We start from the raw sequence: 55,237 nt of genomic DNA, 5'->3' as shown, positions 1-55,237 counted from the left end.
CACGCCGCTCCGACGGCACGAAGCCGCGGTTGATCAGGACTGTCGTGCCGTCATCGCGCTGGAGCGGCGTCAGCACCCAATAGCCAGGGCCTTCCTCGGTGACGGCCTGAACGAGGGTCTCGCGGTCGTGCAGGAAGCGGCCGGAGACGTCGACATGCCGGTATTCGTCGTTTGCGGCACTGATGGTCGGCCATGAAGTCCGCGAGGGGAGCGGCTGCGCCGGGGCGTGGACGCGCTGCTCGACCCGGTCGATCAGCGCCAGCTTCCAGGCGCGGCGCTCGACCTGCCAGACGCCGAGGGCCATCAAAACGACGAAAGCGATGAGCGAGAGGACCGTGAGCCACAAGGAGGGGCGATGCGCTGCGCTTGCGGGGCTGCGCGGTTCGTTATCCCTCTGGCTCACGGGATCGCTCACTTCATTCCCGTCATCTCGTGGATCGGCATCATGTTGCTGTTGAGGTGGTTCATCACCCACAGCGAACCCGACAGCGCGATCACCACCATGACGATGGTGAAGATCAACGCCATCATGCTCCAGCCGTTCTCGGACTTGGGGCTCATGTGCAGGAAGTAGATCATGTGCACGACGATCTGCACGACCGCGAAGGCCATGATGACCAGCGCGGTGATCTGCTTGCTCGGCAGCGTGCCGCTCATCACCAGCCAGAACGGGATCGCGGTCAGCACCACCGAGAGCACGAAGCCGAGCATGTAGCCCGAGAAGGTGCTTTGGGCGTGGCCGTCGTCGTGGTGATGGTCGCCCGCGTGCGCGGCGTGGGTATCGGTGCTCATCGCAGAACTCCCAGGAGATAGACGAAGGTGAAGACGCCGATCCAGACCACGTCGAGGAAGTGCCAGAACATCGACAGGCACATCAGGCGGCGGCGGTTGGCCTCGATCAGGCCGAAACGCCAGACCTGCACCATGAGGGTCACCAGCCAGATCAGGCCGCAGGAGACGTGCAGGCCGTGGGTACCGACCAGGGTGAAGAAGGCGGACAGGAAGGCGCTGCGCTGGGGCGTTGCGCCCTCATGGATCATGTGGGCGAACTCGGTGAGCTCGATGCCGATGAAGGCGGCGCCGAACAGGCCGGTGATCAGGAGCCACATCTGCGTCTGCGCGATCTTGTTCTGCTGCATCGTCAGCATGGCAAAACCGTAGGTGATCGACGACAGCAGCAGCATCGAGGTGTTCACTGCGACCAGGTTGAGGTCGAACAGGTCCTTCGGCGCGGGGCCGGCGGCGTAGTTGGCGCCGAGTACGCCGAAGGCGGCGAACAGCATCGCGAAGATGAGACAGTCGCTCATCAGGTAGATCCAGAAGCCGAGCGAGGTGCTGTAGCCTTCCGGATGCGGATGTTCGTCGGCGAGGTAGAAGACCGGTTCGCCGGTCTGGGCGGGATTGACAGCGACAGTCATTTACTTGGCTCCGGCGAGCAGTTTGGTGCGCGAGTCCTCGGTCCGGATGACGTCATCAGCCGGAATGTCGAAGTCGCGGTGATAGTTGAAGGTGTGACCGATCCCGACGGCGAGCATCGCGACGAAGCTCAAGGCGGCCAGCCACCACATGTACCAGATCAGACCAAAACCCATCGCGGTGGCGAAGCCGGCGAGGATGATGCCGGTGCCGGTGCTGCGGGGCATGTGGATCGATTTGAATCCCATGAGCGGACGCTGATAGCCGCGCTTCTTCATGTCCCACCAGGCGTCATTGTCGTGAACGACGGGGGTAAAGGCGAAGTTGTAGTCCGGCGGCGGCGAGGAGGTCGCCCATTCCAGCGTGCGCGCATCCCAGGGATCGCCGGTTACGTCCTTGAGCTGCTCGCGCTTGAGGAAGGAGACCGCGAACTGCATCAGCATCGAGAGAATGCCGAGGAAGACGAGGCCGGCGCCGATCGCGGCGATGACAAACCAGATCTGAAGCGAGGGATCGTCGAAAACGCGCAGGCGGCGGGTCACGCCCATCAGGCCGAGCACGTAGAGCGGCATGAAGGCCATATAGAAGCCGGTGACCCAGAACCAGAACGACATCTTGCCCCAGAACGGATCGAGCTTGAAGCCGAATGCCTTCGGGAACCAGTAGTTGATGCCGGCGAACGCTCCGAACACCACGCCGCCGATGATCACGTTGTGGAAGTGCGCGATCAGGAACAGGCTGTTGTGCAGCACGAAGTCGGCCGGCGGCACCGCGAGCAGAACGCCGGTCATGCCGCCGATCACGAAGGTCAGCATGAAGGCAATCGTCCACATCATCGGCAGCTCGTAGCGGATGCGGCCGCGATACATCGTGAACAGCCAGTTGAACATCTTCGCGCCCGTCGGGATCGAGATGATCATCGTGGTGATGCCGAAGAACGAGTTGACGCTGGCACCCGAGCCCATCGTGAAGAAGTGGTGCAGCCACACCAGGTACGACAGGATGGTGATGACGACCGTGGCGTAGACCATCGAGGTGTAGCCGAACAGCCGCTTGCCGGAGAAGGTCGAGGTGACTTCCGAGAAGATGCCGAAGGCGGGCAGAACCAGGATGTAGACCTCAGGGTGACCCCAGATCCAGATCAGGTTCACGTACATCATCGGGCTGCCGCCGAAATCGTTGGTGAAGAAGTTGGTGCCGACATAGCGATCGAGCGAGAGCAGCGCGAGCACGACGGTCAGGACGGGGAAGGAGGCGACGATCAGGATGTTGGTGCAGAGCGAGGTCCAGGTGAACACCGGCATCCGCATCATGGTCATGCCGGGGCAGCGCAGCTTGACGATGGTGCAGATCAGGTTGATGCCCGACAAGGTCGTTCCGACGCCGGCGACCTGCAGCGCCCAGATGTAATAGTCGACGCCGACATCAGGACTGTAGCCGATGTTCGACAGCGGCGGATAAGCCAGCCACCCGGTGCGGGCGAATTCGCCGATGAACAGCGAGGCCATCACCAGCACCGCGCCGCCGACCGTCATCCAGAAGCTGAAATTGTTCAGGAACGGGAACGACACGTCGCGGGCGCCGATCTGGAGCGGCACGACATAGTTCATCAGCCCGGTCACCAGCGGCATCGCCACGAAGAAGATCATGATCACGCCGTGGGCTGTGAAGACCTGGTCGTAGTGATGGGCGGGCAGGAAGCCTTCCGAGCCGTTGAATGCGAGTGCCTGCTGCGCGCGCATCATCAGGGCGTCGGCGAAGCCGCGCAGCAGCATCACGATGCCGAGGATCATGTACATGATGCCGATGCGCTTGTGGTCCACCGTGGTGAACCACTCGCGCCACAGATAGCCCCAGAGGCGGAAATAGGTGAGGCCGGCGAGCAGCGTGACGCCGCCGAGCGCGACCATCACGAAGGTGCCGACGAGGATCGGCTCGTGGAACGGCAGCGAATCGATGCCGAGACGGCCGAAGATGAACTTGAGAAGATCAGGAGACATGCTGGATCTCTTTAGGAGTCTGACTTCGGACGCTGTCCGATGAAGAAGGACGAGGACTTCAGCGGCGCAAAAGTCGGCCGCTTCAGGCCGGCGCCGGTGAGCGGCGCGGTGTCGAGCGGCGCCTTGATCGACGCCGTGGTCTGGCCTTGCGGCGCCTCCGGCGTGCAGGTGCCGGCGACGAACACAGGCTCGGGACCGAGCACGGTGCCGCGGCGCGCGTACTTGTCGTAGGAGAGCGGCAGGGTGTTGTTCAGGCCCTCATGGCCGTTGCCGCCCTTGGCGTCGATCGCCATCATCTCGCTCTGGCACATCTTGCCGGTCTCGACGCACATGTTGAGGATCAGGCGATAGAGATCGGCATCGACCGTGCCCCAGCGGCGCACCGGCTCGTTCTCGCTGGGCTTCTCGAGCTGGAGATATTCGGCGCGGCCGAGCGAGCCGCCGGCCGATTTGGCTTGCGCGACCCAGGCGTCAAATCCCTTGTCGTCAAGTCCGTGGAAGTTGAAGTGCATGCCGGAGAAGCCGGCGCCGCTGTAGTTCGCCGAAAAACCCCTGTAAGTGCCGGCGTGGTTGATCACAGCGTGGAGCGATGTCTCCATGCCCGGCATCGCATAGATCTGTCCGGCGAGCGCTGGAATGTAGAACGAGTTCATCACCGATGACGCGGTGATGTGGAAATTGATCGGGCGGTCAACCGGCGCTGCGAGCTCGTTGACGGTGGCGATGCCGTAGTCGGGGTAGATAAAGAGCCACTTCCAGTCGAGCGCGACGACATCGACGTCGAGCGGAGCCTTGGACTGGTCGACGGCACGCTCCGCATGGATGCGGCCGATGTTGCGGTAGGGGTCGAGCAGATGCGTGCCCATCCAGGTCAGCGCGCCCAGGCAAACGATGATCAGTAGCGGCGCCGACCAGATCACCAGCTCGAGCTTGGTCGAGTGGTCCCAATCCGGCTCGTAGCGGGCGGATGTGTTGGACTGGCGGTAGCGCCAGGCGAACAGCACCGTCAGCGCCATCACGGGGACGACGATCAGGAGCATCAGGACGGTGGAGATGATGACGAGGTCGCGCTGTTGCGCCGCGATATCGCCGGCTGGCGCCAGCACGATGTAGTTGCAGCCGCTGAGGGCGGCTGCCAGGGGTAGCAGCGCCAGGATCTTGAGACGGGACACGGGCCGAGCCTTATGAGAATGAGTTTCCTTTGCGGGGCCAATGGGTAGCTGCGGCGCAGCAATCCGGACATTGGACAATTTGTCCAATGTTGCACTGCGGGATGTTGGGTCAAACAGGGCGAGATTGGCTGGCGTTCCGCCGGGCGGTCGGCTTTGGTTTTCAGGACGTTAAGGGCGCACGCATGGCGACGGCACAGACCCCCGCAATGGCGGATATCCACTCGGGCGAGCACGGCCACGACCAGGCCAGTCCCGGCGAGATCGCCATCGGCGTCATCATCGGCCGCACCTCGGAGTTCTTCGACTTCTTCGTCTACGCCATCGCCTCGGTGATCGTGTTCCCGCGCCTGGTGTTCCCGTTCACGAGCGAGCTGACCGGCACCCTCTATTCCTTCATGATCTTCGCGCTGGCCTTCATCGCCCGGCCGATCGGGACCGTCATTTTCATGACGGTCGACCGCGAATACGGCAAGACGGCCAAGCTGGTCTCGGCGCTGTTCCTGCTCGGCACCGCCACCGTTGCGCTGGCGTTCCTGCCCGGCTATTCCGAGATCGGCGCGGCCGCGATCTGGCTGCTGGCGCTGGCGCGTCTCGCGCAGGGTCTGGCCTGGGGCGGCGCCTGGGACGGCATGGCCTCGCTGCTGGCACTGAATGCGCCGGCCTCCCAGCGCGGCTGGTACGCGATGGTGCCGCAGCTCGGCGCTCCGCTCGGTCTGATCGTGGCGAGCGCACTGTTCGCCTATTTCGCCGGCAACCTCTCGGCGGACGATTTCTTCGACTGGGGCTGGCGCTATCCGTTCTTCGTCGCTTTTGCCATCAACGTCGTGGCGCTGTTTGCGCGCCTGCGCATGGTGACGACTGAGGAATATGCCTCGCTGTTCGAGACCCGCGAACTGCAGCCCTCGCGCATCTCCGACACCGTTGCCCGTGAGGGTCACAACATCATGCTCGGCGCGTTCGCGCCGCTGGCAAGCTTCGCGCTGTTCCACATGGTCACGGTGTTCCCGCTGTCCTGGGTGTTCCTGTTCACCCGGGAAAGCCCGGTGCGCTTTCTGATCATCGAGATCGTCGCCGCCGTGTTCGGCGTCGCCGCGATCGTGGCCTCCGGCATCATCGCCGACCGCGTCGGCCGCAAATCGCTGCTGATGGGATCGGCGATCGCGATCGCGATCTACAGCGGCTTTGCCCCGCAGCTGCTCGATGCCGGTGCGTTCGGCGAGACCATCTACATGGTGATAGGCTTCATCCTGCTCGGCCTCTCCTTCGGCCAGTCCTCGGGCGCGATCGCCTCGAACTTCAAGCAGATGTATCGCTACACGGCGTCCGCCCTGACGTCCGACATGGCCTGGCTGTTCGGCGCCGGCTTCGCCCCGCTGGTGGCGCTGCTGCTCGCCACCAATCTCGGCGTCATCGCCTCGGGTGCCTACCTGCTCTCGGGCGCGTTCTGGACCCTGCTCGCGCTCTGGCTCAGTGGCCAGCGCGAGGCGGGCGACATGGACGCGGGCGAATCCTCGAACTGACGGGAATAAAAATTGGGCCGGACGATCCTGTTTGCTGCCGCAAACAGGAGCTCACATGAACGTTCGGTCCGTTTCCGTCTTTCCGCCAAGCGCGACAAGCCTGGCTCTCGCGATACTTTCGATTGCGCTTCTGAGCGCAGTCAGCCCTGCCGGCGCGACCGGCAATGCCGCGCGAGGGCAGACGCTCTACAAGGGCTGCGCAGACTGCCACTCGATCAATGAGAACGGCGTCGGGCCGATGCACAAGGGCGTCGTCGGCCGCAAGGCGGGCAGCGTCGCCGGCTACGATTACTCGCCCGATTTGAAGAACTCCGGCATCGTCTGGACCGAGGACAATCTCGACAAATGGCTGACCGGGCCGCAGGCCATGGTGCCTGAGACCAAGATGTTCTTCGATGTGCCGGATGCGCAGGATCGCGCCGATATCATCGCGTATTTGAAAGAAAAGGCGAAGTAGAGCGGCGCCTCAGTCCGTCACGATCTTCACGCGGTCGCGGACCTTCACCTGCGCGGTGCGGTCGAGCCCGTTCAGCACGCGGAAGCGTTCGGCGGGATGATCGACGCCTGCCATGCGGTGGGACAGCGATTCCACGGTGTCGCCGGGCTGCACCGTGATGACCTTGATGCGCAGCGGACGTGCGGCCTGGATCTCCTCGAGGGTCAGGCGGCGGAATGAATTGACGGTCTCGCGCGCATTGCGCTCGCTCTCGGTCGACTTCTGCCGCGTGGCGAAGATGAAGCGATAGACGTCGCTGCCGAAGCGCAGCGCATAGACCTTGAACTGCCACTGGTCGCCCTTGGCGGTGGCGGACGCGGCCGGGAATCCGTTGATGGTCAGGTCTTCGGTGGAGGCCTTCTCGACGCCTTCCATCCAGCCGGAATTCAGATAGTCGCCGAGCGACTGTTCGGCCGGCACGCGCACGACGTCGAAGCGCATCGCCTGCGAGCCGCCCTCGCGCACGCCGATCACCGCCTGTGCGGTGTTGTCGAGCGTGAAATTATCAGGCGCCTGAAAGGTGAAGCCGAGCTTCGGATGCAGGAAACGCCGGCCGCGGACAAAGCCCTCGCTGGGGTCTTCGCCATAGACCAGGTTGTCGATCGCGGCGAGATAGCTCTCGCGGTCGCGCTCGGCGCCCTCGGGCGCCACATATTGCCGTGCGATCATCTGCGCGTTCTGCACGCGTTCGGGCGTTGCCGGATGGGACGAGGTGAAATCCTGCGCGCGAGGATCGAGCGAGCTCTTGCCAGCTTTGAGCTCGGCATTGCGCTCCATCGCCGAGAGGAAGCGGGCCGCACCATAGGGATCGAAATGCGCCTTGGCGGAGATGCCGACGCCGATGCCGTCAGCCTCGAATTCCTGGTTGCGCGAAAAGCTCGCCATGGTGAGCTTGGTCTTGGCGAGCGCGAGCGCGGTCAGATCAGGGTCGGTGCTCATGTCGGTGACGACCCGGGTGACGATCGCGGCCTGGCGGGCCTGGTCCTCGCGCATCGCGGCGTGCTTGGACAGCACATGCGCCATCTCGTGGCTGAGCACGGAGGACAATTCGGAGGTATCGCTGGCCAGCGCCAGCAGGCCGCGGGTCACGTAGAGCTGGCCGTTCGGCAGCGCGAAGGCGTTCACAGCGCCGGAATTGAGGATGGTGACCTTGTAGCCCTGATCAGGGCGATCGGAAGCGGCAACGAGGCGGTCGACAGTCTTGCTGACCAGTGATTCGAGCCTGGGATCGTCGTAAGTGCCGCCATAGCTCGCCAGGATGCGCTCGTGTTCCTTTTCGGTAGCGGGGGTCTGGGCGACAGCCGGTTTCGGCTTGGGCATCGCCACGGTTGCCGGGGTCGCTGCCGTCTGGAACCGGCCCATATCGCCACAACCGGCCAGGCCCGTGCCCAGCAGCAGGCAAAGCGCTGCCGGCGCAGCCCGAAGGCGGCGTGCTTCGCCCTTCTTGTGCTGTTCTAGCACCCCATTCACGTCGCTTAACCCGTGCCCGGCCCTATCTTAAGGCCTTACCCCAATAGGCTCGTTTGCGCCCAGCAATTCAACCTGTCCCAAGAGACGTACGTCGATACGCGGCCCCGCAGTCCCCTCAACCCAGCCCCGAACGCGGATACGACGATTTTCCAGGGACTTAAGGGGCATTCCGGCGTTTTCGAACGCCGGCAGATTGCGCTTTGAAATAGTCACCGCAAAGCCGTGTGTCCAGTTCCGTCCGAAGTTGAGGTAGGTCATTGCCCCAGCTTGCCGGACCGACAGGACTTTGCCCTCGACCACCATAAAGCGCCCGATCCCGGCCAAAATATCGTCCGGACTTTCCGCGTTTTTTATGGCCGACGGGTCAGCCCAGCTGCCCTTTTTTTGGCGCCGCGCCTCAGCCTCCGACGCCATCAGGGCAGCAGCACAATCCTTGTCGGAGATTTCGGCCGAGACGAGGGCATCGCCTTGGGCGAGAAGCATCGATTGAACCGAGATGTCGCTCTCGCCGATGAATACCAATGCGTCCTGGCGACCATAGCGGTCGGGTGTGTCATCGGTGCCGCGCAGGACGACATGGCGGCCGACGAGCAGCGAGGTCAGCGCCTGCCCGGTCGTTGCCGTCGCCTCGACGCCGGTGAGACGGACTTCGCGGCCGTCATCGAGACGCACGCTGTGAGCATCGGTGACCGCCGCGACCCGGCCCTCGCCTTGTGCTTCGAATTGGCACGGCGTCGCGAACGCGGGGTGACCGGCGAAGAGAAACAATCCGACGATAAGGTGAAGCCGTTGCGTCACGAGACCCGGAGAGGTTGCGTTGTGCTCTAGCTTTACCCCAAGTGTATCGGGTCGCGAAGACGTTTCCTCACACTCCGTCATTGCGAGGAGCGAAGCGACGAAGCAATCCAGAGTCTCTCCGCGGTGGGATTCTGGATTGCTTCGCTTCCGCCGTCGCTCTTCGAGCTATGGCGGACAAGGCGCTCGCAATGACGTGGAGACATTTGTTCGCATCCCACCATTCCGCTTTGCGGAAAACACGCGCGCCAATCGTGCTCTCGTGACGCGCCTCGCGCTTGCTGCGCTCTCGCGCATGCGGCATGATTGCGGGAATAGCAAGATCAAGCCGCCATTCAGAGCAAGGCGATCAAGGGAGGTTGTTTTCAATGAAGTCGATTTTGTCGGGCATTTTTGCCGCCGCGTTTGCCCTCAGCGCGAGCGCTGTGCAGGCCCAGGACAAGCCTCCCCTCAAGATCGGCGGCATCCTCGACATGTCGAGCCTCTATGCCGACATCACCGGCCCCGGCAGCGAGACCGCAGCCAAGATGGCGGTGGAAGATTTCGGCGGCGAGGTGCTCGGACGCAAGATCCAGGTGCTGGCGGCCGACCATCAGAACAAGGCCGACCTCTCCGCCAACATCGCGCGCGACATGCTCGACAATCAGGGCGTCGAGATGATCTACGACGTCGCGGCCTCCGCGACCGCGCTTGCCGCTGGTGAGATCGCGAAGGCGCGTAACAAGATCATCATCTTCAACGGCCCGGGCTCGATCCGTCTCAGCAACGAGGCCTGCGGGCCCACCACGATCCACTACGTGTTCGACACCTATGGGCAGGCCAATGTGACCGGCCTCGCAGCCGTGAAGTCGGGCCTCGACACCTGGTTCTTCCTCACCGCCGACTATGCCTTCGGCCAGGATCTGGAGAAGGACACCAGCGCCGTCGTCACCAAGACCGGCGGCAAGGTGCTCGGAAGCGTGCGCCATCCGCTCAACACGTCGGATTTCTCGTCGTTCCTGCTTCAAGCGCAGGCCTCGAAAGCCAAGGTGATCGGGCTCGCCAATGCCGGCGGCGACACCGTCAATGCCATCAAGCAGTCGGCCGAGTTCGGCATCATGAAAGGCGGCCAGAAGGTCTCGCCGCTGCTGGCCTTCGTCACTGACATCGACTCGATCGGGCTTGAGACCGCGCAGGGCCTGCTACTGGCCGAAGCCTTCTACTGGGACATGAACGACGAGACGCGCGCCTTCTCGAAGCGCTTTCAGGAACGCGTCAAGCGGCCGCCGACCTCGGCGCAGGCCGGCGTCTATTCCTCCGTCATGCACTATCTGAAGGCGGTGAAGACGGCGGGCACGACGGATGCGGCCGCGGTGATGAAGGTGATGAAGGACACGCCGATCAACGACTTCTTCGCTCATAACGGCAAGATCCGCGAGGACGGCCGCATGGTGCACGACATGTACCTGTTCGAGGTCAAGAAGCCGTCGGAATCGAAAGGCCGCTGGGACGACTACAAGCTGCTCGCCACCGTGCCCGGCAGCGAAGCGTTCCAGTCGCTGGAGCAATCGCGCTGTCCGCTGGTGAAGAAATAGTCACCGTCATTGCGAGGAGCGCAGCGACGAAGCAATCCAGACTGCCTCCGCAGAAGCATTCCTGGATTGCTTCGCTTCGCTCGCAATGACGAGTGTGGTAACAGCCCGGTCAAACAAACAACAAGGGAGACGCCCCATGAACGACATGGTCCTGCAAAAGCTCGAAGGCGGGCTGCTCACCATCACCATGAACCGGCCGGAGCGGAAGAATGCGCTCAATCCCGAGATGGTCGCAGGGCTGGTCGAGGCGGCGCGGCGCGCGGCCGACGATCCCGAGGTGCGCGCGGTGCTGTTCAAGGGCGCTGGCGGTTCGTTCTGCGTCGGCGGTGACGTCAAGTCGATGGCGGCCGGCCGCGCACCCCTGCCGTTCGAGCAGAAGCTTGCGAATCTCCGCCGCGGCATGGAGGTCTCGCGCATTTTGCACCAGATGCCGAAGCCTGTGGTGGCGCAGCTCGACGGCGCCGCGGCCGGCGCCGGTCTGTCGATGGCGCTGTCGTGCGATCTGCGTGTTGCCTCCGAATCCTGCAAGATCACGACCGCCTTCGCCAAGGTCGGCTTCTCCGGCGATTACGGCGGCACGTATTTCCTGACCCAGCTGCTCGGCAGCGCGCGGGCGCGCGAGCTCTATCTGACCTCGCCAGTGCTGACCGCCAGGGAAGCGCATGCGATCGGCATGGTGACCAGGGTCGTGCCCGACGCCGAGATCGACACTGCCGCGCACGAGCTCGCGATGTCGCTGGCGCAGGGGCCGTCGATCGCGCTCGGCTTCATCAAGCGTAACATCAACAACGCGGAGCATCTTCCGCTGGAGGATTGCTTCGACGGCGAGGCGATCCACCACACCCGCTGCAGCGACACCGAGGATCACAAGGAGGCCGCGAAGGCTTTCGTCGAGAAGCGCAAGCCGGCTTTCAAGGGCGCATGACGATGGCGCCCTATATGCGGCTGCGGCAGATTTGTCTGGTCGCGCCGCAGCTCGCGCCTGTCATCTCAGATATTTCTGAGATCATGGGCCTTTCCGTCTGTTATCGCGACGGCAATGTCGCCAAATACGGCCTGGAGAACGCGCTGCTCCCGGTCGATACGATCCTGCTGGAGGTGGTCGCGCCGTTCAAGGACGGCACCACGGCCGGTCGCTTTATCGAGAAGACCGGCGGCCGCGGCGGCTACATGGCGATCTTCTGCTGCAACGATCCGGATGAGCGCGGCCGCAACGCCAACGCGCTTGGCGTGCGCACCGCCAACGTGATCGACCACGCGCCCTATCACGGCGTCCAGCTCCACCCCCGCGATTGCCGCGCGGCCTTTATCGAGTTCAACCACACCGAGGGCAGCGACGACATTTTGGGTGCCTATCCGCCGGCCGGGCCCGACTGGCAAGACTACATCCGCAAGGATGTGACGCAGGCGTTGACGGCGGTGGAGATGCAGAGCCCCGACCCTCACGGCCTGGCGACGCATTGGGGTAAGATCATCGGGGTTGCAGTTAGCGGCGACGCCGAATTGAAGCTGCCTAACGCAACCTTCCGTTTCGTGAAGGGCGCCAGCGAGATCATGAGCGCGCTGGAGTTTCGGGTGGCTGACGTCGCGGGCGTGCTGCATGCAGCCAGGGAAAAGGGGCTCGCAGTTGCGGGCAACGAATTCCTGCTGGGCGGCGTGACGTTCCGCGTTGGTTGATTTTAGGAATCCGTCACCCTGAGGTGCTCGCCTCTGCGGCGAGCCTCGAAGGGCGACGGCCACCAGGCCGGGCCGTTCATCCTTCGAGGCTTCCAGCACGGTGCTGTGCACCGCGCTGCTCGCACCTAGGATGACGGGTTGAGCTAGCCGCGAAGAGCCGTAGAAAGCGCAATCACCGCCCCTTAAAATTCGCCACGCGACGTTCTTCTGTCGCCTTCACGCCTTCCTTGAAATCCTCAGTCGCCCGCAGGCGGGTCTGTTCGGCGAGCTCGTGATTAGTCGCGGCCATCACGCGGTCAGCGAGGCCTGCGCGCATCGTGGCACGGGTGGAGAGCAGGCCGAGGGGCGAGCATTCTGCAATCTCGCCGGCGAGCTTCATCGCGGCCGCTTTGACCTGATCCTGCGGCACCAGCTCGTTGGCGAGGCCCCACTTGTAGGCCTCTTCGCCGGTGACGCGGCGGCTGGTGTAGAACATCAGCTCGGCGTTGTTCTTGCCGATCAGCTCAGGCAGCGTCGTCGTCAGGCCGAAGCCGGGATGGAAACCGAGCTTGGTGAAGTTCGCGGAGAAGCGCGCTTCGGGGCAGGTGACGCGGAAGTCCGCTGAAACGGCTAGCCCGAGGCCGCCGCCAATGGCCGCGCCCTGCACGGCGGCAACGATCGGCTTCTTGGCGCGGAAGATGCGCACGGCCTGGATGTAGAGATGGTTGATCGGGCCGAGACTGTCGGCCGGGTCCCCCTTGGCCTTTTTCTCGGCCTCCTGCGCTTCCTGTGCCTGCCGCGCGGGATCGCCAAAATTGGCGCCGGCACAGAACGCCTTGCCTTGCGCGGAGAGAACGGAGGCTCGGATCTCGATATCGCGGTCGAACTCATCGAGCGCATCGGCAATCTGGTTGATCAGCGAGATGTCGAAGAAGTTCAGCGGCGGGCGGCGGATTTCGATGGTGCCGACGTGCCCGACCTTCTCGACGCCGATATCTTTGTAGGTGCTCATGATGTCCTCGAAGGTTTAGCGCAGGCCCAATCCGCGGGCGATGATGCCGCGTAGCACCTCGGTGGTGCCGCCTTGGATGGTGAGTTTCGGTGCGGTCTTGATGGCGAAATCGAGCTGCCGCTCCAGCGTCTCGCGATTGGTCGCAGTCTCCTCGACGAAGGCGGCGAGATCACGCACGCGGTGCGGAAGTTGCTGCTCCCAGACCGTGCCGATGTCCTTGACGATGGAAGCCTCGACCACCGGCTCCTTGCCGGCTTGCAGCATGCCCGCGACGGACACCGACATGCGCCGCATGGTGTGGAGCTGCGCCACGAGCCGGCCGATGCCTTCGGCGCTGCGCGTGTCCGGATTGGGGCCGACCGCGCGGACCAGCTCGGTCAGCACGTAATAGGTTTCGAGGAAGCGCTCCGGACCCGAACGCTCATAGGCGAGCTCCGATGTCGCCTGCTTCCAGGCGCCGTCGACCTCACCGAGCACGTGATCGTCTGGGACGAAGAAGTCGGTGAAGACCACCTCGTTGAACTCGTACTGGCCGGTGATCTGGCCGATCGGGTTCACCTTGATGCCCGGCTGCTTCATCTTGACCAGAAACTGGGTCAGGCCGTGGCGGCGATTTTCCTTGGTCGGCGGCGAGGTGCGGAAGATCGCGATCATGTAGTCGGCGATGTGCGCCGACGAGGTCCAAATCTTGGTGCCGTTGATGAGGTAGCCGCCGTCGGTCTTTGTCGCGCGCGTCTTCGCAGCGAACAGGTCCGAGCCGGAGTTGGGCTCGCTCATGCCAATCGCAAAGCAGATCTCGCCGCGGCAGATGCGCGGCAGGATGTCCATCTTGATATGTTCAGGCGCGTATTTCAGCAGCACCGGCCCGCTCTGGCGGTCGGCGACGAAGAAGCGCCGCGTCGGCGCATTGGCGACGCGCATCTCCTCGGTCACCACGTAGCGCTCGAGGAAGGAGCGCTCCTGGCCGCCATATTTCTTCGGCCAGGTCATGCCGAGCCAGCCCCTGGCGCCGACCTTGCGGGAAAATTCCGGCACGTCGGTGTCTTCGCGGTTGGGCTTGTGCGGATCGAAGGTGCCGGCGGCGATCTCCTCTGCGAGGAAGGCGCGCACTTCCTTGCGCAATTGCTCGCACTTCTCGGGCAGGCGGATCGGATCGAAACGAAGCGCAGCGGTCATGTGTCTCGGTCCTTGTTAGCGCGAAGCCACGAGCGGCCACAATTCGTCGGCGCCACGGCTCGCGACCAGCTTGCCGAGCTCGACGGCCCAGTAGCTTTCCGAGCCGAAATCGTCGCGCCAAGCCAGCGCACGTAGCGAAAAGCGGTGCAGGATGTGCTCGATGGTGAACCCGATCGCGCCGTGAACCTGGTGCGCGATGCCCCCGCCCTTTTCCGCAGCTTCCGCGCAGCGGATTTTTGCCGCGGCGGCTTCGAGATAAACCTCGTCGTCGAAGCTCTTCGCGTTCGCGATGGCGTCGGCCGCCGATGTCGCGGCAGCAAGCGCAGCGGCGGATTCGCCGGCGAGACGCGCGAGGTTGTGCTGCACCGCCTGGAATTTCGAGATCTTCTTCTCGAAGGCGACGCGTTCGTTGGAATAGCGCACGGAGATATCGAGCATCGATTCCAGCGCGCCCGCAATCTGCAGGCTGCGCACGACGCCGCCCATCAGCATCAGATTGGTCTGGTCGACGCCAGACGCGGCCTTGATGGTGATAGGCTGGACCTTGTCGAGCGTCACGGTATCGCTGTGGTCGTAGCCGACATTGAGGCCGGACTCTGTTCGCGCCTTGCTCGCATCCACAAGTGCAACCGCGACACCGTCCTTGCCATGCGCCAGCACCGCAAAATGCTTGGCTGCTTTCGCAAAGGGCACGCCGCGGCAGCGGCCCGAGAGCGCGCCGTCGGCATCAACGGTGATGCGATCCTTCGGCGAGGCCGGCAGCACCGTCATCTCGCCTTCGGGCGAGGCAATCTTCGCCTGCGCCAGCAGCCAGCCCGCGAGCATGGTTTCTGCCAGGGGAACCGCGACAGCGAAGCGGCCGGCGGCGTTCAACAAGGCAAAACCGTCGGCGAGGCTGGCGCCGGAGCCGCCGAGATCGTCGGGCACCCACGACAGCGGCAAGCCGGCTTCGCTGAGCGCCTGCCACAGCGGCGCCTGCCATGAGCCCTTCTTGTCGTTGTTGATGGTCTGCGGATCGGCGAGATCGGCGAAGATTTTTTCCGCGGTCTCGACGACGATATTGTCACTCTCCGCCACAGCGTTCCCCGTGTTTTGCCATTGGCGCGTCCTGCCCAAGGGGGCGGCGCGCGATCTCTTCTTGCGCCCGATGATCCGAAAAAGCCATGGCCCTGACAAGCGTTGATCGCAGGCCTATCTGCGGCGCCGGCATAGGCAAAAGGATCGATCTGGACTAATTCCGCTTAGCGGAGTTTGCTCGATTTGCAGCGCGCGGCAAACTCGCTAAACAAGGCGCCAGATTCAACACGGGGGAAGGAAATCCGGATGGCCAAGGACAGTTTGTGCGCAATCGTGACAGGGTCCGCATCCGGCCTTGGTGCTGCGACCGCGGAAATTCTCGCAGCGACCGGAGCGCGGCTCGTCATCAACTATTCCTCGAGCCAGAAGGAAGCCGAGGCCACGGCGGAAGCGTGCCGCAAGGCCGGCGCTGCGGAAGTGCTGGTTGCGCAGGGCGATGTCTCGAAGGATGACGATTGCCGCAGAATCGTCGCGGCCGCGAGCGGCTGGGGCAAGCTCGACATCCTCGTCAACAATGCCGGCACCACCAAGCACGTCGCCCATGGCAATCTCGAAGGGCTCTCGGCGGAAGATTTCCAGCGGCTCTACGGCGTCAACACCATCGGCCCGTTCCAGATGGTGCGTGCGGCGCGCAGCCTGCTCGAGGCCGCTGCAAACGCGTCGGGGCGCCCATCGGCTGTAGTGAACATTTCCTCCGTCGCCGGCATCAGCGGCGTCGGCTCGTCGATCGCGTATGCTGCGAGCAAGGGCGCGCTCAACACGATGACGCTGTCGCTCTCGCGTGCGCTGGCGCCCTTGATCCGCGTCAACACGGTGTGCCCCGGCTATATCGACACGCCCTGGTTCACGAAAGGCCGCGGCGAGGAGCAGGCAAAACAGGTGCGCGACAGCGTGATCGCAAAGGTGCCGCTGAAGGTCGCCTCTTCAGCCGAGAACATCGCGCAGCTCGTCTGCTTCCTGGCGATGCCGGCCTCCAGCAACATGACCGGCGAGGTCGTGCGCATGGATGCGGGGATGCATTTGGTTACGTGATTGCGCACTCCGCTTGCGCCACCAACACAGTCGTCGTCCCGGCGCAGGCCGGGACGACGACGGAGTGTCAGGCGGTAGCGCGCCTCTTCCCCGCGCTCAAGCACTACCCCTTGATCACGCCGCTCGAAACCAGCCGGTGCCAGATGAACAGCACCACCACCGCGCCGATGGTGGCCATGATGAATCCCGCGCCCTGATCCGGGCCGTAATGGCCGATGGCCTGGCCAATGAAGGTCGCCAGAAACGCGCCGACGATGCCGAGGATGGTGGTGAGGATGAAACCGCTCGGGTTGTTCGGTCCCGGCGCCAGGAAACGCGCGATGAGGCCGGCGATGAAGCCGACGATGATGATCCACAACAGGCCGCCCATGCTCATGTCAGTGCTCCCCTTGCCGCGTAGGCGTCGATTCAACTTCAGCTAAATTCGTCCCGACAGCTCGTTCTCGGTCGGCAGCCGTCCGTCCGGCGTCAAATGATCGACCACCTGCGGCAGGTACTGGCTGAGGCCGGAGAGCAGTTCGTCGCGTGACAGGCCGCTTTGCGCCGACAGGTTCTGGATCTGATCAGCGCCGAGCGCATTGGCGAGATCGCCGGGCGCGATCGGCTTGTTCTCGCCCTTGCCGACCCAGGTATTCGCGGTTTCGCCATGGCCGCCCTGCTGGAGCTGGTTGAGGAGATCGCCGAGGCCGCCGCTGAGCACGGAGCCGGCCGCGCCGCCCGCGAGCAGGCCGCCGAGGCCGCCCTTGAGGACATCACCGAGGCCACCGCCGCCGCCGAGAGCACCGCCAAGACCTCCGCCAAGACCACCACCAGGTCCCGCATTCACGGGCGGGGGCACGGGAGTCGGTGCCGATTGTGGTGCTGCGTTCGGCTGGCCTGCGGTCATATGCTTGAATGCCTTCCAGGCGAGCAGGCCGAGGATCGCCATGGTCATCGGTGACATGCCGCCGGAGGATGATTGTGAGCTCGGCGTGCTCGGGCCGCGCGGTCCGTTCTGCATGCCGTTGAGGACATCGAGTAGACCCATGGTGCTCTCCTTTGGCGTTCTCGTTCAGCGAGCTCTCGCCGCTGACAGCGCCCCCGGAGCGAAAACATATGGGGCTCTGATGACGGTTACAAGGCAGATGCTCCTTGGCTGCAATGGGCAGGCGCCCTCGCCTGCGCTTGCCGGCTCTGCTATCGAAAGCCGGTCATTCAGGGAGCAAGTCAGGTGGGGACGGATCGACCGATCGTGGTGGCAGGCGCGGGCGCCATCGGCTGTTTTGTCGGCGGCATGCTGGCGGCTGCCGATCGCCGGGTCGCGCTGCTGGTGCGACCACGGGTGAAGACCGAGATCGAGCGGTTCGGCCTGCGGCTGACGGATTTCGACGGGGCCGAGACGAAGCTGGGTGCCGGCCGGGTAGCGCTGTCGGAGGATCCTGCGATCTTCCACAGCGCGGGCATCGTGCTTGTCACGGTCAAGAGCGCCGACACGGCTGATGTCGCTGATCAGATCGCGCAGCACGCGCCGCAGGATGCCGTGATCGTGTCGTTGCAGAATGGCGTCGGCAACGTTGCCATTTTGAACGAGCGTCTCGGCGGACGCCGTGTGCTCGCCGGCATGGTGCCGTTCAACGTGGTCGCGATGGGCGAGGGGCGTTTCCACCGCTCGACCTCGGGCGACATCATTGTCGGCGAAGACGTGGAGAACACGGCGGCGGCGCTCTCGGTATCCGGTCTCACAATGCGTGGCAGCCGCGACATCACAGGCGTGCAATGGGGCAAGCTGATCATCAATCTGAACAACGCGCTCAGCGCGCTGTCCGACATGCCGCTCGCGGCCCAACTGGCAAGCCGTGACTGGCGACGGCTGTTCGCGGACCAGATGGCTGAGGGCCTCGCCGTGCTCAAGGCCGCCGGCATCACGCCGGCCTCGGCGACACCGATCCCGCCGAACTGGATGCCGACCTTGCTGCGATTGCCCGACATGGTCTTCAACGCAATCCTGGGGCGCACGATGAAGATCGATCCGCAGGCGCGCTCCTCGATGTGGCAGGATCTGAAGCAGGGCCGCAAGACCGAGATCGACTATCTCCAGGGCGCGGTCATCGCGCTCGCCGAGCAGAACAACGTCAATGTGCCGCTGATGCGCCGCATTGTTGCGCTGATCAAGGAGGTGGAAACGTCAGGCAAAGGCCCGCCGCGCCTTTCGCCGCAGCAAATTCGCGGTGTGGCTTGACCGCAGATGGAGGAACCGATGAGGCGTTGTCTTTTAATGGGGCTTGCGCTGGTCTCGCTCTGCGAGGCGTCGACGCTCGCTTACGCGAGGCCGCCGACTGTCATGAACTCTCCTGGCTATGACGCGCGCCTGCAGGAGAGCCGCAAGGCGCTTGAGAATTCACAGACGCCGACAACACCCACGACTGCCCCAGCCGCTGCACCGAAGCGCAGCAAGAAGAAGCACGCGAACTGAAGCAGCGCACTCCATTGTCGCCCTGAATCGGCGCTCCGCCCCGGACAACGCTACGCGTTGCCAAGGCTCGCATGTCCGGGATGACAGCGCAGTGCGCGGTGGCTATCTCAGCCCTTCTTCGCCGGCTTGCTGGGTGTCGGGTTGAACAGCTTCTTCAACTCGCTCAAACCTTCCGACAGGCGTGGCCATTCGCAGGAGAACGAGCCCTTGGTGCAGGGCGCGCCTTTCTGTCGCAACACTTTCGGCCGCTCGACAGGAACGGGCACGCGCTCGACCTCGGTTCGCAGCGCGACTTGCTGAAGCTGCTGCGCTTGCTGTTCCTGCTGCTCGCGCTGCTGTCGCGCCGTCGCCTGTGCCGCTTCATTGCTGCGGCGCTGATCGGCGAGATAGGCGGTGTAGGACTCGTCGATCTTCTTCTGCTCTTCCGGCGTCGGATTGGGGCCTGCGATGTCGAAGCTGCGGTCCTGGAGGAAGTCGTAATAGGTGTAGCCGCCGCCTGCCTTGCGCCGGCCCGCGAACTTTGCATTGCAGTCGGCAAGTGCTGCGGTCTTTTCGGCCTTGCTTGCGGATTTTTCGGCGGCGTCGGCGCATTCCTCGAAATCGACAGGCGCGCGCTTCCACCATTGCGCGTGGGCATGCGGCAACGCCAGCAGAAAAACTCCTGCTGCGGCAACGAGGAACGGCGCCGCGCGACGCGATGCAACCACAATCGACATTCTACGAGAGCATTCCTTGCAAAACTCAACCCAAACTGAGTCGTGGCCGATTTTTGCCTCTTTCTCGCCGGCTTGTCACCCATGGAACCGGGGAATTTCATGGCTGGGCTGCTGACATTTTTTGCTTGACGTGGCTCGGGAGTCACAGCCGCCCGGCACATGATGCGCATAGAATTTTATCGGTTTGATGCGACAGGGACATGTTCGCCATGAGAGCGCTGAGCTGGATGGCCGCAATCGCTTTGGTGATGGTTTGCGGCCGCGCGCCGGCCGCGGAGGACGAGGTCCCTAACGACAAGCCGGTAAAGATCGTGGCCGATGCGCGGCTCTCGGTTGGCGGCCAGGGACTACTGCCGCTTTATCTCTCCAGCGACTGGTCGATGCCGCTGCCTGCGATCTCGCGCGCCGTCATCGTGCTGCATGGTCGCCTGCGCAATGCGGACGAATATTACATCTCTGCCCATACCGCGCAGGTCGCTGCCGGCGACGACGGCAGGAGTGCGCTCATGATCGTGCCGCAGTTCCTGGCGCAGGTCGATATCGACGCGCACAAGCTGCCCGCCGACATGCTGCGCTGGTCGCTGGCGGGATGGGAGGGCGGCGATGCCGCGCTCGCGCCGCATCCGGTTTCTTCCTTCGATGCGCTCGATGCGATCCTGGCAAAACTCGCCGACCGGCGCATCTTCCCGAACCTGAAGCAGGTCGTGATTTCAGGCCATTCCGGCGGCGGCCAGGTCGCGCAACGCTACGCCATCGCCGGTAAGGGCGAGGCGGCACTATCGCGTCAGCATATCGACGTTCGCTACGTCGTCGCCAATCCGTCGTCCTATGCTTATTTCAGCGGCGAACGGCCGGTGCCGGCGATTGCCGCGTCCTGCCAGGGCTACAATGTCTGGAAATACGGCATGGACGGGCGGCCGCCTTATCTGGCGGACGCGACTCCGGCCGCGCTGGAGCAGCGCTATGTCGAGCGTGACGTCATCTATCTGCTCGGCGCGCTCGACACCAAGCCCGCGGCGGACAAGAGCTGCATGGGCGAGGCGCAAGGCCCCAATCGCTACGCCCGCGGTCATGCCTATGCCGATGCGATGGCCAAGCGCGGTCACGGCACGCCCAATCACAGGGTGTGGGACGTCGCCGGCGTCGGGCATGACGGCGACAAGATGCTGACCTCCAAATGCGGCCTCGCCGCGCTGTTCGATATCCCGGGCTGCGGCGCAGAGCGTTGATCTGGACGTCTTGAAGGCAGATGCTTGAAGGCGGATGCTTGAAGGGTGGCCTCCGGCTGTTACACTTCGTTTTGCGACGCGCTTCGCTCTGAGGCGACGCCAAGAACACGAAGTGGAAACGCCCGATGCTGCTGCCCCTATCCGATGTGCCGCGCTGGTATGCGCAACGCAAACCAGAGGGCACGATCGCCGTCCAGCATGGGCAGGACAGGCTGACATGGGACCAACTCGAGCGCGGTGCCAACAGGCGCGCGCGGGCGTTTGCAGCCAAGGGCGTCAAGCCCGGCGACTTTGTCGCGATCGGATTGCCGAACGGCAACGCATTTTTCGAGACCACGTTTGCGGTGTGGAAATGCGGGGCAACGCCGACCTCGCTGTCATGGCGGCTGCCGCGCGGCGAAGCCGCAGCCGTGCTCGACATCCTGAAGCCGGCGCTGGTGGTCGGCGGCGAAGCCGACTGGAACGCACCGAACCGGCTGCCCGCGGATTTCGCGCCGGACGGTTTCTCCGACGAGCAGATCGATCCGCCGGTGGCGCGCTACTGGAAGGCCATGACCTCAGGCGGCTCGACCGGCCGCCCAAAGGTGATCCTCGATCACAATCCTGCGGTGACCGACACGGCGGCAGCGCCGGCGCTCAACATGCCGTTCGGCGCCTCACTGCTTAATCCGGGCCCGCTCTATCACAATGCGCCATTCATCGTATCGCACTATGCGCTGTTCGGCGGCGGCAAGCTCACCGGCCTCGTCAAGTTCGACGCCGAGGAGACGCTGCGGCAGATTGAACGCGAGCGCGTGCAATGGGTCAATTTCGTCCCGACCATGATGCACCGGATCTGGGCGCTGCCGGAGAGCGTGCGCAATGCCTATGACGTGTCGAGCCTTCAGACCGTGTTTCACATGGCAGCTCCCATGCCGTCTTGGCTGAAGGAGAACTGGATCGCCTGGCTTGGGCCGGAGAGGGTGTGGGAGCTCTATGGCGGCACCGAGCGGCAGGGCGCCTGCATCATATCAGGCACGGAATGGCTGACGCACAAGGGCTCGGTCGGCAAGATCGGCGAGACGGCGAAGCTCCGCATTATCGGCGAGGACGGCAACGACGTCGCGACGGGCGAGACCGGCGAGATCTACTTCCTCAACAATGACGGCAAGGATGCCACCTATCACTATCTCGGCGCCGAGCCGAAGCGTCGCGCCGACGGCTGGGAATCGCTCGGCGATATCGGTCGGCTGGACGCCGAGGGCTATCTCTATCTCGGCGACCGTCTCGCCGACATGGTGCTGCGCGGCGGCGCCAATATCTATCCGGCCGAAGTCGAGGCCGCCGTTTCCGAATGTCCGGGCGTGCGCTCCTGCGTGGTGGTGGGCTTGCCAGATCCGGAGCTCGGCCAACGCGTCCATGCGATCATCGAGCCGGAGGGGAACGCGGATGGCCAGGCCATTGCGGACGGCATGGCGGACTTCCTGAAGGACAGGCTCAGCCGCTACAAGCACCCGGAGAGCTTTGAGGTCGTCGACGCACCGCCGCGAGACGATTCCGGCAAGGTCCGCCGCACGCTGTTGCGCGACGAGCGCGCGGCGTGGATGAAGGAAGGGCGCGCCTTCCGCATCATGCCGGCAAAGGCGCGGGCGCACGCCGAATAAGACATCACAAGGACCAGACTCCATGACGATTACGATCGCAGCGAACAGCGTGCCGAAACCGCCCGCCGATATCATCGAGGGCTTTCGGAATGCGCCGACCTCGATCATTTCTGACAATCTCAGCCGGCTGCCGGGCGCGGTCGGGTTCAAGCCCTATCCTCGCAGCGGCAAGCTGGTGGGCGCCGCTTTCACGGTGCGCACCCGGCCCGGTGGCAATCTCGCCATCCACCGCGCGCTCGAGCTGGTCGGCCCCGGCGAGATCAACGTGCCCGTGACCGTCGGCGGCAGCGTGATCTCGCCCGGCGACATCGTGGTCGGCGACGGGGACGGCGTGGTGTCGTTTCCCGCCGCCGGCGCCGCGACCCTGCTGGAGGCGGTACGTGTCCAGTCAAGCGCGAGGACGACACACTGAAGGCGATCCGCGAGGGCCGTTATCAGGGGGCTTACGGGAAGTCCTGATCGGCAGCTTGTTGTTGAGCGGAGGGCTTCCGATTCGGCCCTCGCTTTGATATGTACACCTCCAGGCAACCTGCCTTATCGGTGGGTTCCGCGGTCCCGTAGCTCAGCCGGATAGAGCGGCGGTTTCCTAAACCGTAGGTCGCATGTTCGAGTCATGCCGGGATCGCCATTACGGCTTCAGGACGCTTGTGAGAAAGCGTGATGTCGCCTCATGCACGTCAGGCCGATTGAGGATGGTGTGCACGTTTGCGTCCACGACGAGGACCGCTGCGTGCGGATTTCCCTTCAGCGCACCACCGCAGTTGCCAGTGACGGCGTAGTCCTTGTTCCAGGGATTGCTCGGCGAGAAATAGGGATCACGCGCAGAGATCGCGTTGAAGACCGGCTCCTCGGGGCCGAAGCCCGGACGTGGACGATCGACAAAGTAGTTTGCCTCGCACGACCACGAATAGATGAGTCGCGCCGTGCTGACTGGACCTGCATAGCGGCTCACTGCGACCGAACCCTCGCTGGTGCCGGCGATCACGATCCGGGCGGGGTCCACCCAGGCCCACGATTTGGAGGCGTTCAGCGCATACTCGAGTTCGGCGAGGCGTAGCGTGTGAACGCGTTCATAAATATCGACCGAGACCGGCGACGTGTAGGTCAGCCGATCTGGAATCGCCAGGCTGTCGGGTGCAACCGAGGCGAGCCCGAGCGCGTCGGCAAGCCAGATCTGGAAATCCTTGATGGCAGGTGCGACGCCGCTCGATCCATGCAACAGCACGACCAACGGCGCCTTACCAGCGACCTCGGGAGCCGCTGAGGCGAGGCCCTGCCAGCGGTGGCCGCCAGCCATTGCCGCTGGCAGGACGAGGCTGGCTCCTGCCCAAGTGGCCGCAAGATTTTCCGGGGTCGGTTCGAGCGTCTTGCCCTTGATGTCTCCCGGCTGGTCAGCAGCGAGTGCCGCCGCTGCTGTTAGAACTGATGCGAGGCAGGCGACCAGGCCCTGCCACATGGTGCCTCTCCCGATTGAAACCATCTCGAAGCTTAGCCCCTCATCGTGAACCGCTTTGACTCGTGATCCCAGCGGGAAATGATAGCGGTCCAGGTGCGTGTACGAAAGCTGGACCTCATGGCCTTCCTCTTCGCGCGAGGCGCCGAAGGCGGATCGCAGAACGAACGGGCACTAAGCGCAGTTGATTTGCTTCGCCGGTGTGAAAATTGCTAACAGAGGCGGCCGGGCTGGAAGTGCACCTCTCAGCCCGGTCGATGTTTGCCTGATCCGGAGATGACGATGCCTTTCGATTTGATCCTGCGCGGCGGGCGGGTGATCGACCCCTCCCAGAAGCTCGATGCCGTGACGGATGTCGCATTTTCGGGTGGCAAGGTCGCCGCGGTCGGCTCCGGGCTTAAGGCGGATCCAGCGACCGAAGTACGCGACGTCTCGCAGTTCATCGTGACCCCCGGGCTGATCGATCTCCACACCCATGTCTATTGGGGCGGCACCTCGCTCGGCATCGATGCCGAAGAGTTCTGCCGTAAATCCGGCGTCACCACCTCGGTCGACACCGGCAGCGCCGGTCCCGGCAATTTTGCAGGCTTCCGTAAGCATGTGATCGAGCCGAGCCAGGTCCGCATTCTCGCGTATTTGCACGTCTCCCATGCCGGCATTTTCGGCTTCTCGCACCGGATCATGGTCGGCGAGAGCGAGGAATTGCGGCTGATGAACCCGATCGAGGCGGCCAAGGTGGCGGACGCGAACCGCGACGTCATCGTCGGCATCAAGGTGCGGGTAGGGCTGCATTCCTCGGGCACCTCGGGTGCTGTGCCGCTCGATATCGCGGTTCAGGTTGCCGATGAGGTCGGCATGCCCCTGATGGCGCATATCGACCATCCGCCGCCGACCTATGAAGAGGTGCTCGCCCGCCTGCGTCCGGGCGATGTGCTCACCCATGCATTCCGGCCTTTCCCGAATTCGCCGGCGACTGCGCAGGGTACGGTGAAGAAGGCGGTGCTGGACGCGCGCGAGCGCGGCGTGCTGTTCGACATCGGCCACGGCAAGGGCTCGTTCGCGTTCAAGACCGCGCGTGCCATGCTCGCCAACGGCTTCTATCCTGATACCATCTCCTCCGACATCCATCAGCTCTGTATCGACGGCCCGGCCTTCGACCAGGTGACGACCATGTCGAAATTCCTGTGCATGGGCATGTCGCTGTCGGAGGTGATCAAGGCGTCGACCGAGAATGCCGCGATGGCGCTGCGGCGGCCCGAGCTCGGCAGCCTCAAGCCCGGCAGCGTCGGCGATGCCACGCTGATTTCGGTGAAGCAAGGCCAGTTCGACTATGAGGACGTCGTCGGTGAGCATCTCATCGGCGACAGGAAGATTGTCTCCGAAGGCGTCGTCATCGGCGGCCGCTGGTGGCATCCGAACTGAGCGCGCGCATCAGTCGCGTCCCGCCTCCATGATCGCCTTCGCGAGGCGCGCCGGATCGGAGAAGCACAGCTCGTGGCTGCCCGCCACCTGCACCAGGCGGAACAGGCCGAGCTTTTCCGAAAGCCGCGGATGCCAGCCATGGCTGTGCGGCAGCGCGGTGTCCTCGGTGCAGTTGATATAGGACTTCGCCAGCTGCATCTCGGCCGGATTCGCCTTCAGTGCGATCTTGTCGCTGAAGGTCGCAAGCGGGTGCGGATTGAGAATGTCATAGGCTTTTTGTGCCAGCGCGAGATCGGCATCGTTGATGAATGCCTCGCGCCAGATCGGGAACGGCAGCACCACCGAGCCATCGCCGCGTTCGGCCGCGATGGCATCGAACAGCCCGACATAGTGCGGCGGCACCATGTCGTTGAGGCTTTCGCCGTTGTTGGGCACGAAGGCATTCCAGTAGACCAGCCGCCGGATGCGATCGGCGGCGAGGTCTGCAACTCCGGTGATGACCATGCCCCCATAGGAATGGCCGACCAGGATGACGTCCTTGAGGTTGTTTTCGGCAAGGTAATCGGCGATCGACTGGATCGCCTCCTTCAGCCCTGTCGTCTTGGCGTCGCCCGGGCGGTTGCCTTTGATGGTGGGCGTGTAGACCTGATGGCCATGGGCGCGGATCGGCGCTGCGACGGGCTCGAACTCGACACCGGTGTGCCAGGCGCCATGGACGAGAACGTAGGTCGACATGTTGTAGCTCCCTCGGAAGGCTGGTTAGATCGGTACGAGCTGGGTCTTTTGCGGCGCTCGCGAGACGCGGCGTACAATTTTTGTTGTGCGAAGTGTGAACCGGCGGACCATTTCCCGCTTGTCTGACGCTGAACCGGATTGGTCTTGGAGCGAACTGATGGCGCAGCTCACTTCCGAAAGTCGGCCCCGGCATCTGGTCTGGGACACCGGGGCAACGCGGCCGGAGGAGCAGTTCTCCTACTATCGCGAGGCGATCTGCCAGGCGTTCATGAACCTGACGCCGGAATCGGCAACGACCTCACGTTTTCCGGCCAAGGTCGAGGCGATCAAGATCGGCAATGGCGCGATCAACCGCGTGGTCTTTCCCGAGCATACCGTGCATCGCTCGCGTGCGGATATCGCGGCGTCGACCGAAAGCTGCTTCTATCTGAACTTCAAGCTCGCCGGCCGCTGTCGCGTGGTCCAGGGCGGTCGCGACGTCAGCCTGTCGCGCGGCCAGGTCGGCATCTGCGACAGCGACCGTGAAGTGAAGCTTCTGCATGATCGCGGGCCGAGGCTGGAGGTTGCATCCTTCTGGGTGCCTTCGCGCGAGCTGCGCGACCGGCTGCCGCCATCCTTCGACTTCAGGGTCGAGCGCGTGTCGGACGACCCCTTCGTCGGTCATCTCATCGTCGAGACGGCGCGATCGCTGAATGCCGGCGCGCTGCGGATGACGGAAGGCGAAGCCGCCAGGCTGTTCGGCGTGCTGCTGGACCTCGTCGCGTTGAGCCTTTCCCGCCGCTCGCGCGCGCAGACCGCGGAGGCCGCCAGCTTTGCCGACGCGACGGCGCTCGCGCTTCGCCGCGCCGTGCATGAGCGTCTCTCCGAGCAGGGGCTGACTGTGGCCGAAGTCGCCGGCGCCGTCGGCATCAGCGAGCGCTACGTGCATAAGCTGTTCGAGCGCGCGGGCACCACGTTCTCGGACTATGTCATGGACCGCAGGCTGGACGGTGCAGCACGGGACTTGAACGATCCCGCGAAAGCGGGCCACGCGATCGGCTCCATCGCCTTCGACTGGGGCTTTTCGGACCTCTCCCATTTCACGCGGCGCTTCAAGCAGCGCTTCGGCTGTCGCCCGCGCGACTGGAGAGCGCGGTAGGCGCTACAGCGACCGCGCGATCAACAGTTTCATGATTTCGTTGGTGCCGCCATAGATCTTCTGGATCCGGGAATCGATGAAGATGCGCGAGATCGGATATTCCTGCATGTAGCCGTAGCCGCCGAACAGCTGGAGGCATTCGTCGGCGGTCTGCACCTGCTTGTCCGAGCACCAATATTTCGCCATCGACGCGGTGACGGTGTCGAGGTCCTTGGCGACAAGGCGCTCGATGCACCAGTCGACGAAGACGCGCGCGATCATCGCTTCCGTCTTGCGTTCGGCGAGCGTGAAGGCGGTGTTCTGGAAATCCATCAGCGGCTTGCCGAAGGCCTTCCGCTCCTTGGTGTATTCGGTGGTGAGCTTGACGGCGCGCTCCATCGAGGCGACGGCGCCGACCGCGAGCGCGAGGCGCTCCTGCGGCAGTTGCTGCATCAGCTGGACAAAGCCCTGGCCCTCCTCCTTACCGAGCAGGTTTTCCGGCGGCACGGTGACGTTGTCGAAGAACAGCTCCGAGGTGTCGGAGGCATGCAGGCCGATCTTGTCGAGGTTGCGGCCACGCTTGTACCCCTCGGCACCTTCGGTCTCGACCACGATCAGTGAGATCCCCTTGGCGCCGGCTTCGCCGGTGCGTGCGACCACGACGACGAGATCGGCGGCCTGACCGTTGGTGATGAACGTCTTCTGGCCGTTGATGACGTAGGAATTGCCCTGCTTCTTCGCCGTCGTCTTGACGGCTTGCAGATCGGAGCCGGTGCCGGGCTCGGTCATGGCGATGGCGCCGACCATCTCGCCTGACGCCATCTTCGGCAGCCAGCGCTTCTTCTGCTCCTCCGAGCCGTAGTTGAGGATGTAATGGGCGACGATGGCGCTGTGCACGGAGACGCCCGTCGTCAGCTCCGGCACCGTGCTCTCGAGATCGTCAAGCACTGCCGCGTCGTAGGCAAAGGTCGCGCCCAGCCCGCCATATTCCTCCGGCACGCTTGCCAGCAGCGCACCCATCTCGCCGAGACCGCGCCAGGCGGAGCGGTCGACCATCTTCTGCTCACGCCATTTCTCGGCATGCGGCGCCAGGTCCTTGGCGAGATATTTCCGGAACTGGTCGCGGAAGATTTCGAGCTCTTCGGTCATCCAGGAGGAGCGGTAGGACATGATTATCCTCGGTTGATGCGGCTTCCCGGTTGGTAGGCCAGTGGGCCGCCGCAATTATTGTGTTTTCAGGCTGCGCCGGTGACGCTACCAAGGCGACCGTAGCAGCGTCTGTTGGGATGGTTGATTGTGGCTGTCAAAACCCAAGCCGTCAAAATCAAAGAGCTCAAGCTCGACATCGAACGCATCGGCCCAGTCTCGGCGATCCTGATGCAGCCGGACAATGCGCGCGCCTGCTGCGTGCTGGCGCACGGCGCCGGGACGGACATGCGGCATGCGTCGATGGACAAGATTGCAGTGGGCCTCGCAGAGCGCGGCATCGCGACGCTCCGCTTCAATTTTCCCTATACGGAGAACAAGCAGGGCCGTCCCGATCAGCCGGCGGTCGCGCATGCCACCATCCGCGCGGCGGTGGAGGAGGCTGCGCGACTGTGCCCGCGATTGAAGCTCGTCGCCGGCGGAAAGTCGTTCGGCGGCCGTATGACATCGCAGGCGCAGTCGAAGGCGGCTCTTCCAGGTGTCAGAGGGCTCGCTTTCCTCGGCTTTCCCCTGCATGCCGACAAGAAGCCGTCGACGGAGCGCGCCCAACATCTCGCCCATGTCGAGATCCCCATGCTGTTCCTGCAAGGTACGCGCGATGGGCTGGCCGATCTCGGCCTGCTCAGGCCAGTCGTTGCAGCGCTCGGGGCGAAGGCGACACTGCATGAGATCGAAGGCGGCAATCACTCCTTCGCGGTGCTGAAGAAGTCCGGTCGCACCAATGACGAGGCGCTTGCCGAGGTGCTCGACACGCTCGCGGGCTGGATCGACAAACTCGGCTGACACTCAGGCCGAGTACAGCCCCTTGTCGCGCGCCTTCTGGATCGCGAGCGCGGCGATCAGATCGAGCGTCGGCGTCGACAGGCCGGCGGTGCGCGCGAAGGCGGCGGGCGCCCTCACCAGCACGTCGATCTCCATGGCGCGGCCGAGCTCGTAATCCTGCAGCAGCGACGGCTTGTGATTGGGGGCGGGCCCGCTGCGCGTGGCGCGCTTGACCTCGGGGATGAAGTGCTGGGCGATGTCGTTGGCCTCGTTCAGCATGCGCGGGATGACTTCAGTGAAGGCCGGATCGTCGCGGACGCCGCGCGCGGTCTGGCCTGTCAGCAGGCACAGCACCGACAGCGACATGTTGGTCAGCAACTTTGACCAGATCGCCTCTCGGATCTCGGCCACGGGCGGCGATTCCAGCCGCGCATCGTTGAAGACGCCGCGGAGCTTTGTGATTCGGTCGCAATTGCGGTCGTCGCATTCGCCGATCAAGAGGCGATTGCGGTCCGGGGTGAGGTTCTGCACCACGCCCGGTGCAGTGACCTCGTTCGAGGAGAAGATGACGCCACCGATGATCCGCTCCTTTGGGATGCAGGCGCGCAAGCGTCCGCCGGGATCGAGGAAGCTGATATCCGGCGGTGTCGGGTGCCGCGGCGGCAGGCCGATACCGTACCACCAGGGAATTCCGTTCTGCGCGAACACGATGGCAGTGTCGTCCTGGAGCAGAGGCTTGATGTTGGAGACGAGCCCTGTCAACGCCGTGGCTTTCAGCGTCGAGATCACGACGTCCTGCGGGCCGAGCTGGGCCGGATCGCCAGAGGCGTTCACCTTGGCCGAAACCTCGGAATCACCGACGCGTAGCTTCAGGCCGTTGGCCCGCACCGCCTCCAGATGCGCGCCCCTCATGACGCACGAGACCTCGTGGCCGGCGCGGGCGAGCCTGACCGCGAGATGGCTTCCGACGGCGCCCGCGCCGAAAATGCAGATGCGCATATGATGTCCCGTCCCTGATCTCTTTGGTCTTGCCCGGCGCCAGCATGACACAAGCCGCCATGCGATGGGCGCGACCGCCCCACGCTGGAAAGATATGGATCGGAATGCGTTGCCTCGGCCATAGTGCGCGCCATCAGAATGACCGGAGGATCGCCGATGACTGCCAGCCCCGTCCTGTGGACCCTTGATGAGCGTGGGGTTGCGACCGTCACGTTGAACCGGCCGGAGGTGAACAACGCCTATGACGGCGCCCTGATATCAGGCGTGCTCGTGGCCATGGACGATCTGGGCAAGAAGCCGAATCTTCGCGTCGTCGTGCTCAAGGGCAATGGCAAGCATTTCCAGGCCGGCGCCGACCTCAAATGGATCAACGGCGTGCGGCCACAATCGCCTGAGGCCAACGAAGCGGCATCGCGGGCGACGTTCGAGGCCGTGCAGCGGCTCAACACCTTGCCGATCCCGACCGTGGCCCTGGTGCAGGGCGGCTGCTTCGGTGGCGGCACCGGCGTGATTGCCGCCTGCGACGTCGTGATCGCCGCCGACAACGCCCTGTTTTCCATCACCGAGGTACGCTGGGGCCTGACTGCCGCGATCATCATCCCACAGCTCTGCGACGCCATTGGTGTGCGGCAAGTCCGCCGTTACGCGCTGACCGGCGAACGCTTTGGCGCCGAGGACGCCCGTCGCATCGGCCTCGTCCACGAGGTGGTGCCGCTGGCCGATCTCGAAGCCGCGGGCAGCAAGGTGGTCGAGCAACTGCTCGCCAACGGGCCGGAAGCGTTGGCCGAGACCAAGCGGCTGGCACTGGAGAGCTCGTTCGGTGGCATGGCGGTGGACGATGCGGCCTATACGCGGCTCGTCCAGCTGCATTCGCTCAAGCGCCAGAGCGCCGAGGCGGCGGAGGGACTGGCCTCGTTCGCCGAGAAGCGGGCGGCGACGTGGGGAGGCGGCAAAGGCTGAGCTTCGCTCGATGCGGGCTACGGCGCAGCAATTCACAGCGACGGCGCGAGTGACGTTTTGAGCAGCGTGAGCAGCGCCTGCACCGCGGCGGCGTTGCGCCGGCGTTCGGGAATGGCGGCTTTCACCCACAATTCCGGAATCGGAAAGTCAAGCAGCACCGGTTTCAGCGTGCCGTCGCGCAAGGCGTCCGCGACGAGATAATGAGACATCAGCGCGATGCCGTTGCCGGCGATCGCGCTGCGCGCCAGCACATGCCCCTCATTCGACGAGAGCAGTGGGCTGACCTGGATGGTGATGCGGCCGCGCGGCCCGTCAAACACCCATTCGGGGCCCGTCGGCATGAAGCTGAGGCAACGATGCTCGACGAGATCGCGCGGATGTTTTGGCGCGCCGTGCTTCTTTAAGTAAGCTGGCGAAGCACAGAGCAATCGCTTCAACGGCACCAGCGGCTCGTCGACCACGCCGCCGAAGGAGTGCGGGAAAGCGCCGATCGCGATGTCAAAACCCTCGCTGACGGGATCGACCGGGCGATCGATCAGCACGATCTCGAGCTTCAGTCGCGGGTTTTGCGTCTGGAATGCACTGAAGGCATCGGCAAGCCGCGCCACCGTCATCGAGGTCGGCGCCTTGATGCGGAGGTGATCGACGAGGTCGTGGCCCTTCTCGCCCATGCGCGAGAGCAGGTCGGTGGCATCAGTGACGACGCCGCGGGCGCGATGCACGTAGCGTTGCCCGGCTTCGGTCAGCCGCAATTGCCGGGTCGAGCGGTGGAACAGCGGCGTGCCGATCCGCGATTCGAGCTGCGTGACGCGTTTTGCCACCACTGACGTTGAGACATTCAGCTTTCGCGCGGCGGCCGAGAAGCCTGACGCGTCAGCGGTGGCGAGGAAGGCCTGAAGGTTCACCAGGATGTCCATGTCGACCTTTCGCGAATCGAGAAAGCTGATCGCATGTATTGGTGGATTGTAGCCCTCTGCGCGTTAATTCATAGTCGTCCCCAAGCAAGCGATTTTGGGAAGGACGCGCCATGCGGGCCATGACGATCAATGAACCGGCACGGCAGGTGCCGCTCTATGGCGAGTACGAGATCGTCGTGCTCGGCGGTGGCCCGGCCGGCATTGTCGCTGCGGCCTCAGCCGCGCGCGCCGGTCGAAAGACGCTACTGATCGAGCGCTACGGCTTTCTCGGCGGCATGGGCACCGCGGCCGGCGTCACCAATTTCTGTGGCCTGCACGGCAATGTCTACGGCGAAGCCGTCCGGCTGGTGCAGGGCATGGCGTCCGATCTGCTGGCGCGGATCGACCATCTGAACGGCCTCAATGCGCCGCATCTGATCCTCGGCAAGGTCTTTGCGCAGGCCTATGACACCGCGGCCTACAAGATCGCGGCGGACGAATTGCTCGCCGGCCACAAGGTGCACATGCTCTTCCATGCGCTCGGCGCTGGCGTTGTGATGGGTGCTGATCGCCGCATCGAAGCGCTGATGGTCGAGACCAAGGCCGGCCGGCGGGCGGTGCGCGCGGAAATCTTCATCGATTGCTCCGGCGACGGCGATCTCGCGGTCTGGGCCGGCGCGCCGTTCGAGATCGGCGACGAGCATGGTCATCCCATGTATCCGTCAATGATGCTCCGTCTCAACGGCATCGATCCCGCAAGGGCGGGCGATGCCTGGCGGACGATCCCGCAATTGATGGAAGCGGCGACCGCCGCCGGCACCCACAAATTCCCGCGCAAGAGCGCGATCGTGCGGCCTCAGAAATCCGGCATCGAATGGCGGGTCAATTTTACGCAAGTCGCGCGTGAAGATGGCCATGCCATCAACGGTGTCGAGCCCGATGATCTCACCCGCGGTGAGATCGAGGGCCGCAAGCAGGCGCTCGCCGCCTTTGAGTTCTTGCGCACGGTGCCCGGCTTTGAAAAGTCCTACATCGTCGACCTGCCGCCGCAGCTCGGCATCCGCGAGACGCGCCGCATCAAGGGTGGTTACCAGCTCAGCGGCGAGGATGTGCTCGGCTGTGCCTCGTTCGAGGATTCCATCGGCGTCAATGGCTGGCCGATCGAGGCCCATGTGCCGGGTGATGTCGTCTTCACCTTCCCGCCGATCCCCGAATCGCGCGGCTACAACGAATTGCCGTATCGCATGCTGGTGCCTGAGGGCGTAGACAATCTGCTGGTCGCCGGCCGCTGCGCCTCCATGACCCATGAGGGCCAGTCGGCGGCGCGTGTCTCCGGCGCCTGCTTCGTGATGGGGGAGGCGGCCGGTTCCGCGGCCGCGCTGGCCTTGTCCGGAAACCGGATCCCGCGTGACATACCGGTTGAAAAATTGCAGGAAACGTTGAAACAACAGGGCGCCTTTATCGGACGGGATGAGCCCGTGCCAAAGGGCCTGTAACGGACTGCAAAAAGAGAAATATTGGAGGAAGCGGGATGATCGGGATTGCGCGGGTCGCGGCACTTAGTCTTTTGGCTATGATGGCGATGGGCATGGCCAGGGCGGAGGATGCGCTGAAGGCCAAGGTCGGCGTGCTCCGCCTGTCGTCCTCTGCGCCCGTCTTCATCGCCCAGGACAAGGGCTATTTCCGCGACGCCGGCCTCGACATCGAGCTGAAGTTTTTCGACGCGGCGCAGCCGATCGCTGTTGCCACCACCTCGGGCGACGTCGATTTCGGCGTCACGGCCTTCACCGCGGGCCTCTACAATCTCGCCGGCAAGGGCGTGCTGAAGGTGATCGGCGGCATGAGCCGCGAGAGGGCCGGCTATCCCCTGATCGGCTATTTCGCCAGCAACAACGCCTACGCTGCTGGCCTGAAGACGCCGAAGGATCTTGCGGGCAAGCGCATCGCGATGACCCAGGTCGGATCATCCTTCCATTATTCGCTAGGCCTGCTCGCCGACAAATACGGCTTCAAGCTTTCTGACGTGAAGATCGTGCCGCTGCAATCGCTGTCGAACGCAGCGGCGGCGCTGAAGGGCGAGACCGTCGATGCGGCGCTGCTGCCGATCTCGACGGCGCGCAAGCTGATGGACGATGGCGGCGCGAAGTTTTTGGGTTGGGTCGGCGACGAGACGCCGTGGCAGCTCGGCGCAGTGTTCGCCTCGCCGAAGACGCTGACCAACAAGGTTCTGGTGACGAAATTCCTCGGCGTGCTCGCCAAGGCCGATCGCGAATATCACGACGTGATCCTGGCTTCGATGAAGGACGGCAAAGCTCCGATCAACGACAAGACCAAGCCGCTGCTGGAGATCATCGCGAAGTACACCAATTTGCCGGTCGAGCAGGTGGTCGGCAACTGCGCCTATATCGACCCTGACGGCAAGCTCGACGTGAAGAACGTCGACAACCAGATCAGATGGCTCCAGGAGCAGGGATTTGCCGACAAGGGCTATGATGCGGATGCGATCATCGCCAAGGAATATGTGAAGGCGGATTGATGCTGCGCGCACTTCTCTCACCCTGTCATCCTGAGGTGCTGGGCTTGCGGCCTTCCGCAAGGCTCCCATTGCGGTGCGTTCGCACCGCAATGCTCGCGCCTCAGGATGACGGTTCGAGAAGGAGAGCGTGAGATGGACCTGATCGCCAATCACATCAGTCATCGCTTCGGCGATCTCGCCGTGCTCGACGACATCTCGTTCACGGTGAGCGCTGGCGAGGTGGTGGCGATCGTCGGTCCTTCCGGCTGCGGCAAGAGTACCCTGTTGTCGATCCTTGGCGGGCTTTTGCAGCCGACCTCGGGCGCGCCCGAACTGCGGGGAGCGCCGCCGGCGGACAGTCTCAATCCGCTCACCTTCGTGTTCCAGGACTTTGCGCTGCTGCCCTGGGCCACGGTGGAGCAAAACGTCGAATTCCCGCTGCTGCACACCCAGCTCTCGGCCGCGCAGCGCCGCGCGCTGGTTGAGGATGCCTTGCGTCGGACGGGGCTGACTGATTTTCGCAAGACCTATCCGAAGCAGCTCTCCGGCGGTATGCGCCAGCGCGTCGGCATCTCGCGCGCGCTCGCGGTGAAGCCGGCCATTCTCCTCATGGACGAACCGCTGTCGGCGCTGGATTCGCAGACGCGCGAACTCTTGATGGAAGATTTCGTGCGCCTGCTCGCCGATGGTGGCATGGGCGCGGTCTATGTCACGCACAATCTCGAAGAGGCCGCGCGGCTTGCCGACCGCATTGTGGTGCTGTCACGGCGACCAGGCCGTATTCGCGAGGTCGTTGCCGTGCCGATGACAAGGGCGGCGCGGGGTGAAGCTGCTGCGCGCGAAAAACTGCTCGCGCTCCAGAACCAGATCTGGTCGTTGATCCGCAACGAGGCGATCGATGCCGAACGCGAGGTCCAGCATGCTTGATCGCGCGACCGAGACGTCGGCCAACGAAACGACGCGGCGCGTCCGCTTCCGCGGTGCGGGCTTCGTCCCCGCCAGCAGCCGGTTTGGCGGCTGGATTGCGCTCGCGCTTGTCATCGCGATCTGGCAGGCGGCCGGCAGTGCCAGGCTTGTCAATCCGCTATTCCTGCCGGCACCCTCGGCCATCGTGCGCGCGATCTATGAGCTCGCGATGTCGGGCGCGCTCTGGCAGCATCTTTCGGCCTCGCTGCTGCGCATCGGCGTCGGCTGGCTGCTGGGCACGGCGGCCGGTGTCGTGGTCGGTTTTGCCATCGGCCTGTCGCGCCTGGCGCGTAGCGTCGGCATCACCTTCATCTCGGCGCTGTTTCCGATTCCCAAGATCGCGCTGCTGCCGCTCTTGATCCTCTGGCTCGGCATCGGCGAAGAGCCGAAGATCGCGACCATTGCGCTCGGCGTGTTCTTCTCGACCGCAATCTCGGTCTATAGCGGTGTCGACGCCGTGCCGCGCAATCTCATTCGCATGGCACAGAGCTTCAACGTTCCGTTTGCCACCATCGTGCGCAAGGTGGTCTGGCCCGGCGCGCTGCCCGCGATCCTCGCCGGCTTCCGCATCACGGCGTCGGTCGCGCTGCTGCTTGTCGTCAGCGCGGAGATGATCGGCGCCCAATACGGCATCGGCGCCTTCGTGCTCCAGGCCGGCAATCTGATGCAGACGGATCAACTGCTCGCGGGCGTGGTGATCTTGTCGGTGTTCGGGCTTGTCGTGGGGAAGGTGATCAATCTTCTCGAAATCAAGCTGCTGCACTGGCGCTAGCCAGAGTCACCGCAGCCGTAGGGTGGGCAAGGCGCAAGCGTGCCCACCATTTCTTCATGAGTCGCGAAGACGTGGGCACGACGCAAGGGCGCCTTTGCCCACCCTACGAGACCGGTGAACGTCAAGCGTTGCCGCGATCCTCGCGAAACAAATCCAGCTTCTGCTGCACCGGGCGATCCGAGAAACTAAACAGCACGGCGTCCTCGTCCGCCTCGTGCGTCACCCATTGCCAGCTCGGCACCACGAACAGATCGCGCGGGCCCCATTCGAACACGGCATCGCCGATACGACTGCGACCCTTGCCCTCGATCGGGCAGAACACGGTCGCGTCAGTCGCGCGATAACGCGCGGTCTTGAAACCTTTCGGGAGCAGCTGGATGAAGGTGCCGATGGTCGGCATCGCGAAGTCGCCGGTCTCCGGGTTGCTGAATTTCAGCTTCAGACCGTGGAAGGCGTCCCACTCCTGGCTGGTCCTGGCCTTCTCCAGGGCCTCACGGGTGTAGGCGTAGGGATAGCTGAAGATCGGCGAGGTCTTCGATGACCGCTTCACATCGACCGGCAAGAGATTGTGGCCATAGCGCGCAAAGCTGTCGCCTGCGGGTTTTGTAATCTTCTGCTGATCTTCCTTCGATCCTTCCGCAAAGGAGCAGTCGAAGAACTGCACCAGCGGAATGTCGAGACCGTCGAGCCAAAACATCGGCTCGTCGGTCTCGTTGGAATGATCGTGCCAGGTCATCGACGGCGTGATGATGAAATCGCCGGGCTCCATCGCGGTGCGCTCGCCATCGACCGCGGTGTGGGCGCCCTTGCCCTCGAGCACGAAGCGCAGCGCCGACTGGCTATGCCGGTGCGCGGGCGCGACGTCGCCGGGCACCACCATCTGCACGCCGGCATAGAGTGAGGTCGTGATCTTCGACTGACCGCGAAGGCCCGGGTTCTCCAGCACCAGCACGCGCCGTTCGGCTTCCTTGGCGGTAATGAGCTTGCCGGCCTCCGTCATGTAGTCGCGGATGATGTCGAACTTCCAGAGATGCGGCCGGCAGGCGCTCTTCGGCTCGGGCGTGATCAGATCGCTCATCACGGTCCAAAGCGCGGTGAGATTCTCGCCGTCGATCTTCTTGTAGAACGCCTCGCGTTCCGGCGTCTTGGTCACGGCTTTCATGGTGAGCCTCCCTCGTCTTGTTGATTGACAGTATACTTACAATTTAGGTAGCGTCAACTTGACGAGCGACGTACAAGGTCGTTGTCATTCCGGGGCTCGCGAAGCGAGAACCCGGAATCTCGAGATTCCGGGTTCGGTCCTGCGGACCGCCCCGGAATGACGGGCAAGAAACTTTACGGGAGGGTCTTGATGAAGCTGCACGGCTATTTCCGCTCCAGCGCCGCCTATCGCGTCCGGATCGCGCTCAACCTCAAGGGCCTCGGCGCCGAGCATCTGCCGCATCATCTACGCAAGGGCGAGCAGCGCGCGCCCGCTTATCTTGCGATTAATCCGCAGGGCCTGGTGCCCGCGCTGGAGAACGACGCGGGAGCGGTGCTGACCCAATCTGTCGCGATCATCGAGTGGCTCGATGAGACGCATCCCAACCCGCCGCTGCTGCCGAAGGATGCGCTGCAGCGCGCCAAGGTGCGGGCGTTCGCGTTGGCGATCGCCTGCGACACTCATCCCGTGCAAAATTTGAAGGTGCTGGCGCGCTTGCGCGAGTTGGGCCTGCCGGAGGAGAAGGTCCAGGACTGGGCCGCCTGGGTCAATCGCGAGGGGCTGTCGGCCTGCGAGACGCTGATCATGGACGAGCCGGGTCCATTTTGTTTTGGCGCTGCTCCGACGCTTGCCGATCTCTGCCTGGTGCCGCAGCTCGCCAATGCGCGCCGCTTCGGCGTCGGCGTTTCCGCCTATCCGCGTCTGCTCAAGGCCGAGGCCGCCGCCAAGGCGCTGCCGGCCTTCGCCAACGCCGCACCGGAGAAGCAGCCCGATGCCGAGTAAGCCGCCGCTGCCTCCGATCACGATGGAAGCGGTCTATGCGGCGCCGGGCTATCTGTTCCGGCGCATGCAGCAGATCGCGGTCTCGATCTTCATGGAGGAGTGCAAGGCGTTCGACCTCACGCCGGTGCAATATGCGGCGCTGATCGCGATCCACACCCATCCCGGCATCGACGCGACGCGGCTGTCGGCGGTGATCGCGTTCGACCGCTCGACGCTGGGCAGCGTGATCGAACGTCTCCAGGCCAAGGACTTTGTCGAGCGCAAGCCGGCGCCCGAAGACAAGCGCATCAAGCTGCTCTATCTGACCAGGCAAGGCGCCGCGATCCTGCGCGAGATCATCCCCGCCGTCGAACGCGCCCAGGCGCGCATGTTGGAGCCGCTCAAGCCCACCGAGCGCAAGGCGCTGATGGGACTGATGTCGCAGCTCGTCGATCTCAACAACGAAGTCTCGCGCGTGCCGCTGCGGGCCGAGGATGCGCTGGAGCACCTGGGCAAGGCGGGGTAAAATTCTCCGCTGTCATTCCCCGCGAAAGCGGGGAATCCAGTACGCTGGCGGCCTCTCGGTTCAATCACGACTGCCTCTGAATATTGGATCGCCCGCTTTCGCGGGCGATGACACCGAGAGGTGGCGACATCGCCGGCCTCACATCCGCAACAACGCCTGCCGATCGATCTTCCCCGTGCCCGTCTTCGGCAGTTCGTCGATAAAGATCACCTCGCGCGGATATTTGTACGGCAGCAGCTTGCCCTTGACGTAATCCTGCAACCGCCGCGTCGCCTCGCTCTGGTCGGTCGCGCGGTTGTTCATCACCACCACCGCCTTCAGCGTCATGCGGCGATCCGGCAGCTCGGCGGCGAACACCGCGCATTCGCGGATGTCGGGGTGGTCGGCGAGGCACAGCTCGACCTCGAGCGGGTAGACCCACTGGCCCGAGATCTTGATGAGATCATCGGCGCGGCCGCGGAAGAAGTGGAAGCCGTCGCTGTTGCGGACGAAGCGATCGCCGGTGTAGATCCAGCCACCCTCGCGGATGGTCTCGGCGGATTTGTCCGGCCTGTTCCAATACAGCGGCGTGTTGGAATCGCCGCGCACCCACAAGATGCCTTCCTCGTTGTCGCCGACGTCGCGCCCGTCCTTGTCGCGCAGCGCGACCTCGTAGCCGGGCACGCGCAAGCCCGCGGCGCCGAGCTTCTTCTGCTCGGGTCGGTTGGAGAGATAGATGTGCAGCACCTCGGTCGAGCCGAGGCCTTCGACGATTTCGAGCCCGGTGAGCGACTTCCAACCGTTGAAGACTTCGGCCGAGAGCACTTCCGCGGCTGACAGTGCCATGCGCAGGGACGAGAAATTTGTTCCGGCTGCGCCCTCAGCCTTGGTCAGCGAGGTGTAGAGCGTCGGCAGGCCGAAGAACACCGTCGGCTTGTATTGCTCGATCGCCGCAAAGATCGCAGCCGGCTTCGGCTGGCCCGGCAGCAGCAGCGTCGCTGCACCTGACGAGAACGGGAACGTGATGGAATTGCCAAAGCCATAAGCGAAGAAGATCTTTGGCACCGAGAAGCAGATGTCGTCAGGCGTCAGCTTCAACACGCTCTGCGCAAAAGCAAGCTCGCTATAGGCCATGTCGTGCTGAAGATGCACGATGCCCTTGGGCCGGCCGGTCGAGCCGGAGGAGTACATCCAGAACGCCATCTCGTTGCGATCGGTCTCAGCTTCCGCCAGCTCCGCCGGAAATTGCGACAGCCAATCCGCGGCTTCTATCGCCTTCGGCGCAGCGTGGTCGCCGATCGCGCCATTGACGACGATCAGCGTATGCAGGCTGGTGTCCTTGCAGGCCTCGGCATTGAAGCGCGCGCAGAATTCGGCATCCGCCACCGCAACAGCCGCGCCGGAATCGGCGAGATAGAATTGCAAGAGATCGGGCGGCGTCAGCGTATTGATCAGCAACGGTACGAAGCCGGCGCGCACGGTGCCGAAAAAGGCGGCCGGATAAGCCGGCGTATCGTCGAGGAACAGCAGCACGCGATCGCCGCGCGTCAGGCCGAGTGAGGCAAGGCCGTTGCCCCAACGGCAAGCCTCCGCGCAAAGCTCGGCATAGCTCCGCGTGCCCGCCGGGCCAATCAGCGCGAGCTTGTGGCCGCGCCCCTTGGCGAGATTGTCGAACAGCACGCGGCTGGCATTGTAAATCTCGGGAACGGCAAAGCCGATCTCGCGGGCGCCCGCGCTGTCCGCGGGCACCTGGTCCTGTATCGCGTTGGTCATGCCGTCGCCTCGCCTGCCTCGTCTCCGCTGCTCTTCTCGGCCTCGTAGCGCGCCATGAAGGCTGGTGACATCGCGCGCAGTCGGGAATCGTCGATGCGGCCGGAGCGGGTGATATAGCTATAGGCGAAGTCCATCAGGCCAAGCTGCATGTGCTGGGCGAAATGCTCGTACCAGAACGCGCTGGTGCGTGCGGCATTGACGAGCTTCTGCACCACGGGCTTGCGCGCGGCCTGGTAGCGATGCAGCGCGGTCGACAGATGGGCGTCCGATTCCAGCGCCTTGACCAGCGCGATCGCGTCCTCGATCGCGAGCCTCGTGCCTGAGCCGATGGAGAAATGCGCCGAGTGCAGCGCGTCCCCAATCAGCACCATGTTCTTGAACGACCAGTGCTCGTTCCAGACCCAGGGGAAATTGCGCCAGACCGATTTGTTGGAGACCAGGCAGTGGCCGCCGAGCGTGTCGGCGAACACCTCCTCGCACACGCCCTTGGACTGCTCGACGTCCTTGTAGGCGAAGCCGTAGGCCTGCCAGGTCGCGTGATCGCACTCGACCAGGAAGGTGCTCATGTTCGGCGAATAACGATAGTGATGCGCGTTGAACGCGCCGCGGTCGGTCTTCACGAAGGTCTGCGACAGTGTGTCGAAACGCTTCGAGGTTCCGTACCAGACGAATTTGTTGGAGGAGTAGGACAGCGAGGTGCCGAAATCGCCCTCATAGGCGCGGCGCACGAGCGAGTTGAGGCCGTCGGCGGCGACGATCAGATCGTGGCCGTTGAGTTGGTCGATCGCCTGGATCTGGGTGTCGAAGCGCGGGGTGACGCCGACATCGAGCGCGCGTTGCTGCAGGAATTGCAGGAGTTCCAGCCGGCCAATCGAGGAGAAGCCGACACCGTCGATGGCGACGCTGTCGCCGCCGAGATTCAGCGTAATGTTCTCCCAGCTCTCCATATGCGGCGCGATTGCATCGACCGTCTCGGGGTCGTCGGCGCGCAAGAATTCAAGCGCCTGGTCGGAGAACACGACGCCAAAGCCCCAGGTCGCGTCGGCCGGGTTCTGTTCGAACAGGTCGACTTGATCCTCGGGGTGACGCTTCTTCCAGAGATAGGCGAAGTAGAGCCCGCCGGGCCCCCCGCCAATCACGGCGATCCGCAAATCCTGCCTCCCTAATTGACAGTATACTTACTATCTCAGGGTAGACTAATGGGCTCCGGTCTCCCACGCCAGCGGAATTATTGGCAAGGCGAGGTGCGCCGCAGCACGGCCGTGGGCACGCGCGTCGCGCGTGCCCAAACCCGTCAATTGCGAATCATAGCCAAACCGCGCCGGATTGACCACCCGGGGGGCGTCAGACGCAGCGCTTCACGTAGACCCCGTTCACCAGCACCCTGGTACAGCGAACCACTGGCACCGGGTGGCGAACCACGACGGCGCCGTTCGGTCCGGCGCAACCGGCGCGGTAGACCCCGCGGGCGCACACCACCGCATTGGCGTCGGAGGATTCGAAGGTCATCGTCGTCGCGAAGGCGAGTAGCGCGGACGCAATCAGCAGAAGTACACGCATGTCGTTTCTCCCGGTCTTGTCGTGATTGAAATCTGATATCGGCGAATGATTAGTCGCGAGGAGCGCGCGAAAATTCACGCGCGCCGCCCAAGATTGATGGCGCCGCGAGTTGCGTGCGGCTTATCGCGCAGCGAATGGTGCAAGCACGTCCTTGCAGGCCGGCGACAGCGACGCCGCATTACTGGCGATGCATTGCACGATGCGGCCGCCACCCGGCGCTACGCCGCCACAGAGCGAGCGAATGTCGGCGCCGCAAGCCGAGCGCACAATGAACAGCTCTTCGCGCGGCCGCAGCGGGCGCAGAACGATCACGGCGGGCGCGGCCGCCGGTGCTGCTCCGGCAGCGGGAGCAGCGGTGCCGGTTGCCGGCGCTGATGTCGCCGCTGCGCCGCCACCGGCCGCAGCAGTCACCGCTTTCGCGCAGGCCGCCGAAACCCTGGCCTTGTTTTTCTCGAGGCATTCCAGCGCGGGAGCGCCGCCTGGCGGCACGCTGGCGCAGACCTTGGGATAATCGGCGCGGCATGCGCTCTTGACGGCAGCGACCTGAGCGCCGCCCGGTTGCTTTGCCGCAGCAGCCTTCGGTGCAGCTTCGGCGGCCGGCTTCGCCGCGGGTTCGGCGGCGGGAGCCGCTTCGGTCTTGGCTGGTTCGGATTTGGCAGGTTCAGATTTGGCCGGTTCGGATTTTGCCGGCGCAGCTTCGGTCTTGGGCGCTGCTGCCGGCTCGACCGCGCGAACCGCGGTCTGGCATCCCGCCGACAGGCTCGACATGTGGCTCTGCAAACATTGATATGCCTCGACGCCGCCCGGCGTCACGCTCGCGCAGTGCGCCATGAAATCCGAGCGGCATGCGGAGCGGATAGCGCTCTTCTGGGCCTCGGTCGGCGCTTGCGCGAATGCGCTTGTTGCAGTTGCGAAGAGTGCTGCGGCGAGCAACGCGTGACGCGTTGATGCGTGTTTCAACGTGTTGAACATTTGAGTGAATTCCTGCCCTGTCGGTAACGCCGACGATTTTCTAAATGTGTAATGCAATTGCAATCGTCGCGAGTGATGCCTCGCGAGCGATATCTTGGCCGCTTTGACCACTACCGCAAGTAGATAATGCCGGTGGAATTGCGACGTAACTTAGAGCATGATCCGGAAAAGTGTGCAGCGGTTTTCCGAAAGGATCATGCTCAGACGATACGTCGTCAGAGCCTGACCATGCGCTTGCCGCGGTTCTCGCCGGCAAGCAGTCCGATCAGCGCCTTCGGCGTGTTCTGCAATCCGTCGATAATGTCTTCCTGCACCTTCAGCTTGCCGGATTTCACCCAGGCCTGCAGATCGGCGAGCGCGCACTGGCTGTCCTTCATGTAGTCCATCACGATGAAGCCCTGCATCACAAGCCGCTTCACCACGATCAGGCCGGGTACGCCGCGCGGGCCGTGCGCCGACGGCGCGCCGTCATATTGCGAGATCGCGCCGCAGCAGGCGATGCGGCCGTAATTGTTCATCTGCGGCAGGCAGGCTTCCAAAATGTCGCCGCCGACATTGTCGAAATAGACGTCGATGCCTTTGGGCGCCGCTGCGCGCAGCGCCTTGAACACCGCACCGTCCTTGTAGTCGACGGCGGCATCGAAGCCGAGCTCTGACGTCAGCCACTGGCACTTGTCCGCGCCACCGGCGATGCCGATGACGCGGCATCCTTTGATTTTGGCGATCTGTCCGACGATCGAGCCGACCGAGCCCGCGGCGGCGGAGACCACGACCGTCTCGCCCTCCCTGGGCTTGCCGACCTCAAGCAGGCCGAAATAGGCGGTGAGGCCGGCGATGCCGAACACGCTGAGCAGATGCGTCATCGGCTCGAGCTTCGGCATTTTCGTCAATTGCTTTGCGGGCACTGTAGCAAACTCCTGCCAACCGGTGTCGCCGAACACGATGTCGCCGGGCGCAAGCTCAGGCGCCTTCGAGCTGACCACCTCTGCAATGCCGCCGCCGGCCATCACGCTGTTCGCTTCGACCGCCGAGCGATAGGTCGCGCCGTGCATCCAGGCGCGGTTGGCAGCGTCGAGCGAGATGTAACGCACGCGCAGCAGTGCCTCGCCGTCCTTCGGTTCCGGCAGTGCGCCATCGACCATCTTGAAGTGCTCGGGGCCGAGCTTTCCGCTCGGCTTCTCCACCAGAAGAATTTGGCGATTGACGCTTCCAGTCATGGCGTTCCCTCTCTGATTGTTTGATGTTTATTGAAGCACTTGCCGCAAACAAAACGTGCAAGCCGCATTCGTTGTGCGCTGCATGAAGGCTAGATCGCCGCGTGCAGTTTCGCAACGGGAACATCCGGATCGAGCGACCGCACGCAAAGCGTGTTGCGTCGCTGTCATATCTGCGACATCATGAAGCGGCCGGTGTAGCGGGGGTCATTAATGTCGAACAGGTTTACGCAATACATTTTAGGCGCGATGGTGCTCGGCATCGTCATGGGCTCGGCGATCTACAATTTCCTGCCCGACACGCGGGGCGACTGGGCCTCCTCCATCAACCTCGTCGCCGTGATCTTCCTGCGCCTGATCAAGATGATCATCGCGCCGCTGGTGTTCGCGACCCTGGTCGGCGGCATCGCCCACATGGGATCGGGCTCCAAGCTCGGCCGCATCTTCGCCAAGACCATGGGCTGGTTCATCAGCGCATCCTTCGTCTCGCTGATGCTCGGCCTCGTGATGGTCAATCTGCTCCAGCCCGGCGCCAACTTCCCCGGTACGTTGCCGGACAAGGGACAGTCGACCGGCCTGGCGGTCTCCGCCTTCTCGCTAGAAAAATTCCTGACCCATTTGATCCCGACCTCGATCGCGGATGCGATGGCGCAGAATGAGATCCTTCAGATCGTGATCTTCGCGGTGTTCTTCTCGGTTGCGATGGGTGCATTGCCTGAGCGCTCCAAGCAGATCCTGTCGCTGATCGACGACCTCGGCCACATCATGCTGAAGGTGACGAGCTATGTGATGATGTTCGCGCCGTTTGCGGTCTGGGCCGCCATCACCGCCACCGTTGCCAAGAACGGCCTGCTGGTACTCTGGAAGCTCATCGTGTTCATGGGCGGCTTCTATCTCTCGCTGTTCATCCTCTGGGGCATCCTGGTGGCCGTCGGCTTCATCGTGATCGGGCCGCGCTACAGCCATTTGCTCCGCCTGATCCGCGAGCCGCTGATGATCGCGTTCTCCACCGCGAGCTCGGAAGCGGCCTACCCGAAGACGCTCGAAGGGCTCAACCGCTTCGGCGCCTCGTCGCGGATCTCGAGCTTCGTGCTGCCGCTCGGCTATTCGTTCAACCTCGACGGAACGATGATGTACTGCACCTTCGCGAGCATCTTCATCGCGCAGAGCTATCACATCGACATGCCGCTCGGCACGCAGCTCGCGATGCTGGCGACGTTGATGATCACCTCGAAGGGCGTCGCCGGCGTGCCGCGCGCCTCTCTCGTCGTGATCGCCTCGACGCTGTCGCAGTTCAACATCCCCGAGGCGGGCCTGCTCATGATCATGGGCATCGACACCTTCCTCGACATGGGCCGCAGCGCCACCAACGTGATCGGCAACACGCTGGCGACCTCGGTCGTGGCGAAGTGGGAAGGCGAGCTCGGGCCCGAGCATGCGATGGGACCGGGCGATGTCGTGCCTGAGGACATGGTGCCGGGCGAAGTGCCCGCGATGGCCGGTCATTGACGGGAGTGCGTCATGCGCCCTTTGACGGCGATTTCGAGCGGCCTGTTGCTGGCAGCGTGTCTGCTGGCGACGGGTGCCTCTGCCCAGAGCGGCGGCAGCGAAGGGCTTAGCCCGACGCTGTCGGCCATCAAGAGCGCGCACGCCGTGCGGCTCGGCTATCGCGAGAGCTCGCCGCCGTTCTCGTTCCTCGACCAGGCTAACAGGCCGATCGGCTACAGCCTCGAGCTCTGCGAGGCCATCGTCGAGGAGATCGGCGTCGAGGTCGACGATCCCAATCTCAGAATCGACTACGTCAAGGTCACCTCGGACGATCGCATCGACGCGGTGCTCCAGAACAAGATCGATCTGGAATGCGGCTCGACCACGGCCAATTCCGAGCGCGGCAAGCGCGTCGCCTTCTCGCCGCTGATGTTCGTCGCCGGCACCAAGCTGATGGTGCCGAAGGCCTCCAGCGTCCAACAGCTGACCGACCTGAAGGGCAAGACCATCGTGGTGACGAAAGGCACCACCAACGAGCAGGCGGTGCAGGCGGCCGACAAGAAGCTTTCGCTGGGCCTCAACATCGCTGTCGGCGCCGACCATGAGCAGTCCTACCAGATGCTGGTTGACGGCAAGGCCGACGCCTTCGCGACCGACGACATCCTGCTCTCGGGCCTGATCGTCCGCCACAAGTCGCAGGACAAGTTCCGCGTAACAGGCGATTATCTGTCCTATGATCCCTACGGCATCATGTTCCGCAAGGGTGAGCCGCAACTGGCCGCCGTGGTCGAGCGCACCTTCCGCAAGCTCGGCTCCAACCACGATCTCGTGCCGCTCTACAACAAATGGTTCATCGCACGCATGCCGACCGGCGAGAAAATGAACGTGCCGATCTCGCTGCAGCTGGAGGAAGCGTTCAAGGCGATGGACGATTCTGCCAGCGCGAATAATTAGCGGCGGTCGGTTCTCTTTCCGTCATCCTGAGGTGCGAGGCCCGCGATGCGAATGCATCGCGGGTTGAGCCTCGAAGGATGAGCGGCCGTGATGCTGCTACAGCCGGGCCGTCCCCCTTCGAGGGCCGCTGAAGAAGCGGCCACCTCAGGGTGACGGTGATGGATTGGTGCTCGCGGAAACATCCCCGAACACCCGATCCAGCGCCGCGTCATACGTCGCCTGCACCAGCTCCGGATGCAGCTTTGCAAGCGCCTCCATCATCACGCCGGAATTGATTTCCAGCACGCGCCAGTCGCCATCCACGCGCAGCACGTCGATCGACGCAAAGGTGATGCCGATGGCGCGCGCCGCATCGATCGCGAGCTTCACGCAGGCCGTGCGCGCCTCGCCGTCCTCCAGCAACACCGGTTTGGCGCCGGCATCCAGATTGTGCCGCCAGTCCGCGCCACGCCGCTTGCTGTAGATAACGAGGGGCGCATCATCGAGCAGGATCACACGGACCTCTTCCTCGATCGCGACGTAAGGCGAGATCACGAGCCCGGTGCTCATCGAAAAGACCTCGCCCGCCGCGTGGTCGAGCTCTGCCGCGATCATCACCTTGAACACCGAGCGCCCCGATGTCCCCTCGTTCGGCTTCACGACCACGCCTTGCGGATGGGCGCGAAGCAGCTCGAGCATTGCATCTCGCCAGTCGGGGCCGACGACATTCCTGCCCAGCTTCGGGTTGAGGAAGAGATGGTGGGGAATGCACGGCACGCCAGCGAGCGACAGCGCCTCTGATGTCGCCGATTTGTCGCTCGCGAGCCGATGCGCGATCGCGCTGTTGAGGCCGATGTCGTAGCCGAAGGCAAAGCGGCGCATCTCGCCGCGGCGCATTGCGATCAGCCAGCCGTCGGCGCGAACGTCCACGTCGATGCCATGGCGCGCGCCATAGCGTCTGATCGCCTGGACGAAGATTCGCTCGCTGGTCGCCATATCCTGATCGTTCCGGGCGCCAAAAGCCGCAGAAATGCGGGAAATCGCGCCAACGCGGGGTGAAAGTCAGAGCTATTCTTAATGAAATTCTCGCGAGCGCGATGGAAATTAAGTGCTGCTTTCGCGCCCGGAAGGGAAAAGAAATTGCCCTTTGCGCGGCCCCGACAGCAGATCCGTTAATGATGTGACCATTTCCGCCGCAAATGCCGGTTTGACCGGCATCAATTGCATCCGGAACGAGGTTGATTATTGGTCTCAATGGCGTAGATCACACACGCGAAATCCTCCGCCATGGCAATGGTGTCCGCCCGTTTTCAGGGCCGGGCAACGCTTTTGCCCGAAAACCGCAAGACATTCGGAATATCGAAAATCATGAGCGCGTTTTACCGAGAGAAGGTTCTTTCCGTCCAGCACTGGACCGACACACTGTTCAGCTTCCGCGCCACGCGCGACACCGGCTTCCGCTTCCAGAACGGCCAGTTCGCCATGATCGGCCTCGAGGTCGACGGCCGTCCGCTGCTGCGGGCCTACAGCATGGCCAGCGCCAACCACGAGGAAGAGCTCGAGTTCTTCTCGATCAAGGTGCAGGACGGTCCGCTGACCTCGCGCCTGCAGAAGATCAAGGAAGGCGACACCATCCTGGTCGGCCGCAAGGCGACCGGCACGCTGATCACCGACAACCTCATCCCCGGCAAGCGGCTGATGCTGCTCTCGACCGGCACCGGCCTTGCGCCCTTCGCCAGTCTGATCAAGGACCCCGAGGTCTATGAGCAGTTTGAGAGCATCGTGCTGGTGCACGGCTGCCGCCAGGTCTCCGAGCTCGCTTACGGCGAGAAGCTGGTCGCGAATTTGCGCGAGGACGAGCTGTTCGGCGAGCTGCTCGCCGACAAGCTGATCTATTATCCGACCGTGACCCGCGAGCCCTTCAAGAACCGTGGCCGCATCACCGACCTCATCAACTCCGAACAGATCTTCAACGATATCGGCCAAGGCCCGCTCAACATCGAGACCGACCGCATCATGATGTGCGGCAGCCCGGCGATGCTCGAGGAGCTGAAGGTGATGTTCGAGAGCCGCGACTTCGTCGAGGGAAGCGGCAACAAGCCCGGTCATTTCGTGATCGAGAAGGCATTCGTCGAGCGCTAAGCCCGGCACGTTGTCGTGCCGGGCTACCAGCCCTAAAACTCCGCCGTCGTCCCGGGCAAGCGCGCCCAAAGCGCGCGCCGATCCGGGACCGCCGCGCAAGCCCTTCGCTCGTCGCGCATAGCCACAGGGAGCCGCTATGCGAAGACCCGGAGTGACACCTTACTTCCAACCACAAAATCCTGTGGTTATGGACCCCGGGTCTGCGCTTACGCTTGCCCGGGGATGACGGCTCCGTTGTGGCTGGTGCCGCGACCCCTCCCATGCCGCTACTGCTGCAGTGCAACAGGCCTAACCTCTCGGTGGATTGATTTATCCCGACCGAATTCGCTAGCCTGAAACAAGCGCTGCGTCATATCCGTATGACAGGTGCGGGCGTATCGTACCGCCTGATGCTGGCGAGAGGGTGGGAATCGTGGCCGACAACAACAAGACGCAGGAATCGCCCAAACGTTTGCCGTTGGCGGAAGAGGGGATCATGGAAACCCTTCTGCTTCCGTTCTCGCCGCGCTTCATCGTCCTGACGATCTGCGCGGTCGTCACGGCACTCCTGATTGGCATCGCCATCGCCGACCGCAGGATTTTCGACATCCTGCTGGTCCCGATCTGCATCTTCGGCGCGCTCACGCTGCTCGGCGTCCGCGACCTCATGCAGAAGAGCCATGCGGTGCTGCGGAACTACCCGATATCGGCGCACATCCGTTTCCTCCTGGAGGAAATCCGTCCGGAGATGCGGCAGTACTTCTTCGAGAGCGAGAAGGACGGCATGCCGTTCTCGCGCGACACCCGCGCGGTGGTCTATCAGCGCGCCAAGATGCAGCTCGACAAGCGTCCGTTCGGCACCCAGGAGGATGTCTACCGCGAGGGCTATGAGTGGATGCATCACTCGGTGTCGCCGAAGGCGCACGCCGAGGAGAAGTTTCGCGTCACCATCGGCGGGCCGGATTGTGCGAAGCCCTATTCGGCCTCGGTGTTCAACATCTCGGCCATGAGCTTTGGCGCGCTCAGCCCGAATGCGGTGCGCGCGCTCAATGCCGGTGCCAGGAAGGGCGGCTTCGCCCATGACACCGGCGAGGGCGGCTTCAGTCCCTATCACGCCGAGATGGGCGGTGACGTCATCTGGGAGATCGGCTCCGGCTATTTCGGCTGCCGCCATCTCGACGGCACCTTCGATCCGGAGGCATTCGCGCGCGTTGCGAGCCAGGACCAGATCAAGATGGTCGAGCTCAAGATTAGCCAGGGCGCCAAGCCCGGCCATGGCGGCGTGCTGCCGGCGGCGAAAGTCTCGGAAGAAATCTCCAAGATCCGCGGCGTCGCGATGGGCGAGGACTGCATTTCGCCGGCCTCGCATCGCGCCTTCTCGACTCCCACGGGCATGATGCAGTTCGTCGCCGAGATGCGCAGGCTTTCAGGTGGCAAGCCGGCCGGCTTCAAGCTCTGTATCGGCCATCCCTGGGAGTTTCTGGCGATCTGCAAGGCGATGCTGGAGACCGGCATCTACCCCGACTTTATCGTGGTCGACGGCAATGAAGGCGGCACTGGTGCTGCGCCGCTCGAATTCATGGACCATCTGGGCATGCCGATGCGCGAGGGCGTCAATTTCGTCCACAACGCGCTGATCGGCATCAATGCGCGCGACCGCATCAAGCTCGGCGCGTCAGGCAAGATCGCGACTGCCTTCGACATGGCGCGCGCGATGGCAATCGGCGCCGACTGGTGCAATTCGGCGCGCGGCTTCATGTTCTCGCTCGGCTGCATCCAGTCGCTGAGCTGCCACACCGACCGCTGCCCAACCGGCGTTGCGACCCAGGATCCGACCCGGGCGCGCGCGCTCTATGTGCCGCTCAAGATCGACCGCGTGCACAATTATCACCACGCCACGCTGCACTCGCTGACCGAGCTGATCGCCGCGGCCGGCCTCGAGCATCCGCAGCAGCTGCGCCCGATCCATTTCAGCCAGCGGACGTCGACGACCAAGGTGCAGTCCTTCGCGCAGCTCTACCCAGAGCTACGTCCGGGCGAACTGCTCGAAGGCACGGAGGACCCGCGGTTCCGCGACGCCTGGCGGATGGCCCAGGCGGCATCGTTCCAGCCGTTGTGAGGGTTCCCGCATCCGTAGCGGCGTAAATTCGCCTGCATCAGGGTTGTTTTAACCTTCGTGTCAGCTTGGGGTGTAAAATGTCCCGATGGACGAAGAGCGCCGCAACAAGGCCAGGCACCGCGTATTGAAGGCCGGAACCATTGAGTTCGGCGGCGGCGCGATCGATTGCACCGTCCGCAATTTCTCCGACACCGGCGCCGCCCTCGACGTCACCAGCCCGGTCGGCATTCCCGAGCATTTCACCCTGAACATCAAGGCCGAGGGTGTGCACCTGCCCTGCACGGTGGTGTGGCGCAAGGAAAAGCGGATAGGGGTGCGGTTCGGGTGAGGCTGGCGGCGCGAGCTCGTGCTCACCCCGTCTCTACCTCACCCCGCCGGCTCGCCAGAATCTTGTCGATCCGCCGGCCATCGAGATCGACCACCTCGATATGCCAGCCGGCGAAGTCGAAGGCGTCGCCGACGTTGGGCAGCACGGTGAATTGTTGCAGCACGAGGCCCGCAACCGTGTTGTAGCGGTGATGCGGCGGCAGCTCGACGCTCAGGAGCTCGCCGAACTCGTCAACCGGCATCCAGCCTGAGACAAGCAGCGAGCCGTCTGCGCGCCTGACATAGGCCGGCTCCGGTGGGCCTTCCTCCGAATGGAAGGCGCCGACGATCGATTCCAGAATATCAGCCGTCGTCACCACGCCTTCGAAGGCACCATATTCGTCGTAGACGAAACCGACGTGAACCGGCGCAACCCTCAGGATTGCCAGCACATCGCGGGCATCGGCTGATGCGGGAATGCTCGGCGCTTCGCGGACGAGTGCCCGCAGATCCGGCGTGCGCTCATTCATGTACGCGACCAGCAGATCCTTTGCCTGAAGCACGCCGATGGGTGTGTCGCGATCGCCGTCGGAGACGGGAAAGCGCGAATGCGGGCTCTTGGCGATGATCGCTTGAATTGCTTCCGGAGCATCATTCAGGTCGATCTCGTCGACCTCCGTGCGCGGCGTCATCACCGCGCCGACCGGGCGGTCGCCGAGCCGCATCACGCCCGCGATCATTTCCTTCTCGCCGGGCTCGAGCACACCGGCGCTTTCGGCCTCGTTGACGAGATGATGGATCTCGTCCTCCGAGACTTTCTCTTCGGCCTTGCCGCCGCGACCGAGCAGGGTGAGGATCAGCTTGCCGGAAAGGTCGAGCAGAAACACCAGCGGCAGCGAGACGCGCGCCAGCACATGCATCGCCGGCGCGACCTTGACCGCGATGCTTTCGGGATCGCGCAGCGCCACCTGCTTCGGCACCAGCTCGCCGACGATCAGTGTCGCATAGGTGATGATGGTGACGACGATGCCGACACCGACGATATCGGCAATGCCTGACGACATGCCGAGCTCGACCAGCCATTGCGCCAGCCGCTGCCCGAGCGTCGCGCCGGAGAAGGCGCCGGAGAGCACGCCGACCAGCGTGATGCCGATCTGCACGGTCGAAAGGAACTTTCCGGGATCGGCGGCGAGCGACAGCGCGCGCTCGGCACCGCGCACGCCCTTGGCCGCCAGCAGCGATAGCCGCGCCGGGCGCGATGAAACCACGGCCAGCTCCGACATGGAGAGTAGCCCGTTGATGACGATCAGGACGACGACGATGATGAGTTCGACGGATAACATTGCGCGCAAGGGGGAAAGGCCGATGAGCCCGGCGGACACCGGACCAAGCCCGTTATATATGAACCCGAGGCGCGCTTTGCCCGGTTCCGACCAAATTGTCGCACCGGGCAGGAATGATCACTGCCGTGCTCAGAATTCGCCGTGCAGCCGTCCTGAGAACACCGAGACCGGCCCACGATCGGCATTGTAGGCAGGATTGACGATGAGCTGGTAGTCGGCGGTAAATGTCAGCGCCTTGTTCAGCGCGTAGGCGTAATAGGTTTCCAGCACGCGCTCCTTCCTGTAGTTGAGCGCGCCGTCGCCGATCAGCGGACCGAGACCGCCGGCGGCGAGGAAGTCGCGATGGTCCTGCGAGAGGCCGTTGACGGCGCCGGCAATGGCGACGACGTCGTCCGGTCGGCCCCATTTGGTGCCCTTCACAGAGACGCCACCGGATAGGCTGCGGTCGATGTCGGTGAAGGCCATGATCTCGTTGCGGCCGTCGTTCCAGCTCCAGCGGCCGAACACGCCGATGTCATCGGTAACGGCCTGCTCGAGGTTGAGCGCGTAGCCGTATTTGATGCGGCCGCGGCGGGTCTGGCTGATGTCGAGATTGAGCGCGGGATTATCCAGCGTCTCGCGATAGCTGCCCGAGAAGTCGCTATTGACGAAGCCGAGCGTGCGCAGCTTGCCGGGCTGACCGAACAGCGAATAGCGTGTTTCAAGTTCCGCGACATATTCGCCGCGGCGGCCGACATTCATGTCGAAATTGTTCGAGTTCGACGTGGCGTCCATCAGGAAGTAGCCGCCGCGCAGCGCCCATTGCTTCTGGTTCAATTCGGCGGTGGCGCCATAGCCGAGGCCGAGCTTGTCGGCGGCATAGTCGAAGGCGCCCGAGGCCCAGATCGACCAGTTCATGAAATCCTTGCGCGGATCGTGCGCGTAGGAATTGCCGTCGAATACGTCAACGACGGAGAATTTGCCGACCTGCAAGGTGAGGCGCGAGATGTCGGCCTTGCCGGCGAGTTGGAGCTGGCCGCTGGCAAGCTCTTCCTGTTCGCCGCCGAAGCCGAAAGTTTGGCGGACGAACAGCCGCGAGGCATTGAAGTGCGGATAGGGGAAGCCGGATTTCTGCGCTTCGCCATTGGGGAAACCCGCTGCGCCGGTGGTGTTGTTGAAGCCAAAACCCTGCAACAGCTCGGGATTGAAATAGACCTCGCCGCCATCCCACAGCCGCGCATTGAGATAGAGCGAGTTGCTCCACGTCTCTTGTAAATCCGGCGACGTCGTCAGGCTGTTCGGCCCGGTATAGGGCGCGCTGAAGGATGGATGTCCCTGCGCCAGGAAGGTCGACTGACCGTGGATTTCCCATCGGCTCGATTCGGTGTCGGTGATATCGGACTTGGGATTGTAGCTCGGTATCCCCGGCCAATCGATCTTGCGATTGAGCCCGATCCGAAGGCTCTGGAAATCCATCGTGGACGAATATTGCCCGCCCGACGGGAAGGTGACGTTGGCGTTCTCGAACTTGCTGTAGAGATATTCGAGCCGCGCGCTCCAATGCGGCGCGAAGGCATATTCGACGCCACCGCCGGCGGTCCAGCCGAACCGGGTGTTCAGCACCTTCTCTTCGTTGCCGCCCGTCGGCGTCGAGAGAAATCGTTCGCCGGCAAAGGCTGCGCCGCCAGTCGCATAGAACAGCCAATTGCCAGTGGTGTAACCGAGACGGGCGCGCAGACTCGCAACGTAGTCCCAGCGTTCCTCCACGCCGGACAGCGCCGTCGCAGCCGATGACACCACGTGGTTGGAGGGCAGATAGTTCGGAAAGGAAATGTCGCCTTCAACACCGAGCAGCAGGCCAGAGTTGAAGCGCCAATTGTAACCGGCTTGCACGCCCCCGGTCGCGCCGTTGAAGACGTTGTTGTCGGTGGCGACCGTGGGATCGGTCAGAGTTGCCGAGGAGGTGCCGCGGGTGAGGCCGGCATGCGCGCCGATATAGAGGCCGGTCCAGTCGTAGACAGCCTTTAGTGCCGGTGCCTTCAGTGGCAGGTCAGCAGCACGGGAGGCCCCGGGAAGAGCCATCACGCCGGCGGTGATTGCCGCCGCCGTCCGCAGCAACTGATATCGATGACCTCTCAACGTCAAAACACACGCCCCCAAGACGCAAATTTACCCCAGCCGCTCCGACATCCCTGCCGATTCGCGGCGATCCTGTCATCAGGGTCTTGGCTGTTTACGCGATCAAACGAGATGAACTCGTTTCGACGCGATTTCATCCCGCCCTGCGCTCGTTCGGAGCTTATTGCTAATAGTTCGCAATAGCAACTCGTCCAGAATGTCGCAGCGGATGGTTGGCATCCTTATGTGACGGTATTGCTACAAATTCCCGGCGCGGAAAAAGGATGACCCCGCCCGGGGGGACAGCCGGGCGGGGTCGGGGGCACGACACGGGGTGGATGAGGCGCCCGTGTCGGACGCAGGATCCACGTAAGATTGGCCTCAAATACTCAGATCAGTAGCAAGTACGAACGCGGCCGACGTACTGGCCGAAGGCGTTGTACTGGGCGACCCAGCCGCAGCGGTGATAGCCGTAGTAATAGGGTTCGTTGCTGGCGGCGATCGCGGTGCCGACGATGGCGGCAGTGGCGATGCCGGCGCCGACACCCCAGCCCCAGCCGAGCGGCTTGGCCTGAGCGGTCGAGGTCGTTGACGCGACACCAGC

The 55,237-nt window shown here is 63.8% G+C and carries 53 protein-coding genes, 1 tRNA gene and 1 pseudogene (2 of these 55 cut by a window edge); 27 read left to right on the top strand and 28 right to left on the bottom strand.

Annotated features, from left to right (window positions below; translation table 11 throughout):
* The 5 genes in view from XI06_RS43365 to cyoA are tightly spaced (at most 11 nt apart) and all read right to left on the bottom strand, a layout consistent with a single transcriptional unit that may run on beyond the window.
* A protein-coding gene (locus XI06_RS43365; protein ID WP_237872187.1) for an SURF1 family protein crosses the window boundary here: on the bottom strand, positions 1-403 show its 5' portion. Its footprint begins 437 nt before the window's first position; only the first 403 of its 840 coding nucleotides appear in the window; it begins with the start codon at positions 401-403; the stop codon falls past the left edge of the window.
* A gap of 8 nt (positions 404-411) precedes the next feature.
* Positions 412-792, bottom strand: coding sequence for a cytochrome o ubiquinol oxidase subunit IV (cyoD, locus tag XI06_RS43360; RefSeq protein ID WP_237860041.1), 381 nt, complete (start codon positions 790-792; stop codon positions 412-414).
* On the bottom strand, positions 789-1,418 hold the full coding sequence (cyoC, locus tag XI06_RS43355) for a cytochrome o ubiquinol oxidase subunit III (protein ID WP_128949391.1): 630 nt from the start codon (positions 1,416-1,418) through the stop codon (positions 789-791). Before cyoC ends, cyoD begins: the two co-directional genes overlap by 4 nt.
* Positions 1,419-3,416, bottom strand: coding sequence for a cytochrome o ubiquinol oxidase subunit I (gene cyoB, locus XI06_RS43350; protein WP_237860038.1), 1,998 nt, complete (start codon positions 3,414-3,416; stop codon positions 1,419-1,421).
* 11 nt (positions 3,417-3,427) lie between these two features.
* Positions 3,428-4,588, bottom strand: a complete 1,161-nt coding sequence (gene cyoA / locus XI06_RS43345; RefSeq protein ID WP_237872185.1) for a ubiquinol oxidase subunit II — start codon at positions 4,586-4,588, stop codon at positions 3,428-3,430.
* A gap of 182 nt (positions 4,589-4,770) precedes the next feature.
* Between cyoA and XI06_RS43340 the strand changes: the two genes are divergently transcribed.
* A complete protein-coding gene (locus tag XI06_RS43340) occupies positions 4,771-6,108 on the top strand; it encodes an MFS transporter (protein ID WP_237860034.1) in 1,338 nt (445 codons plus the stop codon).
* Positions 6,109-6,163: 55 nt separating this feature from the next.
* Positions 6,164-6,565, top strand: a complete 402-nt coding sequence (locus XI06_RS43335; RefSeq protein ID WP_237872183.1) for a c-type cytochrome — start codon at positions 6,164-6,166, stop codon at positions 6,563-6,565.
* Between the two features lie 9 nt (positions 6,566-6,574).
* On the opposite strand, the gene XI06_RS43330 is transcribed toward XI06_RS43335, so the two are convergent.
* Complete coding sequence (locus XI06_RS43330; protein WP_237861296.1) at positions 6,575-7,966, bottom strand: M48 family metalloprotease; 1,392 nt, start codon at positions 7,964-7,966, stop codon at positions 6,575-6,577.
* Positions 7,967-8,101: 135 nt separating this feature from the next.
* Positions 8,102-8,953, bottom strand: a complete 852-nt coding sequence (locus XI06_RS43325) for a thermonuclease family protein (protein WP_271608074.1) — start codon at positions 8,951-8,953, stop codon at positions 8,102-8,104.
* A 284-nt stretch (positions 8,954-9,237) separates the two neighbouring features.
* Here XI06_RS43325 and XI06_RS43320 point away from each other — a divergent pair, with 284 nt between their 5' ends.
* The 3 genes from XI06_RS43320 to XI06_RS43310 all read left to right on the top strand — a co-directional run bounded on the left by XI06_RS43320 (position 9,238) and on the right by XI06_RS43310 (position 12,120).
* Positions 9,238-10,443: an ABC transporter substrate-binding protein gene (locus XI06_RS43320; RefSeq protein ID WP_237872179.1), complete on the top strand. Its 1,206-nt coding sequence runs from the start codon at positions 9,238-9,240 to the stop codon at positions 10,441-10,443.
* Between the two features lie 136 nt (positions 10,444-10,579).
* On the top strand, positions 10,580-11,368 hold the full coding sequence (locus XI06_RS43315; protein ID WP_271608073.1) for an enoyl-CoA hydratase: 789 nt from the start codon (positions 10,580-10,582) through the stop codon (positions 11,366-11,368).
* Between the two features lie 2 nt (positions 11,369-11,370).
* The gene (locus tag XI06_RS43310) at positions 11,371-12,120 is read left to right on the top strand and encodes a hypothetical protein (RefSeq protein WP_237860023.1); all 750 of its coding nucleotides are present in this window, start codon (positions 11,371-11,373) and stop codon (positions 12,118-12,120) included.
* Positions 12,121-12,292: 172 nt separating this feature from the next.
* Here XI06_RS43310 and XI06_RS43305 read toward each other — a convergent pair whose 3' ends face one another.
* From XI06_RS43305 to XI06_RS43295, 3 genes are read right to left on the bottom strand one after another with little or no spacing between them, the layout of a single operon-like run.
* A complete protein-coding gene (locus XI06_RS43305) occupies positions 12,293-13,111 on the bottom strand; it encodes an enoyl-CoA hydratase/isomerase family protein (RefSeq protein WP_237860021.1) in 819 nt (272 codons plus the stop codon).
* Positions 13,112-13,126: 15 nt separating this feature from the next.
* Positions 13,127-14,287, bottom strand: a complete 1,161-nt coding sequence (locus XI06_RS43300) for an acyl-CoA dehydrogenase family protein (RefSeq protein WP_237860018.1) — start codon at positions 14,285-14,287, stop codon at positions 13,127-13,129.
* Positions 14,288-14,302: 15 nt separating this feature from the next.
* Entirely contained in the window at positions 14,303-15,364 is a 1,062-nt protein-coding gene (locus XI06_RS43295; RefSeq protein ID WP_237872174.1) for an acyl-CoA dehydrogenase family protein, read from the bottom strand.
* 246 nt (positions 15,365-15,610) lie between these two features.
* On the opposite strand from XI06_RS43295, the gene XI06_RS43290 reads away from it, so the two are divergent.
* Positions 15,611-16,396, top strand: a complete 786-nt coding sequence (locus XI06_RS43290; protein WP_271608072.1) for an SDR family NAD(P)-dependent oxidoreductase — start codon at positions 15,611-15,613, stop codon at positions 16,394-16,396.
* A gap of 103 nt (positions 16,397-16,499) precedes the next feature.
* On the opposite strand, the gene XI06_RS43285 is transcribed toward XI06_RS43290, so the two are convergent.
* Together XI06_RS43285 and XI06_RS43280 are read right to left on the bottom strand one after the other, a co-directional pair.
* A complete protein-coding gene (locus tag XI06_RS43285) occupies positions 16,500-16,772 on the bottom strand; it encodes a GlsB/YeaQ/YmgE family stress response membrane protein (RefSeq protein ID WP_237872170.1) in 273 nt (90 codons plus the stop codon).
* 42 nt (positions 16,773-16,814) lie between these two features.
* A complete protein-coding gene (locus tag XI06_RS43280) occupies positions 16,815-17,423 on the bottom strand; it encodes a YidB family protein (RefSeq protein WP_271608071.1) in 609 nt (202 codons plus the stop codon).
* A gap of 183 nt (positions 17,424-17,606) precedes the next feature.
* On the opposite strand from XI06_RS43280, the gene XI06_RS43275 reads away from it, so the two are divergent.
* Both XI06_RS43275 and XI06_RS43270 read left to right on the top strand, forming a co-directional pair.
* Positions 17,607-18,614 (top strand): 2-dehydropantoate 2-reductase, encoded by a 1,008-nt coding sequence (locus XI06_RS43275; protein ID WP_237872168.1) that lies wholly within the window; start codon positions 17,607-17,609, stop codon positions 18,612-18,614.
* Positions 18,615-18,632: 18 nt separating this feature from the next.
* Positions 18,633-18,848 carry a hypothetical protein gene (locus XI06_RS43270; protein WP_237872166.1) on the top strand — a complete coding sequence of 72 codons (216 nt, stop codon included), beginning with the start codon at positions 18,633-18,635 and terminating at the stop codon, positions 18,846-18,848.
* A gap of 107 nt (positions 18,849-18,955) precedes the next feature.
* On the opposite strand, the gene XI06_RS43265 is transcribed toward XI06_RS43270, so the two are convergent.
* Positions 18,956-19,564, bottom strand: a complete 609-nt coding sequence (locus XI06_RS43265) for a hypothetical protein (RefSeq protein ID WP_237860006.1) — start codon at positions 19,562-19,564, stop codon at positions 18,956-18,958.
* Positions 19,565-19,773: 209 nt separating this feature from the next.
* Here XI06_RS43265 and XI06_RS43260 point away from each other — a divergent pair, with 209 nt between their 5' ends.
* The 4 genes and pseudogenes from XI06_RS43260 (at position 19,774) to XI06_RS43245 (ending at position 23,064) form a co-directional block, all read left to right on the top strand.
* A complete protein-coding gene (locus XI06_RS43260; protein WP_271608088.1) occupies positions 19,774-20,793 on the top strand; it encodes an alpha/beta hydrolase in 1,020 nt (339 codons plus the stop codon).
* Positions 20,794-20,918: 125 nt separating this feature from the next.
* Complete coding sequence (locus XI06_RS43255) at positions 20,919-22,436, top strand: AMP-binding protein (RefSeq protein ID WP_271608070.1); 1,518 nt, start codon at positions 20,919-20,921, stop codon at positions 22,434-22,436.
* A gap of 22 nt (positions 22,437-22,458) precedes the next feature.
* A pseudogene (locus XI06_RS43250) lies at positions 22,459-22,895 on the top strand (hypothetical protein).
* A gap of 92 nt (positions 22,896-22,987) precedes the next feature.
* A tRNA-Arg gene (locus tag XI06_RS43245) sits at positions 22,988-23,064 on the top strand.
* On the opposite strand, the gene XI06_RS43240 is transcribed toward XI06_RS43245, so the two are convergent.
* On the bottom strand, positions 23,065-23,892 hold the full coding sequence (locus tag XI06_RS43240; RefSeq protein ID WP_271608069.1) for a hypothetical protein: 828 nt from the start codon (positions 23,890-23,892) through the stop codon (positions 23,065-23,067).
* Positions 23,893-24,171: 279 nt separating this feature from the next.
* On the opposite strand from XI06_RS43240, the gene XI06_RS43235 reads away from it, so the two are divergent.
* Positions 24,172-25,311, top strand: a complete 1,140-nt coding sequence (locus XI06_RS43235; RefSeq protein ID WP_237860002.1) for an amidohydrolase/deacetylase family metallohydrolase — start codon at positions 24,172-24,174, stop codon at positions 25,309-25,311.
* Positions 25,312-25,320: 9 nt separating this feature from the next.
* Here XI06_RS43235 and XI06_RS43230 read toward each other — a convergent pair whose 3' ends face one another.
* Positions 25,321-26,046, bottom strand: a complete 726-nt coding sequence (locus XI06_RS43230) for an alpha/beta hydrolase (protein ID WP_237859999.1) — start codon at positions 26,044-26,046, stop codon at positions 25,321-25,323.
* Between the two features lie 157 nt (positions 26,047-26,203).
* On the opposite strand from XI06_RS43230, the gene XI06_RS43225 reads away from it, so the two are divergent.
* On the top strand, positions 26,204-27,184 hold the full coding sequence (locus XI06_RS43225; RefSeq protein ID WP_237872162.1) for a helix-turn-helix domain-containing protein: 981 nt from the start codon (positions 26,204-26,206) through the stop codon (positions 27,182-27,184).
* Between the two features lie 3 nt (positions 27,185-27,187).
* On the opposite strand, the gene XI06_RS43220 is transcribed toward XI06_RS43225, so the two are convergent.
* Positions 27,188-28,333, bottom strand: a complete 1,146-nt coding sequence (locus tag XI06_RS43220; RefSeq protein ID WP_237859996.1) for an acyl-CoA dehydrogenase family protein — start codon at positions 28,331-28,333, stop codon at positions 27,188-27,190.
* 120 nt (positions 28,334-28,453) lie between these two features.
* On the opposite strand from XI06_RS43220, the gene XI06_RS43215 reads away from it, so the two are divergent.
* On the top strand, positions 28,454-29,152 hold the full coding sequence (locus tag XI06_RS43215; protein WP_271608087.1) for an alpha/beta hydrolase family protein: 699 nt from the start codon (positions 28,454-28,456) through the stop codon (positions 29,150-29,152).
* A 3-nt stretch (positions 29,153-29,155) separates the two neighbouring features.
* On the opposite strand, the gene XI06_RS43210 is transcribed toward XI06_RS43215, so the two are convergent.
* Positions 29,156-30,130 carry a ketopantoate reductase family protein gene (locus XI06_RS43210; protein ID WP_271608068.1) on the bottom strand — a complete coding sequence of 325 codons (975 nt, stop codon included), beginning with the start codon at positions 30,128-30,130 and terminating at the stop codon, positions 29,156-29,158.
* 156 nt (positions 30,131-30,286) lie between these two features.
* Between XI06_RS43210 and XI06_RS43205 the strand changes: the two genes are divergently transcribed.
* Positions 30,287-31,090, top strand: a complete 804-nt coding sequence (locus XI06_RS43205) for an enoyl-CoA hydratase-related protein (RefSeq protein ID WP_237859993.1) — start codon at positions 30,287-30,289, stop codon at positions 31,088-31,090.
* 32 nt (positions 31,091-31,122) lie between these two features.
* Here the strand turns inward: XI06_RS43205 and XI06_RS43200 are convergent, their stop codons facing one another.
* Positions 31,123-32,007 (bottom strand): LysR family transcriptional regulator, encoded by an 885-nt coding sequence (locus XI06_RS43200; protein ID WP_271608067.1) that lies wholly within the window; start codon positions 32,005-32,007, stop codon positions 31,123-31,125.
* A gap of 110 nt (positions 32,008-32,117) precedes the next feature.
* Between XI06_RS43200 and XI06_RS43195 the strand changes: the two genes are divergently transcribed.
* The 4 genes from XI06_RS43195 (at position 32,118) to XI06_RS43180 (ending at position 36,239) form a co-directional block, all read left to right on the top strand.
* A complete protein-coding gene (locus XI06_RS43195) occupies positions 32,118-33,482 on the top strand; it encodes an FAD-dependent oxidoreductase (RefSeq protein ID WP_237890847.1) in 1,365 nt (454 codons plus the stop codon).
* Positions 33,483-33,517: 35 nt separating this feature from the next.
* On the top strand, positions 33,518-34,522 hold the full coding sequence (locus tag XI06_RS43190; protein WP_271608066.1) for an ABC transporter substrate-binding protein: 1,005 nt from the start codon (positions 33,518-33,520) through the stop codon (positions 34,520-34,522).
* Positions 34,523-34,654: 132 nt separating this feature from the next.
* Positions 34,655-35,428 carry an ABC transporter ATP-binding protein gene (locus tag XI06_RS43185; RefSeq protein ID WP_237859985.1) on the top strand — a complete coding sequence of 258 codons (774 nt, stop codon included), beginning with the start codon at positions 34,655-34,657 and terminating at the stop codon, positions 35,426-35,428.
* A complete protein-coding gene (locus XI06_RS43180) occupies positions 35,421-36,239 on the top strand; it encodes an ABC transporter permease (protein WP_237859983.1) in 819 nt (272 codons plus the stop codon). Before XI06_RS43185 ends, XI06_RS43180 begins: the two co-directional genes overlap by 8 nt.
* 121 nt (positions 36,240-36,360) lie before the next feature.
* Here the strand turns inward: XI06_RS43180 and gtdA are convergent, their stop codons facing one another.
* Positions 36,361-37,401 (bottom strand): gentisate 1,2-dioxygenase, encoded by a 1,041-nt coding sequence (gene gtdA, locus XI06_RS43175; protein ID WP_271608065.1) that lies wholly within the window; start codon positions 37,399-37,401, stop codon positions 36,361-36,363.
* A gap of 189 nt (positions 37,402-37,590) precedes the next feature.
* Here gtdA and maiA point away from each other — a divergent pair, with 189 nt between their 5' ends.
* On the top strand, positions 37,591-38,223 hold the full coding sequence (gene maiA / locus XI06_RS43170; protein WP_237872156.1) for a maleylacetoacetate isomerase: 633 nt from the start codon (positions 37,591-37,593) through the stop codon (positions 38,221-38,223).
* The gene (locus tag XI06_RS43165; RefSeq protein ID WP_237872154.1) at positions 38,213-38,728 is read left to right on the top strand and encodes a MarR family winged helix-turn-helix transcriptional regulator; all 516 of its coding nucleotides are present in this window, start codon (positions 38,213-38,215) and stop codon (positions 38,726-38,728) included. Before maiA ends, XI06_RS43165 begins: the two co-directional genes overlap by 11 nt.
* A gap of 138 nt (positions 38,729-38,866) precedes the next feature.
* Here the strand turns inward: XI06_RS43165 and XI06_RS43160 are convergent, their stop codons facing one another.
* The 5 genes from XI06_RS43160 to XI06_RS43140 all read right to left on the bottom strand — a co-directional run bounded on the left by XI06_RS43160 (position 38,867) and on the right by XI06_RS43140 (position 44,229).
* Positions 38,867-40,480, bottom strand: a complete 1,614-nt coding sequence (locus tag XI06_RS43160) for a benzoate-CoA ligase family protein (RefSeq protein WP_271608064.1) — start codon at positions 40,478-40,480, stop codon at positions 38,867-38,869.
* Positions 40,477-41,631: an FAD-dependent monooxygenase gene (locus XI06_RS43155; RefSeq protein ID WP_237859968.1), complete on the bottom strand. Its 1,155-nt coding sequence runs from the start codon at positions 41,629-41,631 to the stop codon at positions 40,477-40,479. Before XI06_RS43155 ends, XI06_RS43160 begins: the two co-directional genes overlap by 4 nt.
* A 193-nt stretch (positions 41,632-41,824) precedes the next feature.
* Positions 41,825-42,040 (bottom strand): hypothetical protein, encoded by a 216-nt coding sequence (locus XI06_RS43150; protein WP_237859965.1) that lies wholly within the window; start codon positions 42,038-42,040, stop codon positions 41,825-41,827.
* A gap of 120 nt (positions 42,041-42,160) precedes the next feature.
* Positions 42,161-43,012, bottom strand: a complete 852-nt coding sequence (locus XI06_RS43145; protein WP_271608063.1) for a cysteine rich repeat-containing protein — start codon at positions 43,010-43,012, stop codon at positions 42,161-42,163.
* A 215-nt stretch (positions 43,013-43,227) separates the two neighbouring features.
* Positions 43,228-44,229 (bottom strand): NADP-dependent oxidoreductase, encoded by a 1,002-nt coding sequence (locus tag XI06_RS43140; RefSeq protein WP_271608062.1) that lies wholly within the window; start codon positions 44,227-44,229, stop codon positions 43,228-43,230.
* Positions 44,230-44,439: 210 nt separating this feature from the next.
* Between XI06_RS43140 and XI06_RS43135 the strand changes: the two genes are divergently transcribed.
* Positions 44,440-45,735 carry a dicarboxylate/amino acid:cation symporter gene (locus XI06_RS43135; protein WP_237859959.1) on the top strand — a complete coding sequence of 432 codons (1,296 nt, stop codon included), beginning with the start codon at positions 44,440-44,442 and terminating at the stop codon, positions 45,733-45,735.
* Positions 45,736-45,747: 12 nt separating this feature from the next.
* Positions 45,748-46,668, top strand: a complete 921-nt coding sequence (locus tag XI06_RS43130; protein WP_271608061.1) for an amino acid ABC transporter substrate-binding protein — start codon at positions 45,748-45,750, stop codon at positions 46,666-46,668.
* 144 nt (positions 46,669-46,812) lie between these two features.
* On the opposite strand, the gene XI06_RS43125 is transcribed toward XI06_RS43130, so the two are convergent.
* Positions 46,813-47,643: an ATP-grasp domain-containing protein gene (locus XI06_RS43125; protein ID WP_271608060.1), complete on the bottom strand. Its 831-nt coding sequence runs from the start codon at positions 47,641-47,643 to the stop codon at positions 46,813-46,815.
* A 372-nt stretch (positions 47,644-48,015) separates the two neighbouring features.
* Here XI06_RS43125 and XI06_RS43120 point away from each other — a divergent pair, with 372 nt between their 5' ends.
* The 3 genes from XI06_RS43120 to XI06_RS43110 all read left to right on the top strand — a co-directional run bounded on the left by XI06_RS43120 (position 48,016) and on the right by XI06_RS43110 (position 51,215).
* Positions 48,016-48,789: a ferredoxin--NADP reductase gene (locus tag XI06_RS43120; protein ID WP_237859953.1), complete on the top strand. Its 774-nt coding sequence runs from the start codon at positions 48,016-48,018 to the stop codon at positions 48,787-48,789.
* A gap of 475 nt (positions 48,790-49,264) precedes the next feature.
* Positions 49,265-50,887 (top strand): FMN-binding glutamate synthase family protein, encoded by a 1,623-nt coding sequence (locus XI06_RS43115; protein WP_237859951.1) that lies wholly within the window; start codon positions 49,265-49,267, stop codon positions 50,885-50,887.
* Between the two features lie 85 nt (positions 50,888-50,972).
* The gene (locus tag XI06_RS43110; RefSeq protein ID WP_194465759.1) at positions 50,973-51,215 is read left to right on the top strand and encodes a PilZ domain-containing protein; all 243 of its coding nucleotides are present in this window, start codon (positions 50,973-50,975) and stop codon (positions 51,213-51,215) included.
* 22 nt (positions 51,216-51,237) lie between these two features.
* Here the strand turns inward: XI06_RS43110 and XI06_RS43105 are convergent, their stop codons facing one another.
* The 3 genes from XI06_RS43105 to XI06_RS43095 form a co-directional block, all read right to left on the bottom strand.
* Positions 51,238-52,536: a hemolysin family protein gene (locus tag XI06_RS43105; protein WP_237859949.1), complete on the bottom strand. Its 1,299-nt coding sequence runs from the start codon at positions 52,534-52,536 to the stop codon at positions 51,238-51,240.
* A 129-nt stretch (positions 52,537-52,665) separates the two neighbouring features.
* The gene (locus XI06_RS43100; protein WP_271608086.1) at positions 52,666-54,597 is read right to left on the bottom strand and encodes a carbohydrate porin; all 1,932 of its coding nucleotides are present in this window, start codon (positions 54,595-54,597) and stop codon (positions 52,666-52,668) included.
* 430 nt (positions 54,598-55,027) lie between these two features.
* On the bottom strand, positions 55,028-55,237 hold the 3' portion of the coding sequence (locus XI06_RS43095; RefSeq protein ID WP_237859947.1) for a hypothetical protein. Its footprint extends 54 nt past the window's final position; only the last 210 of its 264 coding nucleotides appear in the window; the start codon falls outside the window, past its right edge; it ends in the stop codon at positions 55,028-55,030.

It is taken from the genome of Bradyrhizobium sp. CCBAU 11434 (assembly GCF_028128895.1).
GTDB classification, from domain to species: Bacteria; Pseudomonadota; Alphaproteobacteria; order Rhizobiales; family Xanthobacteraceae; genus Bradyrhizobium; species Bradyrhizobium zhengyangense.
The sequence above is the reverse complement of the archived record's forward strand: the minus strand, read 5'-3'. Positions and strand labels throughout refer to the sequence as shown.

What these genes read in the sequence shown, in the direction of transcription:
- cyoD (WP_237860041.1), bottom strand. Translation starts at nt 792, where the DNA reads ATGAGCACCGATACCCACGCCGCGCACGCGGGCGACCATCACCACGAC.
- cyoC (WP_128949391.1), bottom strand. Translation starts at nt 1,418, where the DNA reads ATGACTGTCGCTGTCAATCCCGCCCAGACCGGCGAACCGGTCTTCTAC.
- cyoB (WP_237860038.1), bottom strand. Translation starts at nt 3,416, where the DNA reads ATGTCTCCTGATCTTCTCAAGTTCATCTTCGGCCGTCTCGGCATCGAT.
- XI06_RS43340 (WP_237860034.1), top strand. Translation starts at nt 4,771, where the DNA reads ATGGCGACGGCACAGACCCCCGCAATGGCGGATATCCACTCGGGCGAG.
- XI06_RS43335 (WP_237872183.1), top strand. Translation starts at nt 6,164, where the DNA reads ATGAACGTTCGGTCCGTTTCCGTCTTTCCGCCAAGCGCGACAAGCCTG.
- XI06_RS43330 (WP_237861296.1), bottom strand. Translation starts at nt 7,966, where the DNA reads ATGGGCCGGTTCCAGACGGCAGCGACCCCGGCAACCGTGGCGATGCCC.
- XI06_RS43325 (WP_271608074.1), bottom strand. Translation starts at nt 8,953, where the DNA reads ATGACGGAGTGTGAGGAAACGTCTTCGCGACCCGATACACTTGGGGTA.
- XI06_RS43320 (WP_237872179.1), top strand. Translation starts at nt 9,238, where the DNA reads ATGAAGTCGATTTTGTCGGGCATTTTTGCCGCCGCGTTTGCCCTCAGC.
- XI06_RS43315 (WP_271608073.1), top strand. Translation starts at nt 10,580, where the DNA reads ATGAACGACATGGTCCTGCAAAAGCTCGAAGGCGGGCTGCTCACCATC.
- XI06_RS43310 (WP_237860023.1), top strand. Translation starts at nt 11,371, where the DNA reads ATGGCGCCCTATATGCGGCTGCGGCAGATTTGTCTGGTCGCGCCGCAG.
- XI06_RS43305 (WP_237860021.1), bottom strand. Translation starts at nt 13,111, where the DNA reads ATGAGCACCTACAAAGATATCGGCGTCGAGAAGGTCGGGCACGTCGGC.
- XI06_RS43300 (WP_237860018.1), bottom strand. Translation starts at nt 14,287, where the DNA reads ATGACCGCTGCGCTTCGTTTCGATCCGATCCGCCTGCCCGAGAAGTGC.
- XI06_RS43290 (WP_271608072.1), top strand. Translation starts at nt 15,611, where the DNA reads ATGGCCAAGGACAGTTTGTGCGCAATCGTGACAGGGTCCGCATCCGGC.
- XI06_RS43285 (WP_237872170.1), bottom strand. Translation starts at nt 16,772, where the DNA reads ATGAGCATGGGCGGCCTGTTGTGGATCATCATCGTCGGCTTCATCGCC.
- XI06_RS43280 (WP_271608071.1), bottom strand. Translation starts at nt 17,423, where the DNA reads ATGGGTCTACTCGATGTCCTCAACGGCATGCAGAACGGACCGCGCGGC.
- XI06_RS43270 (WP_237872166.1), top strand. Translation starts at nt 18,633, where the DNA reads ATGAGGCGTTGTCTTTTAATGGGGCTTGCGCTGGTCTCGCTCTGCGAG.
- XI06_RS43265 (WP_237860006.1), bottom strand. Translation starts at nt 19,564, where the DNA reads ATGTCGATTGTGGTTGCATCGCGTCGCGCGGCGCCGTTCCTCGTTGCC.
- XI06_RS43260 (WP_271608088.1), top strand. Translation starts at nt 19,774, where the DNA reads ATGAGAGCGCTGAGCTGGATGGCCGCAATCGCTTTGGTGATGGTTTGC.
- XI06_RS43255 (WP_271608070.1), top strand. Translation starts at nt 20,919, where the DNA reads ATGCTGCTGCCCCTATCCGATGTGCCGCGCTGGTATGCGCAACGCAAA.
- XI06_RS43240 (WP_271608069.1), bottom strand. Translation starts at nt 23,892, where the DNA reads ATGTGGCAGGGCCTGGTCGCCTGCCTCGCATCAGTTCTAACAGCAGCG.
- XI06_RS43235 (WP_237860002.1), top strand. Translation starts at nt 24,172, where the DNA reads ATGCCTTTCGATTTGATCCTGCGCGGCGGGCGGGTGATCGACCCCTCC.
- XI06_RS43230 (WP_237859999.1), bottom strand. Translation starts at nt 26,046, where the DNA reads ATGTCGACCTACGTTCTCGTCCATGGCGCCTGGCACACCGGTGTCGAG.
- XI06_RS43225 (WP_237872162.1), top strand. Translation starts at nt 26,204, where the DNA reads ATGGCGCAGCTCACTTCCGAAAGTCGGCCCCGGCATCTGGTCTGGGAC.
- XI06_RS43220 (WP_237859996.1), bottom strand. Translation starts at nt 28,333, where the DNA reads ATGTCCTACCGCTCCTCCTGGATGACCGAAGAGCTCGAAATCTTCCGC.
- XI06_RS43210 (WP_271608068.1), bottom strand. Translation starts at nt 30,130, where the DNA reads ATGCGCATCTGCATTTTCGGCGCGGGCGCCGTCGGAAGCCATCTCGCG.
- XI06_RS43205 (WP_237859993.1), top strand. Translation starts at nt 30,287, where the DNA reads ATGACTGCCAGCCCCGTCCTGTGGACCCTTGATGAGCGTGGGGTTGCG.
- XI06_RS43200 (WP_271608067.1), bottom strand. Translation starts at nt 32,007, where the DNA reads ATGGACATCCTGGTGAACCTTCAGGCCTTCCTCGCCACCGCTGACGCG.
- XI06_RS43195 (WP_237890847.1), top strand. Translation starts at nt 32,118, where the DNA reads ATGCGGGCCATGACGATCAATGAACCGGCACGGCAGGTGCCGCTCTAT.
- XI06_RS43190 (WP_271608066.1), top strand. Translation starts at nt 33,518, where the DNA reads ATGATCGGGATTGCGCGGGTCGCGGCACTTAGTCTTTTGGCTATGATG.
- XI06_RS43185 (WP_237859985.1), top strand. Translation starts at nt 34,655, where the DNA reads ATGGACCTGATCGCCAATCACATCAGTCATCGCTTCGGCGATCTCGCC.
- XI06_RS43180 (WP_237859983.1), top strand. Translation starts at nt 35,421, where the DNA reads ATGCTTGATCGCGCGACCGAGACGTCGGCCAACGAAACGACGCGGCGC.
- gtdA (WP_271608065.1), bottom strand. Translation starts at nt 37,401, where the DNA reads ATGAAAGCCGTGACCAAGACGCCGGAACGCGAGGCGTTCTACAAGAAG.
- maiA (WP_237872156.1), top strand. Translation starts at nt 37,591, where the DNA reads ATGAAGCTGCACGGCTATTTCCGCTCCAGCGCCGCCTATCGCGTCCGG.
- XI06_RS43165 (WP_237872154.1), top strand. Translation starts at nt 38,213, where the DNA reads ATGCCGAGTAAGCCGCCGCTGCCTCCGATCACGATGGAAGCGGTCTAT.
- XI06_RS43160 (WP_271608064.1), bottom strand. Translation starts at nt 40,480, where the DNA reads ATGACCAACGCGATACAGGACCAGGTGCCCGCGGACAGCGCGGGCGCC.
- XI06_RS43150 (WP_237859965.1), bottom strand. Translation starts at nt 42,040, where the DNA reads ATGCGTGTACTTCTGCTGATTGCGTCCGCGCTACTCGCCTTCGCGACG.
- XI06_RS43145 (WP_271608063.1), bottom strand. Translation starts at nt 43,012, where the DNA reads ATGTTCAACACGTTGAAACACGCATCAACGCGTCACGCGTTGCTCGCC.
- XI06_RS43140 (WP_271608062.1), bottom strand. Translation starts at nt 44,229, where the DNA reads ATGACTGGAAGCGTCAATCGCCAAATTCTTCTGGTGGAGAAGCCGAGC.
- XI06_RS43135 (WP_237859959.1), top strand. Translation starts at nt 44,440, where the DNA reads ATGTCGAACAGGTTTACGCAATACATTTTAGGCGCGATGGTGCTCGGC.
- XI06_RS43130 (WP_271608061.1), top strand. Translation starts at nt 45,748, where the DNA reads ATGCGCCCTTTGACGGCGATTTCGAGCGGCCTGTTGCTGGCAGCGTGT.
- XI06_RS43125 (WP_271608060.1), bottom strand. Translation starts at nt 47,643, where the DNA reads ATGGCGACCAGCGAGCGAATCTTCGTCCAGGCGATCAGACGCTATGGC.
- XI06_RS43120 (WP_237859953.1), top strand. Translation starts at nt 48,016, where the DNA reads ATGAGCGCGTTTTACCGAGAGAAGGTTCTTTCCGTCCAGCACTGGACC.
- XI06_RS43115 (WP_237859951.1), top strand. Translation starts at nt 49,265, where the DNA reads ATGGAAACCCTTCTGCTTCCGTTCTCGCCGCGCTTCATCGTCCTGACG.
- XI06_RS43110 (WP_194465759.1), top strand. Translation starts at nt 50,973, where the DNA reads ATGGACGAAGAGCGCCGCAACAAGGCCAGGCACCGCGTATTGAAGGCC.
- XI06_RS43105 (WP_237859949.1), bottom strand. Translation starts at nt 52,536, where the DNA reads ATGTTATCCGTCGAACTCATCATCGTCGTCGTCCTGATCGTCATCAAC.
- XI06_RS43100 (WP_271608086.1), bottom strand. Translation starts at nt 54,597, where the DNA reads ATGGCTCTTCCCGGGGCCTCCCGTGCTGCTGACCTGCCACTGAAGGCA.